This window comes from Limnobacter thiooxidans (assembly GCF_036323495.1).
GTDB classification, from domain to species: Bacteria; Pseudomonadota; Gammaproteobacteria; order Burkholderiales; family Burkholderiaceae_B; genus Limnobacter; species Limnobacter thiooxidans.
This window is the reverse complement of record NZ_AP028947.1, coordinates 2,758,056-2,814,985: the sequence shown is the minus strand read 5'-3', so window position 1 is coordinate 2,814,985 and position 56,930 is coordinate 2,758,056. Positions and strand designations below refer to the sequence as shown.

Sequence of the window (56,930 nt, the reverse complement as noted above, 5' to 3'; positions counted from 1 at the left end):
CGGCTTTTTGGGTCTGTCCCAGCAGCCCCGCATGAACGAACAGAATGAACTCGCCGTACTGGTAACCCGCGTGGGTCACGACACAGTGGGCGTTGTTGTAGACGATTTTGATTCGACAATCGACATTTTGCTGCGCCCGCTGGATGGCGTGCTGACGCACATGCACCAGTACGCAGGTTCTGCTTTGTTGGGCGACGGTTCGGTGTTGTTGATACTCAATTTGATGGAGATGATGACATGCCAGTGAGCTTGGACGAAGCTGCTCGAAAAATTACCCTGAGTGGCGCATGCGTGGTGGAAGAAGCCGAAACGCTGCATGAAATGCTGAGCAGTCACACCGACTGGCCAGTGGACGCAAGTGAATGCGAGTACCTGCACACAGCGGTGTTGCAGGTGCTGATGAGCAACCAGCCAAGTTGGCTTGGTTTACCCAAACCACCCCACTTGCGGCGTGCGATGGAACAGATATTCGGAGGCGCGATGAATCGTGCCGATTTGCCTGGGAGGGCGTAAGCAATGAAATCAATATTACTGGTGGATGACTCCGCAACCATGCTGATGAGTTTGCGCCAAACGCTTGAAATGTCGGGGTTCAAAGTGGACACGGCCTGTGATGGCGTGGACGCACTCGGAAAACTCAAGACCATCCAAAAACCGGATTTGATTATTACCGACATCAACATGCCCAATATGAACGGCATTGATTTCATTCGCAATGTCCGTCAGCTTCTTCGGTTTGTCCCCATTCTCACCTTGACCACCGAGTCCCAACAGGACAAACGGGAAGAGGCAAAAAAGCTGGGGGCCACAGGATGGTTGGTCAAACCTGTTGGTGGACAGGACCTGGTCCGGATCATCAAGCAAGTGGTACCCAATGCCTGAGTTGTGTGTTTTTCATGGAGGTTGCCATGTTCAGTGAATTTTCATTGTTTGACATGATGTACGTTGCCTTGGTCGGTGTTGCTCTGGGTATTGTGGTGGCCCGAAGTCACTTTTTGAAATCACTGGCCAGCCAGAAGAAGAGCTCCAGCAGTGATCGGTTAAAGGTGCGGGATCAGTGGAAAGACCAGCTTCGCGAGCAGGCCCGGGATGTCAAAAGTTTCAACGATGTGGTGCGCAGCCACCTTCATTCGGTGAAGCAGGAAAGCGAGGAAAGTGCCTTGCGCCTCATTGGCCATTTGAGTAGCGCGCACCAGCACACCATGTCTGTGCTGAGTTCTGCCCGTGAAGCGGTGGACTCAAGTTCCCGCTGGATCCAGGCTTCGAGTCACCGGCTGGACGAGCAAACCCGCATGTTGGAGCAACTGGATTCGGTTGCTGTGGCCAAGGGTGAACACGACAGCTTTCAGCGCAAGTCCCTGGGCAATCTGAAATCGGAAATTCAGGGGCTGATGCCAATGGTGGAACTGGTCGAGCACATTGCCAACCAGACCAACCTGCTTGCCTTGAATGCGTCCATTGAGGCCGCGAGGGCAGGGAATGTGGGGCGGGGCTTCACTGTGGTTGCCGAAAATGTATTCAAGCTTTCCGAACAGGCTTCCGATGCGGCCAACCAGATCCGATCCGGTATCCAGCAAGTTGCGGATACCCTTAGCAAGGAAGTGGAGTCAGCCTTGAGCCAACTCGACGGGGATCAAACCCGCGATCGGGTGTTGACGATTGCTCAAAAGGTCAAAGAACTGGGCGGGCAGTTTTCCGCCTTGCTCAGCGACACCCAGCACCTGAGCGAGTCTTTGACCAGTTACGCCTCACAACTTCAGAATTCAATTGCAGATGCTTTGGGGGTGCTTCAAACCCAGGACATCATGCGCCAGCAAATCGAGCACATTGAAGACGCGCTGCGCACGCTGGACGAGCATGTAGAAGACTGGGATGAGCAGCTCACCCAGACACCGGACAATCCCGAGCTGCTCCCAAGCCTTGGTGAAAAAATGGACGTCCTGTTCAACAGGTACGTGATGCACCAGCAACGCAATGCGCACCTGCTGGCCATTGGCAAGGCACCCGGCGAAACCGGGCTGCCCAGGGTGGAATTATTCTAGCTCTTGCTGGTCAGGGGTAGCCACACGGTGAATGTGGTGCCCACCCCTTGTTCGCTTTCAACCGTGATTTTTCCTTCATGTCTTTTGACAATGCCATAGCTGAGTGACAAGCCCAACCCTGTGCCCTGGCCCACTGGTTTTGTGGTGAAGAAGGGATCAAAAATACGCGCCAGGTTGTCTTTTGGAATGCCGCAACCGCTGTCACTGATTTTCACAAACAGCTCGGTGTCCTGCACACCGGTTTCAATGACAATTTTTCCCGAACCTTCAATGGCATGTGCTGCGTTGATCAGCAGGTTCATGAACACCTGATTCAGTTGCGAACCAATGCAGTAGATTGGAGGAATATCGCCGTATTTCTTTTCTACTGTCGCCTTGTATTTCAGCTCGTTGTTCACAATGTTCAAGGTACTGTTCAAGCCTTGGTGAATACTGGTCATGACCCACTCGCCGTGGTCCACGTGTGAAAAGTCTTTCAAGTCCTGCACAATCCGCTTGACCCGATCCACCCCGTCTTTGTTCTCAAGCAGCAGGTGTTTGATGTCCTCGCGAAGAAAATCAAGGTCCAGTGACTTGGCCAATTGATCCGCCTGCGGGTTGGGGTTGTAACTCAGCACTTCAGTTCGGTAGGCGTCAATGATCTGGAACAGGTCTTCCACATAGTTGCCCAGATTGCCCATGTTGGAAGCCACAAAACCAATCGGGTTGTTGATTTCATGTGCAACCCCGGCAGCCAGTGATCCGATCGACGCCATTTTTTCAGATTGCAGTAACTGGTGATGGGCTTCTTCCAGCTTCTTGATCAGCGCCACCTGCTCGCTTTTTTCCTTGCGCATGGCCTTCTCCGCGTTCAGCCTTTCCTGCAGCAGCAAGGCGATCATGCTTTGATCCTGATCTTTTTCCTCGTAGGTCACCTCCACGTCCTGGAGAAATTTCTGCATTTTCAAATCGCTTGAAATTTCCTGCAGGTCAACGGTTCCAAAAAACTGCTTGAGTTGGTAGCTCAAATTGGAATGCATGGTTTTTCCTCAAGGTTGCGGTATTCGATTAACGGAGGTTTGAGGAAAAATCTTGACCCTCTGACAGCCTTTGAAACCAAAGTTCACCTTTGCAGCCCTTTCGTAGACGAAAGTGTGACTTTATTGTCGAATTAGCATTTAACTTTATTAGGCGACTGCCGTTAACCATGATGAGGCCCACAGATTTTTTCTGTGGCGCGCGCCCAGGAGGTTGTTGTGATGCAATTTGTTGATAAACAGGCTGCCCTGACTTTGGAAGCTGAAAAATGCTTGCCTGAGCAACTGCCCAACAAGCACCTTTTGCTGGTTGATGACGAAGAAAATGTACTTCGCTCACTTCAGCGCGTGTTGCGTCGAGATGGTTACACGTTGCACCTGGCCAATTCAGCAGAAAAGGCACTTCAGATTCTGGCCAGTCAGCCCGTGGATGTGATTCTTTCTGATCACCGCATGCCCGGTCAATCCGGCACGGAATTCTTGAGCAAGGTGAAAGACCTGTATCCCCGCACTGTGCGCTTGATGTTGTCGGGTTACACCGAGGTCCGTTCTGTCACATCAGCCATCAATGAGGGGGCCATTTACAAGTTTTTGACCAAGCCCTGGGACGATGATCAGCTTCGTGCCAACATCAAGGAGGCGTTTCAGCGGCATGAAATGGAATCTGAAAACCTGCGACTGCATTTGCAGGTTGAAGAAATCAATTCCGAATTGTTGCAGTTGAATCACGCCCTGGAGCAAGAGCTGCAAGACCGTAACCAGCGCATTGAACGCGACACGTCGGTGGTCTGTGTCATGCAGGAGATACTGGACTACATGCCGCTGGGTGTGTTGGGTATTGACAGTGCAGCAGAGGTTGTTTGGGTCAATCGGTGGGCTGCTGAATTGTTTGGTTCGCCCTCGGCCACTTTCATGACTCAATCGGTGCGATGTTTGCCTTCGCCACTGCCTGATCTGATCGACGAGTACCTGTTTGGTTTTGATCTTCAGCCACAAACTCACAATGCGAATCTGCGTGGTGTTGATGTACTGATCGAAATCAAACCCATGGGACTTCGAAGCGATTCTTCCGGTTGTCTCGTGCTTGTCCATACAGCAGGTAAATCATCATGAGTCATTTGTGTGGTGTATTGGTCGTTCCTGCCCTCAGTGTCAGTTCCCCCAGGTTGCTGGCCCAGTTGCAAAGTGAAGACTTGACCATTAAGGAACTGGCCGATTTGTTGAAGCTGGATCCTGGTCTGGGGGCGCGGCTGCTTCATGTCGCAAACTCGCCTTTTTTTGGCGTGTCCCGGAAAATTTCCTCAGTGGGTGAGGCGGTCATTGTTTTGGGATTGAATCAAACCCGTAGCCTGGTTCAAGTCGAGATGATTCGGTCTGTGGTGGAGGAGTACCCCTGGAAACTGCTTTCGCTTCGTGATTATTGGCAGCGAAGTTTGTCAGTGGCGGCAGCCTGTCAGGTGTTGGCGGACCGCATTGCCTATTCTCAATCCACTGCATTTTCGACCGGGCTGTTTCACAACCTGGGTGAGTTGGTGATGCTGCAGCAGTACACCGAGAACTATGGCGAGCTGTTGCAGACGGCCGTTCGAGGGCAAGAGTTGGCCAACGAAGAGAATGCGCGTTTTCACACTGACCATGGTCAAATGGGGGCCGAGGTGTTGCAATCCTGGAATTTTCCGATCGATATCTGCAATGCGTTGGCAACGCAATATTCTGACTCCATCTCAAATGATGATGACTTGCTTACGCAGGTATTGAAAACAGCGCATATCGTGGTTCATGCCACTGATGCCGATGAAATACTGAGCAGCGTCTCACCTCTGGCGGCGTCAAGTTTTGGAATCAGCAAGGTCACGCTGCCAGCCATGGTGCAGACCCTGTACAAGAAAATCAAGCAATGGACTGATCTAGCAGGGGCGATCTGAGATGAGTGAAACCGCAGTTCAGTCAGTGCTTGTCATCGATGATGAAGTCAACGTGGTCAATGCCATCAAGCGAACTTTGCGCTCGGAGGCCTACGAGGTACAGGTCAGTACCGATCCAAAGGAGGCCCTTGAGATTGCGAGGCGCATCAAACCGGTCGCTGTGGTGTGTGACATGCGCATGCCGGGCATGAGCGGCTCAGAAGTTCTTGCCGAGCTACATCGCGACCAACCCGATTGCGCACGCATTTTATTGACCGGTTACGCCGATATCACGTCAACCATTGCGGCAATCAATGACGGACAAATACACAGATATCTGACCAAACCCTGGAATGATGATGAATTGCGGGATGTGCTGCGTCAGCAAATCGAATTGGTCACCCTGCGCAGAGAGCGCGACCACCTGGCCGATTCACTGGCTGTCAAGGTGGATGAACTCCAAACCCTGAACCAGGAACTGGATCAGCGTGTCGCCGCCCGTACCCAGGAAATTTACCAAACCAACCTGTTTCTGGAGAACGCTTACAAAGAGCTTCATGACCAATTCCTGAACTCGGTGAAGGTATTTTCCAACCTGATCGAAATGAGTTCGCCAGCCATGGCTGGGCATGGAAAAAGAGTAGCCGAGTTGGCCCGCTGGATCGCTGTGGAAATGGGTTTGCCTGAGGCTGAGGTTGAGGACATCTATGTGGCTGGACTGTTGCATGACATTGGGAAAATCGGCCTTTCCGACCAGGTGTTGACTACGCCTTTTACCCAGCTTGACCCGACAAGCCGAGTTGCTTTGGTGAAGCATTGCAACAAAGGTCAAACTGCCTTGATGGCTTTGCCTGAATTACAAAACATTGCTTTGTACGTGGCCCGTCACCATGAGCGCGTGGATGGAAAAGGCTATCCGGATGGGTTAAGCGGAAAAGACATTCCCCGGGGTGCGCGGGTATTGGCTGTAGCTGAGGACTGGGATGAGCTTCAAATGGGGCTTGTGGCGACCCAGAAACTGGATATGCAGCAGACGCTGGATTTCATTCAGAGCGCAAAAGGCAAGCGATACGACATAGACGTGGTGAATGCCCTGCCTGGGGCACTTATTCGTTTGCAGGCCACCCCACGCGATGACGAACAGCTGATCGACAGCGAGTCATTGGTTCCGGGGTTCGTGTTGAGCCGTGATTTGTACAATCCTGATGGCCTGTTGCTGATGGCCAAAGACCGTGCCGTTTCTCCAGCGCTTGTACAGTACCTGTGCGCTGTGTATGCCAAGGAAAAGATTTCTTTCAAGGTGTATTGCAAAGTGGTTGCCAAAACAAATCAGACGAAGCAACCGCCCGGTTTTTGAGTGAATCAATTTGCTTTTTGATTCATCCGCAATAACAAATACGCTGCAAAGCCCGTTGCCACACCGGGTACTACGCCCAGCACAAGGCAAACCCAGCCATGTTTGATGTCCTGGGTTTTGGCCTCATGCATAACCCAGACAGCCAGTATCATCCAGCAGAAAATAGCGTCCAGTGCATAGCCGGATGAAAACGGGTTCACGAACCCGGCCAAGGCTGCACCGAGAAAGTCAGGGTTCTCGATTAACGGTGGTACGCACAGCGCAGTGAATGCGGCCGCAAAGGCCAATCCCAGTAAGGCAACAACAATCTTGAATAATCGGACGTCCATTGGGGCGAGTCTCCTCTCGATTTTCCCTCATGGTAGTCGTCTTTTTAGCGGTGGCCAAGTTTGAATTGTGTCTTATTGTTGAATTAATAATTAAAAAATTTGTATCATTTTTAAATCGGTACTTTTTGCCATCTGTTTATTCTTTGTCCTAGTCAAAAACGGTGTCACCTTAACGGGTGTGTATTGATTATTTCAATGGAGAATTCAGATGGGTTTCTTTCGTACAAGTGCGAGTTCTAGCGATTATTCCAGATTGAAGGGGGCTCTTTTGGCTTTGTCAAAAGGGGATGAAAAGGGCTTCGAGTCGGCTTCGGCAGCTTACTCAGAGGCTGAAAGCGAACTGGCTTCGCTTGTTCGTTCATCGATTGGAGTCGTTCAGGCGAGGCATCAGGCGGAGCTGGGGAAAGCAAGTCATGTCATAGACAAATTGTTGTCTGGAACTGGTGGCTGGGAGGAAGGTTGCCCCAAAGCATTGTTGCCGGTGATTCAGCGTGTGGCCGACCAGTTGAGCGCACTGAAAGCGAAAGAGCTTGCATTAAATCTCGTTGACAGCAAGATCATGATTGCCGACAACGACCGGGTGCTTAATTACTGTAACCACTCCGCAAACAAGATGTTGAAGGAGTCGCAATCGGAGTTGAACAAACGACTGGGCAACTTCCGTCTTGAAGATCTGATGGGTGGGTCGATTGATCGCTATCACAAGGATCCAGAACAAACCGCGCAAATTTTGCGTCAAATGACGGGTACGAAAGAAGTGGCTCTTCGGTTTGGTTCTAAAGACTTTCGCTTGCGTGTTCAAGCACTGACTGCCCAGGCTGGTGAGAAACTCGGTTTCATGGCTGAGTGGGTTGATATCACGGAAGAAAAGCTTGTGATGCAAGAGGTCAGTGATTTGGTCGACAGCATCCAGAAAGGTGTGCTGAACAAGCGGATTGATCTTGAAGGCAAAGTGGGGCTTCTTCAGAATCTGGGTTCCAACATCAACTCTGCACTGGATGCCGTGGTGGGCCCATTGAATGTGGCCGCCAATTATGTAGATCGCATTTCCAAAGGCGATATTCCAGAGAAGATCACCGACAACTACAACGGCGATTTCAACACCATCAAGAACAACCTGAACACCTGTATTGATGTGGTCAACAATCTGGTAGCCGATGCCAACATGCTGGTTAACGCGGCTGTAGAAGGCAGGTTGGAGACTCGGGCTGACGCGAGCAAGCACCAGGGCGACTTCCAAAAAATTGTGCAGGGTGTGAATGAAACCCTGGACGCGGTAATTGGCCCATTGAACGTGGCCGCCCATTACGTGGACCGCATTTCCAAGGGTGATATTCCAGAGAAGATCACCGACAACTACAACGGTGATTTCAATACCATCAAGAACAACCTGAACACCTGCATTGATGTGGTGAACAACCTGGTGGCCGATGCAGACATGTTGTCGAAAGCTGCTGTGGAAGGTCGACTGGAAACACGGGCCGATGCCAGCAAACATCAGGGTGACTTCCAAAAAATTGTGCAGGGTGTGAATGAAACCCTGGACGCGGTAATTGGCCCATTGAACGTGGCCGCCAATTATGTAGATCGCATTTCCAAAGGCGATATTCCTGAGAAAATCACCGACAACTACAACGGTGACTTCAACACCATCAAGAACAATCTGAATACCTGTATTGCCGTGGTCAACAACCTGGTTGCAGACGCGGACATGCTGGTTAATGCAGCTGTGGAAGGTCGACTGGAAACACGAGCCGATGCGACCAAGCACCAGGGCGACTTCCGCAAGATTGTGCAAGGTGTGAACGAAACACTGAACGCGGTGATAGGCCCATTGAACGTGGCCGCCAATTACGTGGACCGAATTTCCAAAGGCGACATTCCAGAGAAAATCACCGACAACTACAACGGTGACTTCAACACCATCAAGAACAACCTGAACACCTGTATCGATGTGGTGAACAACCTGGTGGCCGATGCCAACATGTTGTCCAATGCCGCAGTAGAAGGTTTACTGGAAACCCGCGCAGATGCGACCAAGCACCAGGGCGACTTCCGCAAGATTGTGCAGGGCGTGAACGAAACACTAGACGCGGTGATAGGCCCATTGAACGTGGCGGCCAATTACGTGGATCGCATTTCCAAGGGCGACATTCCAGATAAGATCACCGACAACTACAACGGCGATTTCAACACCATCAAGAACAACTTGAATACCTGTATTGATGTGGTGAACAACCTGGTAGCCGATGCCAACATGTTGTCCAATGCCGCTGTGGAAGGCCGACTGGAAACACGGGCCGATGCGACCAAGCACCAGGGTGACTTCCGCAAGATTGTGCAAGGTGTGAATGAAACCCTTGATGCGGTGATTGGACCATTGAACGTGGCCGCCACTTATGTGGATCGCATTTCCAAGGGTGACATTCCAGAGAAAATCACCGACAACTACAACGGCGATTTCAACACCATCAAGAACAACCTGAACCGGGCCATTGATGCGGTCAATAAAATGACTGCCGATGCCAACTTGCTTAGCAAAGCGGCAGTGGACGGTTTGTTGTCAACCCGAGCAGACGCAACCCAGCACGAAGGTGACTTCCGCAAGATTGTACAGGGTGTGAACGAAACGCTGGACGCGGTGATAGGCCCATTGAACGTGGCCGCGAATTACGTGGATCGTATTTCCAAAGGCGACATTCCAGAGAAGATCACCGACAACTACAACGGCGATTTCAACACCATCAAGAACAACCTGAACACCTGTATTGATGTGGTGAACGACCTGGTGGCCGATGCCAACATGTTGTCCAATGCCGCTGTGGAAGGCCGACTGGAAACACGGGCCGATGCGACCAAGCACCAGGGCGACTTCCGCAAGATTGTGCAAGGTGTGAACGAAACACTGGACGCGGTAATTGGCCCATTGAACGTGGCCGCCAATTACGTGGATCGTATTTCCAAAGGCGATATTCCCGAGAAAATCACCGACAACTACAACGGTGACTTCAACACCATCAAGAACAACCTGAATACCTGTATTGCCGTGGTCAACAACCTGGTTGCAGACGCGGACATGCTGGTCAATGCAGCCGTGGAAGGTCGACTGGAAACACGAGCCGATGCGACCAAGCACCAGGGCGACTTCCGCAAGATTGTGCAAGGTGTGAACGAAACACTGGACGCGGTAATTGGCCCATTGAACGTGGCCGCCAATTACGTGGATCGCATTTCCAAGGGCGACATTCCAGAGAAAATCACCGACAACTACAACGGTGACTTCAACAACATCAAGAACAACTTGAACACCTGTATTGCGGTGGTCAACAACCTGGTGGCCGATGCCAACATGTTGTCCAATGCTGCCGTAGAGGGGCGCCTGGAAACCCGTGCCGATGCCAGCAAGCACCAGGGCGATTTCCGCAAGATCGTGCAAGGCGTGAACCAAACACTGGATGCGGTGATTGGACCATTGAACGTGGCCGCCAATTACGTGGATCGCATTTCCAAGGGCGACATTCCAGAGAAAATCACCGACAACTACAACGGCGATTTCAACACCATCAAGAACAACCTGAACAGGGCCATAGATGCAGTCAACAAAATGATTGCTGATGCAAGGCTGCTCAGCAAGGCCGCAGTGGATGGTTTGTTGTCAACCCGAGCAGACGCAACCCAGCATGAAGGTGACTTCCGCAAGATTGTGCAAGGTGTGAATGAAACACTGGACGCGGTCATTGGCCCATTGAACGTCGCCGCCAATTACGTGGATCGCATTTCCAAGGGTGATATTCCGGAAAAAATCACCGACAACTACAACGGCGATTTCAACACCATCAAGAACAACTTGAATACCTGTATTGATGTGGTGAACAACCTTGTAGCCGATGCCAACATGCTGGCCAATGCTGCAGTAGAAGGTCGTTTGGAAACACGTGCTGATGCCAGCAGGCATCAAGGTGATTTCCGCCGCATTGTGATTGGCGTGAACGAAACACTGGATGCAGTCATTGCCCCCATCGATGAAGTGAAGCGAGTCATGGCGGCGGTATCGAAAGCTGATCTATCCCAGAAAATCGACACACTGTACCGCGGTGATTTCGATGAATTGAAAGTGGCCGTGAATCGTTCAGTTGAAAGTTTGTCCAGTGCGATGTCAGAAGTTCGGAACGTGATGGATGCAGCGGCCAATGGTGATTTGAGCAAAAAAGTCGAAGGCGCTTACACCGGCGAATTTGATGTGCTAAAAAAAGCGGTTAACAACACGGTGACCCGACTTGCCGACACCATCGACCAAGTCAGGGCTGTCACTTCGACATTGGCCAACGCGGCTGATCAGGTGTCCAGTACTTCGCTCAGTTTGAGCCAGGCTTCAAGCGAGCAGGCTGCAAGTGTGGAGGAATCCAGCGCATCGGTTGAAGAGATGACAGCATCCATTCAGTCGAATGCACAAAGCGCAGGCGAAACCCGTGAAATGGCTCTGAAAGTGAGCGAAAAAGCCAACAATGGTGGCGTGGCCGTATCAGAAACCTTGAGCGCCATGGAGCAAATTGCGTCAGAAATTTCGATCATCGACGACATTGCCTATAAAACCAACCTGCTTGCATTGAATGCAGCCATTGAAGCAGCCCGTGCCGGTGACCACGGCAAAGGCTTCGCAGTGGTTGCGGCCGAGGTTCGCAAACTTGCGGAACGTTCACAGCAGGCTGCACAGGAAATCAGCAAACTGGCTCAAAACTCGGTCAAGAAAGCACAACATGCTGGCAACTTGCTGGATGAGATTGTGCCTTCCATTGAGCGCACGGCCACCCTGGTTTCCGAAATTGCCACGGCTTCCGGGCAGCAAAGCCTGGGCGCTGGGCAGATCAACGAAGCCATGAGCCAGTTGAGTCAATTGACTCAGCAAAATGCGGGGATGTCCGAGGAGCTGGCAGCCACTGCAGAGTCGTTGACTGGTGAGTCGAACAACCTTCGACAGTTGATCGATTTTTTCAAGACTTCGGAAGGCCACGCTGTTCACAGCCCAAAGGCGGTGAGTGGTCGCAAGCGAGAAACCAAAAGCCTTGTTTCTGCGTTTGATGGCGACTTTGAGAAATTCTGATTTCACGGTAGTTGAGTAAAAAAGCGTCACGAGGGGAATTCCTCGTGACGCTTTTTCTTTTAAACCATGCCGGAAAGTGTAGGCAACAGATTCAAAGACCTTTCATGCTTTCCATGGCCAGGGCACCCAAAAACTGGCGCCTGATGCTTTGAACCAGCTTCTCGGCAATTGCCTTCTTCTGTTGAGGCGATTTGATCAGCGGTACTGCAGCACTGAACAATTGCATGCTGATTTCACGTGCTACTTCCAGCAATACCGTCGTGTCTTTCAGGGGTACCAGGTTCATGGCCTGAATTTGCACCACACTTTGCTTCGCAATGTCGTCAATGACGCGGACCAGTAAAGGGCGCAATGGGCTGAATGCCGTGTTGATTTCACGTACGCCCACTGTGAATGCATCCGGGTTTCTCAACACCAGGTCCAGGAAAAAGTTGACCAGCCCTTCGGTGGCATCGGCGTGGCTTGCTGCTTTGGAACGGATGGTCCCCATGGCGTCAATGATGGTTTGGGCGATAATTTCGATGGTGCTTCGCGCCAGGTCGTCCAGGTTCTCAAAGTGACGGTAAAACGTGTTGTGATTCAACTCAGCTTCTCGGGCAAGCTCACGAAGGCCCAGCGCATTGAGCGGCACACCGTCGCGGGCCGCAAGTTTCAGGGCTGCGACCACCAACCTGCGTTTGCCGTCCGGCATGTTTTCCAGCTCATCACTCACCAGCAAATTCATTCGCACTTCTCCTGTAGTCCCCGATTTTAAGTTCGATTGACAAAAATGTATACAAGTGGATACCATGAGTATCCATGTGGATACCTTAGTCCACTGCAAACAATCAGACGCATCCGTGCGCGTGTGGACGGTAAGGAAATGAAAGCAGGTATTCAGGAATTCGCCTTTGAACGTGGTGACGCCGGTGTATTTTTCGGAATGGATCCTGTCGTTGGCTTTCAGGTTCGTTTGTTGAATGAAGAAGGCGCCAGGAAGGGCAGGGCCGAGGCGGCTCGCCTTGCCGCGCAGGCCTTGTCGATGGGCATTGCTGAAATTGTGAACAGCCTCATCCGCCCTGCCTTTGATGAACTGATTTCAAAATCCAGGCACGGCGAGTCTTACCAGCAGGCACTCAAGCTGGTGGATGACATCCATCAGCAAATTGAAGGGCATGTTCGGTGGCTGGGTCGATTCCTGTCCCGTGAGCGCCTGGTCGTGGTTTCTGCCCACTATCTGGCCATGTTCCATTACCCGCGCAACAGTGGCCGAGAACATGAGTTCCTCGTTCTGGCACTTCCCTCCGAGGTGGTTCAAAGGGCTGTGCAAACCATTGAGCATCTGAGAAAAAATCCGGCAGCAGATCGTAGCCAGCCTGTCGAATTTCTGTTGTCGATCGTTGATGAACTGTTGCAGCCTTTGGTCCATGAGCCCAAGCGTTTGATGCATTTCAATTTTCTGGTGGACAAAACCCTTTCAGGCATCATTGCGCTGATTCGTAACCTGGCATTTCGGGAAATACGCCAATGGGCAGGGCGTATACCTGCTGAAGATTTGCCCATCATCCTGGATCACTTTGAGCGCGTATTGTGGGTTCAACCCACGAACCGCCAAACGTATTAAACACAATCGCTTTTATAACCGCCCACCAAAGCGGAAACCGGAGACTTCATTCATGTTTTGCCTCACCAACGTTCAGCGTCTTTTCTCGCGCACTCTTGCTGCAAGCCTGGTTCCTTTTGTTCTTCTACAGCCTGCAGCACAGGCGCAAGACATTCCCAAAATGCCTGCAGGCGTGATGGGCAAGGTCTCTGACCAGTTGATGAAAGAAATGAAGCCACTGGACAAACCCTTGCACATCAAGATTTGTGTGTTTGACATCATGGGCCGGGCAGGGCCTGTGTTTGGCATTGCGCAAGATGTGGCCATTGAAGCGCGAAAGTGGAATCTGTTTGCCGAGTTGCTACCCTTCACCAACGAAAGTGTGGCTGCAGAATCATTTCGTACCGGGCAATGCGAGGCCGTGGGCTTGACCACACTGCGCGCACGCATGTTCAATCCCTTCATTGGCAGTTTTGATGCAGTAGGCGCCTTGCCCAGTTACGAGCATGTAAAAACTGCATTGCAATTGTTGATGGGCAGCGACAAGACTTACCCGCTGTCCATCAGTGGCAAATACCAGGTGGTTGGCATGACCCCCTTGGGTGCAGCCTATGTCATGGTCAATGACCGGGCCATCAACTCCATCGAGAAAGCTGCGGGCAAAAAAGTGGCCGTGATGGACTGGGACAAAAGCCAGGCCAAGATGATTCAGCAATTGGGTGCACAACCGGTGCCCAGCGACATCACCAATTTCGCACAAAAGTTCAACAACGGCGTAGTCGATATTGTGGCTGCACCTGCCCTGGCCTTCGCCCCCCTGGAACTGTATCGCGGCCTGGGCACCAAGGGAGGCATTTACAAAATGCCACTGATCAACGTAACCGGTTCTGCAATCATCAACCGAACCCGTCTTGAAAAGGAAGTTCCGGATCTGGATGAACGCCTCATGAAAATGCGCAAATTCGGTTTGAACTATGTCGATCAGGCCATTGCAACTGTTCGACAGATTGAGAAACAGGTGCCCAACCGTTACTGGATGGAGGTTGCACCGCAGGATCAGGAAAAGTACGATGTCATGATGCAGCAGGCGCGCCTGCAATTGACCGCGGATGGCGTTTACGATCCAAAAATGATGGCGATCTTGAAGCGCGTACGTTGTCACCACAACGCCAAGGCCGCGGAGTGCTCAACCAAGGATGAGTAATCCCTAAAGTGGCATTTTCGGTTTTGTGAATGGCTTGTGGGCATCGTGTCCGGAACCGGTGGTTTCGGCTTGCGTGGCTTAAGCTGGGTGACGATTTTCCGAAATTGAAAATGCCATGATCGCTTTGAAATGTTCATTCAGTTGTTCAACAGTCTTGGCTGTATCCCTCGAACGGCCTGAGCGAACATCTGTTTCAATGGCCTTGAGATAAGCCGCAAACAGGCCAAAGCCTGTGCCCACAGCTGAACCCCTCATGCGATGCAACTCTGCACACAAAGCGGAAGTTTCTCCATCCGCAATCAGCTTGGACAGTTGTTCAATTTGACCTGGCAACGACGACCTGTATTTAAGTATGATCTTGTTGAGCAGTTCCCAGTTGTCGTGTGTAATCTCCCTCATCAAGTTTGCATCGAACACCGGGTCTTCGCAGTTCTGTAGTATTTCAATAGCTGAAACTGCCTTTCCCTGTTCCCCGCTTGCCGGGATCAGGAATTTTTTTAGTATGTCTTTCACCTGTGACCTCTTGAATGGCTTGGCCAGGTAATCGTCCATTCCTGCATTGATACAGCTGGCCCTGTCTGTGGGTAGGGCATTTGCTGTGATCGCTACAATCGGAGTTCTTTCAGCATTGCGTGCCTGCTCAAGCTCGCGGATTTTGGCGGTGGCTGTCAGGCCATCCATCACTGGCATCTGGCAGTCCATCAAAATCAGGTCGTAGGTGTGACGCGCATATTTTTCCAGGGCTTGAATGCCGTTGAACGCAACATCCACCAGGCAACCCATTTGCGTCAGAACAAGGCTGGCCACATCCTGATTGATCGGATTGTCCTCTACTAATAAAATATTGGGGGGAGCCGATGTGCCCGAAAGACCATCGAGACCCAATTCATTTAAAACCTTGCCTTGGTCAATTGTATTGAGTTCGCCGGGGTTGTCTGTTTCTTGCCCATTTAGCTTGCCTACAATCTGGCTTAGCGTCTGATCAAAACTCTCAAATCCGAAATGTTTAGACACCACACCCAGAATATTTGATTGATGGAAGCCGTCATTGGTTTCCGAGCAGTCAGCATTACCGTGCGCAGCGAACACGTCAAACCCGGTTTGAATTCTTTCCTGTCGGTTGGATTGATATCTCAAGCCGGGGTGATTTTGCTCAATCAGTATCAACCGTCTTTCATTTGCGCAAGAATGATTCTGCTCTATGGCCGCTGTATGTGCAGTCTCACAGACATGCACCTTAACCCCCTGATATTGCCTCATGTGGCATTGAGCCAAGCGCTGCACTTCTTTGCTGCTCGTTATGAAACAGACCTCCAGGTCCTTGATGTTTGTGTGGCGTGAAGAATTGATTTCTTCAGTCGTTTTGATTGGGAATTCAAAGCTGAAAGTGGATCCGATTCCTTTTTGACTTTGAATCCTGATGTGACCCTCCAGAAGTTGCGCAAACTTCTGGCTGATTGCAAGCCCCAACCCTGTGCCACCATGTTCACGGGAGGCTGTTTGGTCCACCTGGTGAAACGGGCTAAAAAGTTGCGGTATTGATTCTTCAGAGATTCCGATTCCAGTGTCTTGGATATCGATGCATATCCTGCTTCGTTCGGGTGTGCTTACTGAGACGAGTACATGCCCTTTGTCCGTGAACTTGATGGCATTGTTGACCAGGTTGATCAAGATCTGTTTGATTTTGGCCGCATCACCGTGAAGTTTGCGTGGCAGCTGGAGCGGATAACTCATGATCAAACCCAGATTTTTCTCCGTGGCGCTGTGCCCCAGTATTTCAGCGACCTCCGATAACACTTCTTCGAGATCAAAATCCCCCTCAATCACTTTCATTTTACCGGCCTTGATTTTTGACAGGTTCAGCACATCATTGATGATGGAAAGCAGAAGCTCTGTGTTCCTGTTGATGACCTTGGCAAAATAGGTTTGGGAAGTAGTTAAAGGTGAGTTCATCAAAAGTTCAGACATGCCCACAATGGCATTCATTGGAGTGCGAATTTCATGACTGATTGTGGCCAGAAAAAAGCTTTTCGCATCATTGGCGCGTTCTGCAATTTCCTTGGCTTCTTTCAATTGTTTTTCGATCATCAGTCGGTGCCGCTCATTGCGCATGCTGATAATGATGCTGCTCAAGGTTGAACGGACCGGTTCAAGCCATTCAATCATTTCTGGATGATAACCACCGGGTCTGTTGGCAATGGCCACCATTCCCAATACCTTGCCTGAACCCATCAATGGTATGCCCAGGAAGGCCTCCATGTTTCGATGTCCCTTCGGAAAGCCGCCAGCGCTGTAGTGGGTTTTCGTATGATTGGCAATCAAGGGTTCACCGCTGAGCAACACGGATCCAAAGAGGTTGTCCATCGCATGAAAGTCCATGTGACCCTCTCTGGTGAAGCATTCGTATCGTTCTTGACTGTGTTCATCCCAAGCAATGTTTGAAATGGCATAGGCCCTCATGTAGGGGCTTTCATTCTCGTCATGCATCAGCTCGGATAAAAATCCATACTCGCTTCCCGTCACCGATAAAATCACGTCGAGAGTCAATTCGAAGAACTTGCCAAAGTCGTTGGATGCAATAAATCCGGATGTAATCTGGTTAATTGCCTTGAGAAGTTCCCCGTTGGAGCAGTTGAACAGATCGCCATTTGTAACCTTGTATTCAACGGTTCGGGGCGACTTTTTTTCCAATCGCTCTGCAGTTTCTTGGGGCTTGCTGGTGGAAGCGGGTTCAAATGGGTCGGAAAGTGCCACAGAGTCGGTGTTGTTTTCAGGCTTGATCCCATTCTTTGACGGTGTTTTTTTTATGACGATCACTGCCGTACATCCACCGTCGAGGTAATGAAAATCGAGAAACCCTGCATTCAGGATTCTGTGCATGCCGTGAATATCGCCCAACGACCTGTTGCCTTGGTTTTGTGACAATGTTCTTTTCCAGTCAAAACCAATACCCTGATCGCGGACCTCAATTCGTGTAATGAAATCATCTGAAGACAGGCGGACGTCAACCCACTTTTCACAGAAAGGTGGTTGTTTGCTTAATGAGTCGAGTTGCGCGTGAAGGTCGCTCTTGCCGAGTTGATTTTTAAGCTGCGAATTGTTGAACCGAATGTTTCCGTGCTCAATTGAATTGACAAGAACTTCCAGGATACCAAGATAGGTTCGGTCAGGATTTTGTGTTTGTTGGCTAAGCAAAAAGGCCAGACTTTTTGCCTGACTGGGGTTTTGAATTCTGAAATATCCCTCTGTCAGGTTCGATACTGCACTTGAAAATTGATTGCTAAGGTTTAGCAAGCCAAGACGTTTTCTGTTTTCACCCTGAAGTTGTTCAAGTGCTGCTTTCAATAATTCACGCGTGGCGGGTTTGCTCAAGTAAAGGCTGACTCCACCCTCAAGGCATTCAATCAGGCCATTGTTTCCAGCTTCCGCGGTCAACATGATCACGGGAATGTCATAGTGCCAGGCGGAAGAACGAATCGCCTTCAACAAATCCAGTCCGGAACATTCAGGCAGATTTTTGTCCAGTATCAGACAGTCGAATTGTTTGGGGTTTTGTTCCAGTAAACTCCAGGCCTGCGCGGCGTTTGCTGCCTCAGTAATTTCATGATCCAGTGTGGTCAGTAGGGTGCCTGTAAGCCATTGAATATGTTCATCGTCTTCGACATACAGAATTTTCATAGACCATTTCCACAACAAGATTAAGTGAGCCATCTTCTTTGCGGTATTTTAATTTTATTGCTGTATTAAAACCCCCATCATTTGGGTACTCCCCCCTGTTATAAGGGGGGCGGTTAAATGGCCTGTCTGATTAAATCAACAGCACACTTGAGTTCCATGTAGATATGGAGCGATTGTTGGTCAAGTTTTTGTTGGCAACTCTTCTCACATTCAAGGCAAAGTGAAATCAAATGCGTCGCGGACAATGCAGAGGCTGTTCCGCGCATCGTATGCAGTTCTATTTTGGCATTTTCAAAATCATGGTTATTCAACATTGATCCCAATAATGGCAGGCGTTTATCCAAGTCCTTGATCATCAACGACACATACTTGATCAACAAAACCCGGTCTCCTCCGAATTTGTCCAAGGCGTCTTGTGTGTCAAATCCCGGGAGTTCAATGTTGGTTTTCATGCTGCTCAATATGGATAACTCAGACGCTCAATTTATATGAGTAAGGTGTTATTGATTGCCATTTCCATGAAAAATATGTGCTGGCACATTTCAAGGCTATCAACAATTTCTGCCTGTGGACAGCTGGAGGACAGGATAATGCTGTCCTGATTGATTACAGGGTGCGAATATGTGGTGCCGATCATGTTCTCGAGTGTTTCAATTTTGCCGAGAACCATTCCTGAAATCAAAGGTTTGTCTCGCAGCCACAGTTTTAACTGGCTGAGTGTCTGAAGTACCTCCCTGGCGTTGCGACCATTCAGCAATTCTTCCCTGAAAAGAGACAGTCCAGCAATTACATTTTGAAGCGTATTCTGCAAATCCTGTGGTTCTTCGAAGCGCATCACGGGTTGTTGCGACTGGTATTGAATACCTTTCACCAGGCGAATATTTTTTTGCAACAGATGTGTTTGCATGGCGTTTCCTTCTAAAAACCAAGGTGTTCAGGTAACAAATAAACCGCGTTGAATCCGAATCCAACACGCATGGCCCAATGCTCCATATCGAGGTAAAACAAATACATTTCTGAAACTGAATCAGGCACAACGGCCAGGTAACACAGGGTGATTTTTAAAAACGTTTCCATGTTGAACCTCCTACCCCTTCAGTTTCTACATCTTGAGTTGGGATGTGATTCACTCGAATGGGGATTTCCCTAGGTGGTGGGGGGTAGTCGAGTTTCTCTTTGTGAGTAATTTGATTACATCTGAAACAATTGTGCTGGATTCGTTAAGGGTTTTCGCTTGGTTTTTTCTACGAAGGTTTACCCAATGCGGTAGGTGATTTGCGGCACATTTCGGTCTATGCTGTTTAACATAAATGAAAATAACAATAGCGGTTTGTCGGTGACAAGGTTTTTGGGGCAAGGGATGATGGCAACTGCGTTAAGAGACCTGAAGAGGTTTTCGTTGGGTGGCGCATGAAGATAAGCTACCGCAACCGATTTCAGGCCATGGCATTCGGTCTGGGGATTTTTGTGGCATTGATTTCGATGGCCATGGTGTTTGTTTATCAATTTGTAAATATTCGAACAATAAGCAAAGTTCAAAATGCGTTCATCGAACAGTATTCGGGACTTGTGGTCAGCAAACTCTCTGACTTTGAATCCAAGCTGAGTGGGTTACAGGCCTTGTTGCTGGTTCTTAATGAAGACAACAAGAAGGTCAATGGCTTTCACATCAACATCACGTCATCTCACGTGTGGGCAGATTTGCATTCATTGCTGTATTCAAGTGAAAGTCTTTTTGCCGCCAACGATTTTTCATTGACCGATCAGGATTTACGCGTGGATCAATTGACTTCGGTGGCACCCTCGCTGAGCGTCATCAATCAATCTGTGGAAGTACAACCCGAACAGAAGTTCAAGTTGAGATTGAGCGTTCCTCTGCTGCAGCAGGAAGAACCGCAACCCCAAATGCTGGGGATGCTCAACATGGAACTGGACGTTACCCAGCTTCAGAAAATTCTCGAGCTTTTGGAAGACACCACGAAGTTTGCCGCCAGTCTTCAGTTTACGAATTCCTCGGGAGACACTTTCAGCATTAGATCCAAGCTGTTTGATAAAAATCACGATGCTTTTTTCTCCCCTGTTTTCCCCCGGATTACCCGTAACCTGGTGGCCCTCGGAGGTACCTGGACTCTGGAGCTAAAACCCACGCAAACCACCCTCGTAGTGGCTGGACTGTCAACACGTGCCATGGTTTTGAAACTGCTGGCCTGTTTGGCCCTGGGGTTTCTGGCGTGGCTAATGTTGAGTTACAGCTTTCACCTGTTCTTTACCCGGCAGCGTCAACAATTGATGGATGAGCTTGAGAGAGTCAATGCGGAGCTGACCGAACAGGCCTTGCAGCTTGAAGCGAGCCGGAAAAACGCTGAAGACTTTATAGGTATTCTGGGTCATGAAATCAGAAATCCCCTAGCCACAATGAAATGTGTTTCTACTGAACTGGAGCACATGTCATTCAACCCCGATGCACAGAAGCTGTTGCAGATCCAGGGCTCTGCTTTGAGCACTGCTTTGGACACACTCAATAACATCCTGGACTTGAAGAAAATGGAGCTCTCCGCGCTTCAGTTGGAAGACATTGAGTTTGATCTCCGGTACGTAGTCAAGGAAGTCAAAGATTTTGTGTCAGTTCAATGTCGTAGCAAAAGGGTCACCCTCAAAACAGAAATTGATCCAGACATACCTTTGAAAGTGATGGGCGATCCGCTACGCCTGAAACAGGTCTTGATGAACCTGATGAACAATGCGGTGAAATTCACCCGTGCTGGCAGCGTTGTGGATCTGACGGTTTTGGTCCAAGAGGTAAGCCCTGGGCAAGTCAAAGTGTCTTTCGCTGTGTCTGACTGTGGCGATGGCATTGCACCCAACATGATCCGGAAACTTTTGGAGCCCTACAAGCAAGCGGACAGCAGTATCGCCCGGCAGTTTGGTGGAACAGGTTTGGGCTTGAATATCGCCAGCCGAATAATCATGTTGATGGGCGGCGAGTTGAAGATCGAGAGCACGGTTGGGGTGGGGACCTGTTGTCAGTTTGAATTGGCTTTCAAGCACAACAACGACAAAAAAACAAATTCGTTGAAGTACGTGGAATTCAATGCTGGGCCCCACATCCCTCAAATATCGAGAAAGATCAGCAGGGACGGTCTCCAATTGCGCTTGCTGTACGTGGATGACAATCAATTCAATCTGATGGTTGCGGAAGAGCTGCTGAAGAAAACCAATCATCATCTGCAGACATTTTCCAGTCCTGGAGAAGCGATTTTTTTCCTTGAAAACTGTTCGGAGAGAATCGATATTGTTTTGTCTGATCTGCACATGCCCGAGATGGGTGGTGCAGAGTTTGCAGCACTTGTGCGTCAAGGCCGCCATTCCAGTACCGCGTTTTTAGCAGCGTTGACAGCCTCTTCGGTCGAGGAGGTTCAGCTGTTACACGCCGAAAATTTCGACTCAATTTTAATGAAGCCTTTTAACCTTGAAAGCATATTAACCAGTTTTGACCAGTTTCGATCAAAAGCAGATTTACTGCTCACTTGACCGAAAAGTCGTTGATTGTCAGTTCCATGTCGTGAGGTAAAGCAAATGCCCAAACTGTTGATAGTTGAAGACCATCCCATGACCGCAATGATTACTGAGGAAATCTTCTCCTCGATTATTGAACCCCATGAAGTCACGTATGTTGAGAAAATGTGTGATTTGCAGGCACTTGATTCAGGCAGTTTTGATTTGGTTCTGTCAGACCTTGTTATACCTGGCGCCACACCCGAGGAAGTGCTGTCATGGATTTCCACCCATTTCATGCACGCCAGGCGCTTCTTCTTCACATCCATAGAGGATGAGGAATTGGTTGGAAAAATCAAAAGCAGTGGTGGTGTTTATTTGTCAAAAAGTACCAAGTTCAAAAATATTGTCGAAGAGGTTCAGCATTCCCTCAACAAGGACTTGTTCAAAACGGATGGCATTGAAAACCGAAGCATTTATCAAAGCCTGATTCAGATGCCGGGTGCCAACAAGCCATTGACCATCAAGCAGGCCCGGGTTATCGATCACTTGAGTACCGGGATGTCGGTCAAGGAAATTGCCCGTGAAATGAAGGTCAGTCCGGATACGGTCAAGGCCCACCTTCGGGACGCCTTTCTCAGGCTTGATGTGGTTAACTCGAAAGAAGCAGTAACGTGCTTTTTACAGGCCAAGAAAATGGCTGAGCGGCTTTATGGCAAAGAAGCTGTGGAACGAAGCATGTGCAGTGAGCCTCAATGACAGGATTTAATCAATCCGTAGCGCGAACTCTTCGGTCTTCAAGTCTGTCTGGGTAAACATCAAAACCGATCGTTGGTGAGAACAATTCAGTTTCAAGAATCAGAAATTGGCACGGACTCGCCGGAAATGAAAAAAGCCTGAGCTTTTACACTCAGGCTTTTTGTATTTTGTGGTGGGTCGTGCGAGATTCGAACTCACGACCAAAGGATTAAAAGTCCTCTGCTCTACCAGCTGAGCTAACGACCCACAATTCGCTGTCAGACTTTCGCCCTCAACCGAAGACCGCGATTATGGCCAACTTTTGTTAAGTGGTCAAGCCCTGAAACACCAAAAAACCATTATTTTTTGCTGGAAAGCACGTAAGGGTTTGATATCTTGAAACGTTTCAGGATTTCAATTTCCCGGTTTTCCATCAGTTCTGCCTGGTTGTCGCTCTCGTGTACATAGCCTTGGGCATGCAGGCAGCCGTGCACAATCAGGTGGGCAAGATGGTCGATCGGGTCTTTGTGCTGTTCAGCCGCCTCGCGTTCCACCACGGTGGGGCAAATCACGATATCGGCCATGAACACGGGCAAGCCGGAGTCGGCACCCAGGTCAGGCATGTCCATGGGGAAGGTCAGCACATTGGTGGCGTAGTCTTTTCCGCGGAAGTCACGGTTCAGTTGCCGGCCTTCTTCTTCGCCCACCAAGCGAATGGTGATCTCCGAGCGGTCTAGAAAGCAGGCTTTCGCCCAGCGCCGAATGCGGCTGTTGTCCACTTCCGAGAATGGAGGGTGGTCGGCATGCACAGCCCATTGAATGGCCACGCTGACAAGGTTGCTGGCTTTATTGGGCATTGGGTTCGGTTGGCAGGTTGGGTCGTTCGGGGTTGTGGAAACGTTCATAAGCCTCAACAATACGGGCCACCAGGGGGTGGCGAACCACGTCCTGGCTGGTGAAGTAGGTCATTGAGATGCCTTTCACGTTGCGCAGCACGTGTTGGGTTTGTACCAGGCCGCTTTGCTGGCCACGGGGCAGGTCGATCTGGGTCACGTCGCCGGTGATCACTGCCTTGCTGCCAAAACCAATGCGGGTCAAAAACATTTTCATCTGTTCGGGCGTGGTGTTCTGCGCCTCGTCGAGAATGACAAATGCGTGGCTTAGCGTGCGGCCGCGCATGTAGGCCAGGGGCGCGATTTCAATGACATTGCGTTCAAACCACTTCTGGACGCGTTCATAGCCTGCCAAGTCATACAGGGCATCGTACAGGGGGCGCAAATAGGGGTCTACCTTCTGGTTCAGGTCACCCGGCAGGAAGCCCAGGCGCTCGCCGGCTTCAACGGCGGGGCGGGTCAGGATGATGCGCTTCACGCTGTCACGTTCAAGTGCATCAATGGCGCAGGCCACGGCAATGTAGGTTTTTCCAGTACCGGCGGGGCCAATGCCGAAAGTCAGGTCGTGTTCCAGAACGGCTTTCAGGTAATCCTTCTGGCGTTCAGTGCGGGGCTGAAAGTCGCCGCGCTTGGTGCGCAACACCACGGGCTCGTCTTCGCCGGTAATGATGTTCGGTTCCTTTTTCGAACTGGCGACGGTGTTGGTATTTTTCAGTTCAACCAGCGCCAGTTGAATTTCATCGGCAGTGACAGGTTTTTCGCTTTTCTCGAAGAAGTGATTGATCAGGATAAAAGCCTGCTTGGCGTTTTCCTTCTCGCCCACTACATTCAAGGTGCCGTTGCGGCGTGAAATTTTTACCTGCAGGGCTGCTTCAATTTGCCGAAGGTTGGCATCCACGGGGCCGCACAGGTTGGCGAGCTTGTGGTTGTCATCTTCGGGGGCTTGCCATTCACTGCCTTTTGATTTCATGGGGTGCTTCTTGAATAATTGATCTTCTATTTTAAGCAATCAATCTTCCATCTGCCGGTGGCGGGGTGGGAAACTGACACGCATCACGGTGCCGGGTCGATCTGCGTGCAGAGACTTCGGATTGTCGTGAATGCTGACGTGCGCGTCGTGCTGATGAGCAGTTTCCTGAACAATGGCCAGGCCCAGGCCTGAGCCGTCTTCACTGGTGCCCAGTACGCGGTAAAAGCGGTCAAACACCAGGTTGCGTTCGCTAGGCGGTATGCCGGGCCCATCGTCTTCCACTTCCAGCAGAATGGCTTCGCGTTGAGGGCTGTCGTCGACCCGAACCGTGACACAGCCCTCGTTGGGCGTATACCGCAAGGCGTTCTCCACCAGGTTCTTCAGCATTTCGGTCAGCATCAGGGTTTGGCCTGTCACATACACCGGGTGATCGGGTACCTCGACGCCCAGGTCAATGCGCTTGTTCATGGCCTCGGGTACGAAATCGCGGGTGACCGACCTCGCAACGTGGGTCAGGTCCAGTTTCTCGAATTGCAGCACGGAAGGGGCTTCGGTTCTCGCCAAGGCAAGCAACTGGTTGACCAGGCGCGTGGAGCGTTCCGTGCCCACCTTCAAGCGGCGCAGGCTGCGCAGCCTGGCGGTTTCGTCGGTTTCATCGCTGAGCAGTTCAACCTGCATGCGCAACCCCGCCAGCGGGGTTTTAAGTTGGTGCGCGGCATCGGCCACAAAGCGTTTCTGGGTGCCAATGGTTTGCTCAAGGCGCTCAAGCTGTTCGTTCAGCGCCACGATTACGGGCAGCAATTCTTCCGGGGTGTCCTTGGTTTGAAGCGCACTTAAATCATCGGGTTTCCTGGCACGAATGATGTCCAGCAAGGTATTCAACGGCGCGATACCGCGTGACAGTCCAAACCACACCAGTAACACGGCCAGCGGCAGAATGACGAACTGCGGCAAAATCACGCCCTTGATGATTTCATTGGCCAGGCCATCGCGTTTGCCCAGTGTTTCGGCAATCTGGATCAGCATGAACCGGTTTTCGCCCACGGTCGGCAATTCGATCCAAAGGTGGCCTGCGCGAAAGTCTTCCCCATTCACCACGAGGTCGCGGAAGTTGACCACGCCAATTTGCCGGGCTTCACGCTGTGGAATAGGTAGGGTGCGTTCGTCACCCATCAGGAACTCGTTGTTCTTGCCCACGATTTGCAGCCGTAACTGGTCAGTGCCGTCGGCCAGCAAAATTTCCTTGGCCTCCTTGGGAAGGCTGAAACGGCCACTGGGGGCTTGCGCAGCCACCTCTTGAGCCAGTGCGGTGATCTTGTCGTCCAGAATGTGATCAAAGGGATCGTTGGCGATTGACTTGGCCACCAGGTAAGTGACGCCGATGCTCATGGGCCAAAGTATCAGCAGTGGGGCAAGCATCCAGTCAAGAATTTCCCCGAACAGGGATCGGCGCTGGTGCTGCCCGGAAGCAAGCGGGTTCCTTTTGTACCAGGCCAATCAGGCACCTGCCCTAGGTGTTGGCATCTGCATTGGCATTAGGTGTTGCTTCTTTTTCAACGTATTTTTCAAGGCAGTAGCCCAATCCGCGCACGGTCGCGATTCGCACACCGTTCACCTCGATTTTTTTGCGCAGCCGGTGAATGTAAACCTCGATCGCGTTGTTGCTGACTTCTTCGCCCCATTCGCACAGGTGGTCAACAAACTGTTCCTTGCTGACCAGCCTGCCCACGCGTTGCAGAAGAACTTCCAGCAGGCCCACTTCGCGCGCAGACAAGTCCAGCATGTCGTCGTTGATGAAGGCAATTCGCCCCACCTGGTCGAACGTCAGCGGTCCGTGTTTCCAGATGCTGGCGCCACCTCCGGTGCCCCGACGCGACAAAGCCCGCACGCGGGCCTCCAGTTCTTTGAGGTCAAAGGGCTTGGCCATGTAGTCGTCAGCACCTGCATCCAGTCCTTGAACGCGTTGCTCTACGCTGTCTGCCGCGGTCAGAATAAGCACAGGCATGTGATTGCCCCGCGCACGCAGGCGGCGCAGAACTTCCAGGCCACTCATCTTGGGCAGACCCAGGTCGAGAATCAGAATGTCGTAGTTCATGGTGGTCAGCGCGGTGTCTGCGTCGCTGCCTTTGAACATGCAGTCGACCGCATAACCCGCTTGCCGCAGGGACTGTGAAAGCCCCTCGGACAACAGGCTGTCGTCCTCGGCCAAAAGTATTTTCATCCATGTCTCCCCAAGTTGGGCCGGCTGTTTCAGCTCTTGTGCCCCGGATGTGTATTTGCTTTTGATTTTAGCCCGAAAGTGCAGCCGCTTTGGCGGCGGCAATGGCGTCACGCGTGTTTCGGGCCTCATTGGCTGCAGCGCTGGCAAAGTCGGCTTTGCCGCTTGCATACAAAATAGCCCGTGACGAGTTGATCAGCAAGCCCCAGCCTGCGCTGCACAAGCCATTTTTAACAGTGTTCAACAAATCACCCCCTTGTGCGCCAATACCGGGCACCAGCAAGGGCGCATTGCCCACAATACTGCGCACGGTGCGAATTTCTTCAGGGTAGGTGGCGCCCACCACCAAGCCCACTTGCCCGTGCGGGTTCCAGGTCGTGGTAGCCAGCTTCGCCACGGTTTGGTAAAGCGGTTCGGCTTTTTCGGTATTCAGGAATTGCAGGTCGTTGCCGCCTAGGTTGGATGTGCGGCATAGCAAAAACAGGCCACGCTCGGGGTAGGCATGGTAAGGCTCGACCGAGTCGCTGCCCATGTAGGGGCTTAATGTGACGCTGTCGGCTTGGTAGCGCTCAAAAGCTTCGATGGCGTATTGCTTGGCCGTGGCACCAATGTCGCCACGCTTGGCATCCAATATGGTGGTGGCGTGTGGGGCCACTTCGTTGGCATAGGCCAGTATGTTCTCAAGTGCGGCTTCTGCCCTGTTGGCGGCAAAGTAGGCAATTTGCGGTTTGAATGAACAGGCGAATTCCGCCGTGGACTTGATGATTTCACGGCAAAATCGCTCAATTTCTGCCGGGCTTGTACCGTAACCTGCTGGCATTCGAGCAATGTCGGGGTCCAGCCCAACACACAACATGGAATTGCTGTGTTGCCAACTGTGCGCCAGGCGTTGGGGGAAGGTGGAAAATTCTGAGAAACGGTTGCTGGCCATTGCGCAAGTGAGCTGTTTGAATAGATCGGTATTGTACAGCCATGTGCCTTCTTTTTGCCGGGGCAGGGCAAGCCCCTAGGGGCAATCGGTTCTGGATGCACTACACTGGGGCACGTTATCCGATGACCCTTAATCGCCCAATCAAAGCCGTGCCCGCAGCAACACTTACTCTAAAACAAATTCAATTACTGATCGGCTTGACCGCCCTCTGGGGCATGAACTGGCCCGTCATGAAGTACGCCGTCACCCAGTACCCGCCTCTGCATTTTCGAACCCTGTGCATGCTGATCGGCATGGTGGCAATGTGGGGTATTGCAACAAAAATGAATGTGTCGCTGAAAGTGCCGCGTGAACTGTGGGGCAGGCTGGCCTTGCTTTGCATTCCCAACATGATTGGCTGGCACCTGTTCTGTATTCTGGCGGTCAAGGAGTTGAGTTCAGGGCGTGCTGCCATTCTGGGGTACACCATGCCGGTGTGGGCCGTGTTATCGGGTTTGATGTTTGCACACCCGGTGGGGCGTCGAGGATGGGTCGGTTTAAGCCTGGCCATGGTGGCCGCGATGTTGCTGTTGTCCTCTGAATTTGCGGCGATCGCGGGCAGCCCCTTGGGGGTTGTACTCATGCTGATAGCCGCAGCATGCTGGGGGTTCGGCACTACGCTGGTTCGGCGGTTTCCAACTGATTTGCACGCGCTCACTTTTACCCATGCCATGATGCCGCCCACCATAGTTGCCATGGGTGCAGCCGCATTCTGGTTTGAAGGCACTGACGTGGGCATGCCGCAAACCTGGCCACAGTGGTGGCCGATTTTTTACAACGCGCTGGGGGTATTTGGCTTTTGCCAGGTGGCCTGGTTCAGCCTGGCCAAGGCGCTTCCCCCGGTTGTTTCAAGTCTGTCCATCATGATTATTCCGGTTGTCGGCGTGATGTCGGGTAGCTTCTTTTTGGGCGAAGTGCCACGCTGGCCCGACTTTGTTGCGTTGGTGCTGATCCTTGGGGCGATGGCGGTCATTCTGGTGCCAAGGCGCGCTCGGTGAGTTGCTGATTCAGCGTTGCGTGTTTTGGTGCTGCTTCAGCTTGATTGATGCTTTCTCAGCGTGGCTTTGAGGTTACTCAGCGTGGCTTGCCCACTTCCATACGGAAAACCGCTGATCCCTTTTTGAACGAAGGCTTCTCACTCACCCGCGCCCGACAAAAAAGATGGTCGGGCTTGGGTGTCGCGCGGTGCGCGAACATTCAAGCCTTGTTCAAACGGGGCGGTTTTTTGAAGTGTGAAAGCAGGCAAAACCACTGCTGAGAAAGCTTCGCAACGCAGCCTGACTGAATACGAAACACTGGGTTGAAGCCACCAACGCGCCACAAATCACCGCTGGTTTTCAGTCTGTCAGCAGCGATGTTCCAATCGTTTCGCCATTCAAGAAAACCTGCCCGTTTGAATTCACACGCCACGTTCGGCCGCAGGCCGGCAACAGGTTTGGCCGTCATTTTTGCCAAACCTGTTGAGTCAGTGTGAATTTCAAAAAGGGGAAGATAGGTTTTCAGGCGGAAGATTGGAATTCGCGCTGACCAGGCTCCAGCGAAACCAGTGATCAGTCGAAACTCGGGCTGATGCAACGGTCTTCGATATCCTGATAAGCAAAGAAGTTTTTCTTCGTTCACGCCTCAAAGTCCTTTCCCTATGATTGCCCCACATCGAACAAACCGGAAAGGATTCACCATGAATTACGCATCACTGATCAAGAAGACCCTGACGCTGGCCACAGCCTTGACCATTTCCTCGACAGCGTGGGCCAATGTCGAGTTGCTGAATGTCTCCTATGACCCCACCCGCGAGTTGTACCAAGAGTACAACCCTGCCTTTGCCAAGTACTGGAAAGAGAAAACCGGCGAAACGGTCACAATCAAGCAAAGCCACGGCGGCGCGGGCAAGCAGGCGCGCGCTGTAATTGATGGTCTGGAAGCCGACGTTGTCACTCTGGCCCTGGCCTATGACATCGACGCCATTGCGGAGCAAACAAAAAAGCTGCCAGCGGATTGGCAGAAAAAGCTGGCCCACAACAGCTCACCTTACACATCCACCATCGTGTTCCTCGTTCGCAAGGGCAACCCCAAGAACATCAAGGATTGGGATGATCTGGTGAAGCCTGGTACCCAGGTGATCACACCCAACCCCAAAACATCAGGCGGCGCACGCTGGAATTACCTGGCCGCTTGGGGTTATGCACTGAAAAAGCCGGGTGGCACGAATGCGAAAGCCCAGGAGTTCGTGACCAATCTGTACAAAAACGTACCAGTACTTGATTCGGGTGCCCGTGGTTCCACGAACACATTCGTTCAGCGCAACATTGGTGACGTGTTCATTTCCTGGGAAAACGAGGCATTTCTGGCCATCAACGAGTTGGGCAAAGACAAATTCGAAATTATTGTTCCTTCTGTATCCATTTTGGCTGAGCCACCCGTTGCATTGGTAAAGGGCAATTCGGACAAGAAAGGGACAACCAAAGTTGCACAAGCCTACCTGGATTACCTGTATTCACCTGTAGGCCAGCAAATTGCGGCATCGAACTACTATCGCCCAAACAAGCCTGAGCTGGTCACCAACAAGGAAGACTTGAAGCGCTTCCCCAAAGTAAACCTGTTCACGATTGATGAAGTGTTTGGTGGCTGGCAGAAAGCTCAAAAAACCCACTTCGAAGACGGTGGTCTGTTTGACCAAATCTTCAAACGTTAATACTTCAGTGGAATTAGTATGTTGAATCCTGTTTGCATCACGGTGCCCGGATTGAATGGCAGTGGCCCTAACCACTGGCAAAGTTGGGCGGAGAAAGAAATTCCAGGTTGCCGCCGCGTAACTGGGATTGATTTCGACAAACCCGTGATTGCAGCTTGGGCGGATGCCATCCGCAAAAACATTCGCGATGAATCTGGCAGTGTCATTCTGATTGCGCACAGCTTTGGGTGCCTGGCCAGTATCGTCGCGATTGCAGACAATGAAACAAAAGTGGCGGGTGTAATCCTGGTTGCACCGGCTTCACCTCAGCGGTTCAGCGCGACTGGCCTTGTTCTTGATGACGCTGTGGCGGAAACCACCTTGATGGGGTGCCTTCCAGCAAACCCTCTCGGTGTTCCTGGCGTGGTGATTGCGAGCACAGACGACCCCTGGATGAAAATTACCCATGCCCAGTACTGGGCGGATGCATGGGGATTAAGGTTTACGTGGCTGCGCAATGCGGGTCATATCAATGCAGAATCGGGCTTTGGCCGTTGGCAGTCACTGGCCCAACTGGTTAAAACTTTTCGTGAGCAAGTGGCTGCCACACCACTTGGAGATGTGCAGGACCAAATCGGTCCGGTGAAAAACCGTTTTTCGACGCTAGCAAAACTACGTCAAATAACCAGAGAGTCCATCGAATGAGTACGCCTTTTGCCGATCTGATATGGGGTGAGCCCGGTGTCTCCGTTGGCTCAAACTATGAACGGGTAAGGGCGGCAGTGGGCAAGTTATCCCAGTTACCCAGCGATGAGCGTGCCTTCTGGAGAGATAGTTCAGGTCGCGTCTTTGTGAATCTTCATGACACTGAGCTTACCAGTGCCTTTCTTCCTGTGCAGGAAGTCGACTCGGGTGACTTGCTCGGGCATTTCGTGCAATTAGTCGATCGCGCGGGCAAACCGGCACAATTCAGATTTGATCAGTTGGACGACGATGGTTTCATCGCGACGGACCGGCTTTTACGCGCCTTGCACACGTTAAACTACTTTGGATGTTCGACAGAACCAATTCGATTGTTTCTGGATGTCAATCACCGGTTTTTTTCGTCAATTTCCGATAATCATGGAAGGGCATTTCGTCACCTGATTGAGTCTCTTGGTTTGTTGCCCGGGCATTTCGTGATCCAGGTGGTAGCCAGTGATGAAACGGATTTGAATACCTTGGCTTTCGCAGCTGACAATTATAGGCGAAATGGATTTTTGACTGGTTTGTACTGCAGATACCCTTTGCAGAGTCGCAGTTTGATCGCACAGATTCGTCCAGACTTCTTGTCTCTCTGGATCGATGAAGCTTGGTGCTTGAGTGAACTGCCAGACATTGTAGACGCCGCCAATTCGTTCCGGGTCAAGTTGATTGCTCGAAACATTCAAAATCAGTCCCAAGTCTTTGGCCTTCGCCAAGCGGGGGTCAATCTTCTTCAACTGGAAAATTCAATCTCACCATGACCATGAAATTCAAGAAAATCCTGCTAGCCGCTTTAACGGGTTCTGTGTTGCTAGGCGCAAACGCCAATACGGCGGTTGAGTCGATTCTCAACGTGTCCTATGACGTGTCCAGAGAGCTCTACAAAGACATTAATCCGGCCTTTGAGGCGCAGCAGAAGGCAAAAGGTTTAAGCAAGTTTGAGGTACGCCAATCGCATGGCGGCTCCAGTAAACAGGCGCTTTCGGTGGCCGCTGGTCTTGAGGCGGATGTGGTGACCATGAACCAGTCGCCCGACATTGACCTGCTGGTGGAGAAAGGCCTGGTAGACGCCAATTGGCGCAAGGCATTCCCCAATGAAGCGACTCCATATACGACCACTACCGTATTTCTGGTACGCAAGGGCAATCCGAAAAACATCAAGGATTGGTCTGACTTGACACGCCCTGAATTGGACGTGATTGTTCCCAACCCGAAAACTTCAGGCAATGGCCGATATACCTACCTGGCTGCATGGGGTTATTCCCTGGATAAAACAAAGTCGGAAACTCAGGCTCGCCAGTTCGTGACCGATCTGTTCAAGAACGTTCCTGTGCTTGATGGCGGTGGACGCGGTGCAACCACCACATTTACCCAACGTGGCGTGGGTGATGTGTTGGTGACATTTGAGAACGAGGCCATCCTGATTGGCGAGGAAGTGGGTGCCGACAAGTTTGATGTGGTGTATCCGAGCATTTCAATCGATGCGTCCGCACCGGTTGCAATTGTGAAGTCAGTGGCTACCAAACGTGGCAGTGCAGCTGTTGCGAAGGAATATCTGGACTTTTTGTATTCTCCGAAAGGTCAGGAGATCATTGCAAAACATCATTTCCGCCCAAGGAATGCAGCCGTATTGGCCAAGTATAAAAATGAATTCCCTCCCATTAAAACCTTTACGGTTGAAGAGAAGTTGGGTGGCTGGGCCAAGGTTCGCAACGAACATTTTTCTGATGGTGGAATTTTCGATCAGATCTTCAAAAAGTAAGTACGATTTGTCTCCTCTTCCTTGTGGAAGCTCCTTTAAACCCTGCATGCAAATGCGGGGTTTTTTTCATTCAGGTTTTCTTCAGGTGGTTTTTTGAATATCAATAGAAGTTTTTAAATTAAGTCTTTTATTCGATATGAATATAAAAATCTAATCGTTCTCCTTTGATTGGTCAGTCTTTAAAGTCATTGAACAGAAAGACAACCAACAAGGAAAATCATGACATTAGCCCGTCGAATTGAACAACAGGATCCGGACGTGTCTTTGCCCCCAGCATTGCAGGATGCTGCGGAAGCGGCCCGCATTGCTGGCTTGCCGTACAAAGGATCAGTTGATCCGGAGGAAGCATGGTCATTGATCCAGGCTGGGCAGGCCACTTTGGTGGATGTTCGTACTGCTGAAGAGAGAAAGTTTGTGGGGCATGTGCGCGAGTCTGTTCATGTGGCCTGGCAAATTGGCCCAGCGCTACTTAAAAATCCGCGATTCATTCGCGAGTTGGAGGCAAAGGCTGGCAAGTCAAATCCGATTCTTTTGCTTTGCCGCAGCGGCAAGCGTTCGGCCGCCGCGGCTGAAGCTGCAAGGAAGGCTGGGTTCCAGAATGTTTTCAATGTGAAGGAAGGTTTTGAAGGCGATCTGGATGCACAGCAGCAACGTGGTGTAGAAAACGGGTGGCGGTTTCGCGGTCTTCCCTGGGTTCAGGACTGAAGGCATTGGCCATGAGCGATCTTCAAAACATCAGCCAGCGTTCCGCAGGTGAGTCTTTTCATATCGACACGATAGTCCGCAAGTTGCATGAAGCACGTCGCACTTGGCGAACCTCCACCCAGCGCGTGCAGGAAGCGGGTGCCAGGGAATTTCCTGCACGTGCTGCGCTGGAAATTGTGTTGAATCATCTCAGTGGTGCTCTTTTCCCCATGCGCCTTGGTCCTCCTGACCTGCGTCAGGAAAGTGAGGATATTTATGTCGCGCATGCGCTTGATGTTGCGTTGAATGCACTGCTTGGCCAGGTTTACCTTGAGCTTTCACTGAGTACACGCAAGGACAGGGAAGCAGACTTTTCACGCCGGCACCAGCATGCCCGCGAGTTGGTGGGACTTTTCGCGCAGAAGCTGCCTGAAATCAGGCGACTGGTTGACACCGATGTACTGGCGGCCTACCGCGGTGACCCTGCTGCAGGCAGCGTGGATGAGGTGCTGCTGTGTTACCCGGGTGTGCGCGCAGTGCTTGTTCACCGGATCGCTCATGAACTGTATCAATTGGGTTTGCCGCTGATATCACGCATGTTGGCGGAGCTGTCGCACGAGCAAACCGGAATTGATATTCATCCAGGTGCACGAATCGGAGAAAGCTTTTTTATCGATCATGGCACCGGTGTGGTGATCGGGGAAACCACCGTGATCGGTTCACGCGTGCGGCTTTATCAGGCTGTCACATTGGGCGCAAAACGTTTCAAAGCAGGCGCAGGGGGCGAGTTGGTCAAAGGTGAGCCTCGCCACCCCCGCGTTGAAGACGATGTTGTGATTTACGCAGGTGCCACGGTTCTTGGCTTGATCACGATCGGCCGGGGCGCTGTAATCGGCGGAAATGTCTGGGTGACACAGGATGTACCTGCTGGTGCACATGTTACCCAGGCACATGTTCAACAGGCAACCAAGTCGTAATGGGTTGTCATCAGGTAGTTCAACTTTCATTTCATAATCTGAGGTAGGTATGTCCGAACAAAAAGAACCCCAGTTGGCGTTGCATGACACAGCAGCCCGTCAGTTGGCCAATGCAACCAAAACCGTTCCGCAGCTTTCTACGATCACGCCGCGTTGGCTGGTCCATTTGCTGCATTGGTTGCCCGTTGAGGCAGGCATTTATCGGCTGAACAAGGTGAAAAACCCACGTTCCGTTCAAGTGGCTTGTGCCAAGCGGGACGAGTCTGAATTGCCACAAACATTTGTGGACTATGAAGACAATCCGCGTGAATATTTCCTGAATGCCGTCAGTACCGTACTGGATGTGCATACTCGTGTCTCTGATCTGTACAGCAGTCCACACGATCAGATCAAAGAGCAATTGCGCCTGACCATTGAAACCATCAAGGAAAGGCAGGAAAGCGAGCTGATCAACAACGCAGACTATGGTCTGTTGGCGAGTGTGGATGAGTCCCAGCGAATTTCAACGTTGAGCGGTCCTCCCACCCCCGATGATCTGGATGAGTTGCTGACCCGTGTCTGGAAAGAACCTGGCTTCTTCCTGGCGCATCCCTTGGCGATTGCTGCCTTTGGACGCGAGTGCACACGCAGGGGTGTTCCTCCTCCCACTGTCAGCCTGTTTGGGTCCCAGTTCATTACCTGGCGTGGTATTCCACTGGTTCCTTCAGACAAATTACCCATTGACGAGGATGGCAAAACCAAGATCCTGTTGTTGCGTGTAGGCGAAAAGCGCCAGGGTGTTGTTGGCTTGTATCAGCCTGGCGTTGCCGGCGAACAAAGCCCTGGTTTGTCTGTTCGTTTCATGGGAATCAACAGAAACGCAATCGCGTCCTACCTGATTTCACTGTATTGCTCGCTGGCCGTGCTGACTGAAGACGCTGTGGCTGTTCTTGAAGATGTTGAGATCGACAAATACCATGACTATCCAGTTACCTACAAATAATCTGCAGCCCAGTGCAGGGGGGCATCCCTTGCCATCTCAAGGCCAGGCATCACCCTTTGAGCTGGACCGGTTGGTCAGCCTGGCACATCAGGCTTTCACGGAGGCTTTCGGTTCTGCAATGGGTGGTGGGGGTATTGAGCAGTCATTTGGGTTGCCTACCCAGGCTGATATTCAAGGGTTGTTACGGCAACCTTTGCGTGCTGATGATCTTCAGACCATTGGGCGTGTCAGCGCCCCTGCACTGGATGTGCCTGTGAAACATGTTCCAAACGAAAGTTTCTACTTTCTGGAGCATCAACTCCCAGGCTTTCAGGCTCAGGAGCCACAAATCCCGAACATTGGGGGTGAACGTCGGGGTCTGGATGTGAATGCAGTACGCCGGGATTTCCCGATTCTGCAGGAACGCGTCAATGGTCGCCAACTGGTCTGGTTTGACAACGCGGCAACGACTCAAAAACCTCGCCAGGTGATTGATCGGATCTCGCATTTTTACAAGCATGAGAATTCCAATATTCATCGTGCTGCGCATGAATTGGCTGCACGATCCACTGATGCGTACGAGAAGGCACGTTCAACGGTGGCGGATTTCATCGGAGCTTCCTCAAGCGATGAGATCATTTTTGTTCGTGGCGCCACTGAAGGACTCAATTTGCTTGCAAATACCTTCGGCGAGCAGAATGTTCAGGCGGGCGATGAAATCATTGTCTCTCACCTGGAACACCATGCAAACATAGTTCCCTGGCAGCAGTTGATCCAGCGAAAAGGGGCCAAGCTGCGTGTGATCCCGGTGGACGATGATGGTCAAATCATTGTTTCGGAATTTGCGAAGTTGCTGAACAGCAAAACCAGGCTTGTTTCAATCACCCAGGTCAGCAATGCGCTGGGCACGGTGACTCCGGTTGCTGAGGTAATCCGGCTGGCGCATCAGGCGGGTGTGAAAGTGATTGTGGATGGCGCACAATCCATTTCCCACATGGCTGTGAATGTTCAGGCTTTGGACGCAGACTTTTTTGTGTTTTCAGGTCACAAGGTGTTTGGTCCAACCGGTATTGGTGTGGTGTATGGCAAGAAGTCGATTCTTGATTCATTGCCACCGTGGCAGGGTGGCGGAAACATGATTGCGGACGTCCGTTTTGATCACACAGAGTACCAGGGCGCGCCGGCTCGTTTTGAGGCAGGAACAGGCAATATTGCGGATGCCGTGGGGTTGGGTGCCGCACTGGAGTATGTTCAGTCTGTGGGCATTCAAAACATCGCCAAATACGAGCACGAATTGCTGGAATACGGCACGTCATGTTTGAAACGGATCAAGGGTGTCAGATTGATTGGCACGGCTGATGACAAGGCCAGTGTTCTGTCCTTCACTCTGGAAGGTTACAGCACTGAAGAGGTTGGACAAGCCCTGAATCAGGAGGGGATTGCAGTTCGGTCTGGACACCATTGTGCCCAGCCCATTCTTCGACGGTTTGGCCTGGAGGCAACGGTTCGTCCTTCCTTCGCTTTTTACAATACCTTTGAGGAAATAGACCGGTTTGCCGCAGTGGTAAACCGGCTTTCAAACCAGCGTTGATTTGAAAGCGGACCCCTGCATCGCCTGATGCAGGGGTTTTTTCAGTCAGCGGGTTTTGGTCATCACTGCAACCTTGGTAATGCCTGAACGTTCTATGGCCACCATGGCGTTGGCCACCAATGCGTAGCGAACGTTTTCATCCGATTGCAAATGCAGGGTCAAGTCAGGATTTGCAGCCTTGATACCGCCCAGAATAACTTCCAGATCGTCGCCTTCAATTTGAACCTTGTCCAGAAAGTACTGGCCTTCAGCGTCAATGCTCAGGGTCACGGGCTTGGGTGTTTCTGCCGGTGCTGTTGTGGCAGTTTTTGGCAAATTGATCTGGACTGCGTTGGTCAGCAAAGGCGCAGTGATGATGAAGACTACCAAGAGCACCAGCATCACATCCACAAGCGGGGTGACGTTGATTTCACTCAATACTTCATCGTTGTCTGATTGCGTTGAAAAAGCCATCATGCCGCTCCTTCAGTACGTTCATCGAACCGCGGATTCTGTGTTGCGCTTTTGTCCAGCACCTGAATGCGAAAAGCAGCCTTTTGTGTCAGGTTGAGTATGTCTGTGGCGAAATCATCCTGAGAAGCTGTAGACAACTTCAGGTTGCGGATAAAAAAGTTATAACCCAACACGGCAGGTACAGCGACAGCAATGCCAACACCCGTGGCCACCAATGCTTCACCGATTGGCCCGGCCACTACGTCCAGACTGGCGCTGCCACTGGATCCAATTCTGACCAGGGCATCAAGGATTCCCCACACTGTGCCAAATAGTCCTACAAATGGTGCGGTGCTGCCAATACTGGCCAGAATTGCAAGTCCACTTTCCTGCGAACGCCGCTCTTTCTGGATCTGTTGGCGCAAGTAACGCTCCAGCAGTTCCTGTCGGGTGCCTGTGTGTTGCAAATCTTTGTGATGCTGTTTGTCAGCCTCACTCAAGGCAAGAAAAGCAGCGCTGGCCACTCGTGCCACAGGGCCTGAGTGCCCTGAAATTTGTCTTGCACTGTCCAGGCTTGCGGAGGCCCAGAATGCCTTCTTGAAACGTCTGTCCTGGGCACGACTGCGATAGAGTTGAGTGCCCTTCAAGGCGATCAGTGCCCATGTGGCAATAGAAAAGAGTCCCAGGCTCCAGAGCGTTCCTTCAACAGCCAGTTGGGCGACGACAGGGTTTGAAAGCAATGACATGATGATTATCCTAATTTGAATTCGATTGGTACGGTGACCCAGGCTTCAATTGCTGTTTCACCTCGTTTGGCTGGCGAGAAAGTCCATTGTTTCACTGCGCTGAGCGCTGCTTCATCCAGTGCTTTTCTGCCGCTGCTGCTCTGAATTTCAATGCTCTCCGGTTTGCCGTTTGCCAGCACCTTGACTTTCAAAAGCACTCGCCCTTCCCACCCCTGATTGCGCGCAATGTTGGGGTAACTGGGAGCAGGGTTGTTCAGGTAGCCCGCAGACCCGCGTGCGGGTGTCACTGTCTCAGTCACGTTGTCACGCAGGGGCACGTCTGCAGGTACCGGCCTTGCCGCAGGCAAGGAAAGTTCTGCAGACGAAGTGCTTGTTTCGGCGCTTTGCAAGGGTCTGTTTTCAGGGGCTGCAGCAGGCTTGTTGTCGACTGCAGGTTTGGGCTCGGGTTTGGTGACCGGCTTTTGTTCCACCTTTTTGACTGGTTTTGGCTCGGGAGGCAGCACCTGGGGCTTTGGCACTTCCACGGGTGGCTTGGTAAACTCAATATTCACTGTGCGCATGAATTGCTCTGGCGCTTCATATTCAACGTTCTTGCCCAGAACAATCAGGCAAGCGTGCGTAGTGAGTGCAAGCGCCCCGTAGAGTAGCCATTGCTTTGGTTGCCATTCAGTGGGCATGTTGCTAAAGACCCGGGATACTTCGTGTTGAAGCGATCTGTTGGCTGTTTCCGTTGTCATGCTGTGACCTCCTGAGTATTCATGGCTTTAAAACTTGAACAAGGCTTGTACGCCGTAGGTTCGTGGTGCACCCACATTGACCGGCGTCACGCCATTGGTATTCACAATCTGGCGCAGGAATGCCTCGTTCTTGTCAGTCAGGTTGCGGACAAACGCAGTCAACTCCCATTTTGATTTGCTTGGTGCATAAGTGGCCCGTGCATTTCCCTGCCAGTAGGCTGGTGTGGTTTGTACCGGATCGTTTTGAACCGTGGCGTTGTGAAGGATTTTGCTTCTGTATGACCAATCCGTACCCAGGATCAATTGGTCACCAGAGTTGTTGATTGGAAATTTGTAATCAGTAAACAGGCGGAATGTGGTTCGCGGTGTGCGGTAGAACTCATTGCCGCTTGCGTCTTGCGGTGCCGAATTGCCCACCGTGTAAATGAAGTTTTTGTACTCTGTTCGGAGCAAGCCCAGGTTTGCACCCAGGTTCCAGTTGCGAACCGGTTTGGACAACACCTCGAATTCCAGGCCCTTGATGACACCATCTGATTGACCTGAAGAACTGGTCTGGAATGTGCCGTCGGTTTGTTGAACACGTTGCTGAATGTTCAACTGGATATTTTTCAGGTCGTAATAAAAGGCTGCAGCATTGAATTGAACCTTTCCTCCCGCCAGTGTGGATTTGAAGCCCACTTCATAGTCTGTGATTTCTTCGGGTTCCAACCTCAGAATGAATGGTGTACCGCCGGCAGGGCGGCTGATAGCCTGGTTGAATCCACCCGAGCGGAAACCGGTTGCGACCCGTCCGTACAGCAGCAGGTCTTTGTTCACTTTGTATTCCGGGGTGATGTCAAAAGTGAAGTTATTCCAGCTCCCTGACTCTGTAAGATTGACAGGCGTGAAGTTGCCCGTGCCGGAAACACCGCCTGGGAAATACCACGCGCTCTCGCTGCTGAAGTCAACCAGTGTGGCGTTGCCTGCTGTGTCTGTGACAGACAGTGCAGTTTGATTCGTGGTTTTTGATTCCCGGGTGTAACGGGCTCCGAGGGTCAAGGCGAGCTCGGGGTCAATCTGATATTTCACGTTACCGAAAACAGCCTTGCTTTCTGCATCCTGATCCCAGGAACTTGTCGTCAGGTTTTCCCGGTTGGTTTGTACACTGGTGTCGCCACCATTGGCAAAGCGAGCGGCCTTGCTGTCGAAATCCGCTTGAAGCTTGTAGTAATAGAGTCCACCAATCCAGCTGACCGTTTGATCTTTGGGTGAGCTAAGGCGAAATTCTTGCGAGAATTGAGTAAAACCGTTCTCCAACTTGGTACTGACACGAGGCAGTGTGGTGTTCAGCGGAACACCCACACCTACCAGGCTGCCACCATCGCCGCCGCTCCATCCAGTGATGGAGTTGAAGGTGAGCTTGTCCAGTGCCCAGTTCAGTTTTGCCGTGAGGTATTGGCGTTCTTCCAGAGTATTGCCCTCGCCGCCAAAAAACGGGCTGTATACATCGGGAAAAGCGCCAAAAGGCGGTATGTATCCACCGCCTGCAGCAATTTGCGCAGCAGTTTGCCCGGTTGTGATTTTTCCGTCTGCATTCGGTATTGTCACCGCGCTGTTGGGCGGTGGCAAGTTGGTGCCGCCCGGTGCGTAAGTGGGTTCGTTTCGGCTTTGGAAGTCGCGTGTGCCATAGATGATCTGGGCTTCCAGGTTGGGTGTGATGTTGGCCAATACCTGAAGGCGAATGTTGTTGTCTTTGAACTTGGGGCCTGATTCACCGTTCAAAATGTTGGTGGCGTAACCATCCAGCGATTCGTTGTAAACCGACAAGCGTGCGGCAACGGTTTCCTCCTTGATCGTTCCTCCAAATGCGCCTTCCGTAATCCTGCTGCCGAAGTTTCCAAAGGTCAGTTTGCCGTACCCATCGTTGTCATAGGAGGGTTTTTTGGAGAGGTAGTGAATTGTTCCGCCGGTATTGTTCTTGCCCCAAAGCGTGCCTTGCGGGCCGCGCAGTACTTCTACACGTTCCAGATCAAACAGGGGGAAGCTTTGGTTGCGTTGAAGCCCCACCACCACTTCATCCACATAAATACCGATCGGGCCTTCGATGGTCTGGTTGGGGTCATTCGTGCCGATGCCACGCAAGAACCAGCGAGGCTTGCCTATCCTCCCGCCGCCTTGCGCTGACAATCCGGGGGCAAGCTGTTCGATGTCAGTGTTCAACACAATGTTTCTGTCGCGAATTTCGTCACCACTGATGGCGGTCACCGTGACAGGAATTTCCTGAATACTTTCTTCCCGTTTCTGCGATGTCACGACCACGCTTCCCAGTGAGTCCACATCTTGAGAATTCGCCTGCTGAGCGCTAGCCGTGTTGTGAATGAAAAGCGCTGCAATAGAAAGAGCCAGAGGTTTTGAAACGCGTTTGAACGGGTGACTGCGTGTGCTGCGTTGTTTTGTTTTCTGTTGTGTGTCCATGAAAATTTCCATCGAGAGAGGTAACTGAATGGAAATGCTTTTGCAGGTAGCGTGCCAAAAGACTGTGTGCGCAATTCGCAATACAGCGTAAAGCGCCACAAGTATTTGATTTGGCAGCATTGATTAAATTTGAAAATACTTATTCACAAAAATCTTCCTCACCTTGTGCTGATTTCTGCACATTGCTGTGCTGCGACATTTTCAACAGTACGTGATTCCAACTGTCGATTTAGTAACAACCAGGATCGATTGTCTTGATACGCAAGATTTCTCAAAACCCAGGTTTTTCAAGGTCTTGTGGCGCTTGGTCGACTATTTTTCCAAGCTGGCACGGTCAATGCATTGAGGAGGTACGTCAAACAATCAGGTACGAATATGGCCAACTCTTTACCATCAATCTGGTACACCCGCTGCGGCGCTGCCACTGCATCTGCATTGGCCATTCACTACGGCTTTCTCCAGCAGGAGTTCAGTCAGAGCGAGGTGAATCTTCTGTCGTTGAAAGACTCGGATTCACTGGCCATTCGAAACTCGCATTACAACCACACCCAAAGTGGCATGTTTCGCGAAGGCGGCAATATTCCGCCAATTTGGGCCAAGGGCCTTGGACAAGAGACCGTGGTGTTGGCCATCACTTGGCTGGATGAATACCAGGGCATTCTGGTGCGAGAGAATTCAAAATACAAATCGATTCATGATTTGAAAGGCGCGCGCCTGGGTATACCGCGTCATGAAAAAGCCCTGATCGATTTTCAGCGAGGTGCAGCCCAGCATGGGTTTGAAACGGCATTGAATCTTGCCGGAATTTCAACTCCGGAAGTCAGGTGGGTCGACATTGCCCACCCATCCTACGATTCAAGCGACGGCCCTGCACCCGTTCGTGTGCGTGATGAGCATTACCGGGCACCTGTTCTCAAGGCGCTGGACGATGACCTGGTTGATGCCGTGTTTTTGCGTTTCACTTCTGGTGTTGAGGCAGCAAGGGATGGCAGGTACCGCGAGCTGATCAACATCAATGCGCTGGATGACCCACTGTTGCGCGTGAACAATGGCACACCGCGCCCTGTCACTGTGGATTGCAAATTTCTGGACCATCATCCTGACTTGGTGGTTCGTTACCTGTCGGTGCTGATTCGTACTGCCCTGTGGGCTTCACAAAATCCTGAAGCCGTGCTGGATCAACTCAATCAAGACCGGTCTGCTGAACACCGCGCGCTGATTCCACTTTCTCATGGGTCCAAGGTCCATGAATCATTCTTTCCAAAGCTCAACGAGCAGTACATCACAGGACTTGAAGTCCAGAAGAATTTTTTGCGTGATTGGGGCTATCTGGTTAAGGACTTTGATGTTCGCGAGTGGATAGATCCAGAACCTCTTCAACACGCCCTGGCATTGGCCAAGAGCAAGCCCCCACTTCAACTGGCGACCGCTTTGGCTGCCTGATTTTCATTTCATCAATTTCAACCGGAGAACACCATGTCTGATCAACACGACCAAATTGATTTGCTGTCCTATGTGGATGAAGCAAAAACCGATGCCATTCATGCTTTCAATGTGCTGCGCGAAAACGGAACCTTGTCCGCCAGCCTGACGTTCCACATTACCCACAAAATTCCGGGCCACGACAAAGTGGTCAACATCCGCTTTCCCGGGGGTATTGCCCGCGATCAAAGCCCGTCAATCAGCATCGCGAATTTCTCGGAGAAGAAGGACCTCATCCTGCATGAGGAACGTCTTGATGCCGACACAGTGATCCATGTGCACACCTCTTACCTGTCCGCATGGTCTTTGGCTCAGAAGGATTTTCCGATTTTGTATGTGGCGGCGGCCCGCCATTTGTTGGCCAGAACAATTCCGAATCACCTGGACAGAACCAAGGGTGTATTGGAAACGATTCGTGCACGCCTGGACAATCATCCTGAACTTGCGCCTCCACCTGCCTTGCTGGAATCCAGCGGGGGTGTCAACTTCTGGGGGCGTGGAATTCTGCGTACCTCCGAATTGATTCTGCTGGTGGAAGAGTCCGCGCGCTATCAGGTGTATGCGGAAGTTGTGGGTGGTGCCCAGAATTACACACCCGGCGCACTGGAGCTTCAGTGGAAGCGAACCGGCCTTCTTGAGAAATCGAAAGAGTTTGCCGGTTAACAGGAGATTTTCATGAGCCAACGAAAAAGACAACTTGCGCTGAACGTGTTTGTCCAGAGGTTTGGGCATCACGTTGCTGCATGGCGCCATCCCAGTTCCACCGACAATGGACGACCCGACCTGAATTGGTACATCAATGCTGCGCGACTTGCGGAAGCAGCAAAGTTTGATGCGTTTTTCATGGCTGATTTTATCGGGCGTCCTGCCAACCTGGGTCCTGATGCCGGGCGCAATGCAAACAGTTACCAGTTTGAACCGTTTACCTTGCTCTCTGCACTGGCCACGCACACCAATCGAATTGGCCTGATCGCGACTGTGAACACCAACTACGATCACCCTTACAACCTGGCTCGCCGATTCAGCTCACTGGATCACATCAGTGGGGGCCGTGCGGGCTGGAATATTGTGTCCTCATTCTCTCCGCACACGGCCGAAAATTTCGGTATCAATGACGGCAGGGACCATGGCGAGCGATATGAGCGGGCAGGGGAGTTCGTCGAACTGAGCAAGTCGCTCTGGAACTCGTGGGACGATGATGCATTCGATCATCCAGACCGGGTCAATGGCCGTTTCTACAATCCGGAGTCTGCGCACCCGGTCCATTTCAATGGTGAGCATCTCAAGTCCGATGCCATTCTCGATTTGCCTCGTCCCATTCAGGGTTATCCGGTGTTTGTACAGGCCGGCAATTCGGAAACAGGTCGTGAGTTTGCTGCCAAACACGCCGAGATGATTTATGCATCTGCCACTTCATTGGATGTTGCCAAAACATACTATGCAGACGTGAAGCGACGTTTGGCGAAGTATGGTCGCGATGAAAGTCAGTTGATTGTCACGCCGGGGCTTTCCGTGGTTGTTGGTTCGTCAGATCAGGAAGCTCAAGACAAGTTCGGTGAACTTCAATCACGGGTTGATTTCAGCGAGCTGGAGTTTGGTGGGTTTGATCTGTCCAAATACGATCTGGATGGTCCACTTCCCGATTTGCCTTACAAGGCAGGCGAGAACGGGCAAGGCCGTTTCTTGCAGCAACTGGAACTTGCTCGTCGCGAGAACTTGACCATACGTCAGCTGGTGCTGAAATTCCGCGTTGCGCGCGGCCATGTTCAGGCCATTGGTTCACCCAAAACGATCGCTGACCTCATTGAAAAGTGGTTCGTTGAGAAGGGTGCCGATGGTTTCAATGTGGTGCCGCCGTACCTGCCCAGCGGCTTTGTCGACTTTGTAAACCTCGTGGTTCCCGAGTTGCAGCGTCGCGGTATTTTCCGCAAGGAGTATGAGGGCAAAACCTTGCGTGACCACCTTGGGCTGGATCGTCCTGACAATCCCAACACCCAGAAGCGTCATCCTCATAGCCTGGCGGCCTAGTTTCTGGCGCTTTCTGATTACCGGGCAAACCCACTTTCAGGTTTGCCCGTTTTTTATTCCTGACATTCGGATTTGACATGAAAAATCTTTGGCGCTGCATTCAATTTATCCCCGAGTACAGGGGGAAACTTCTGGGTGTCATTGCGGTTGGCACGGTGCTCGGTGTAATTGGCACGGCGACCCCTTACTTGTACAAGGCGATTGTTGATGTGGTGGCGCGGTTGCTGTCGTCGTCCATCAGCCGCGATGAAGCCACGAATTCCGTGTTGATTATTCTGGCCGTTTTTTTGTTGTTGCGTGTGGGTGTGGTTGTTTTTGGAGCCATACAAAACCGGCAGGCCGATGACCTTTGGCTTGACACCGTCAGTACCTTCCGGCAACGGGTTTTTGACAACATGACCCAAAAGTCGATTGATTATTTCGAGAAGACGCGTGTTGGCGAAATCATGGACCGATTTGGCAACATCACCACCATCACCATGTGGCTGTCGTCACTGACCGATGGTGTGCTGGCGAGTTTTTTCCAGATGATCCTGATCGTCGGGGTGTTGTTGTGGAAGGCGCCCGTTGTTGGCGTCATCATGGCAGCGGTGCTTGTTTTGAACTTGTGGATTTCCTATCGGACGGTGGGCTGGACCAAGCCCTATCGACGCGGCTGGCAGGCGCTGGCTGGACGAATGACAGGCTTGCTTGCAGAAATGATTGGCAACATTGCGACAGTCCGCAGTTTTGGGGGCGAGCCCGCGGTCAAGCAGCGCTATGACAACACACAGGAGGAATGGAAAGTCACGCGCGGCAAGCTGCATGTGACGGAATGGCGGTCCGAGCAGGCCTTGAATTTCATCAACACATTTGGTGTGTTCACGGCGGTGGTTTACACCACATGGATCGCTTTGCAGGGGGCGTTGTCCGCGGGTGACATTTTGTTGATCCTGACGCTGTCGCAGATGCTGATTACCACCGTTGGGCCTATCGCAAGGCAGATCAACCAGGCGGGCGAAATTGAGAGCACGGCTGAAAGACTTGTTGAATTGCTGGATGTGGAAAGTGACATTCAGGATCGCCCGAATGCACGACAACTCGTGCAGATCGACACCATCGAGTTTGATCAGGTCAGCTTCTGGTACCCGGGCAAAGACAGCCCGGCTTTGAATAAAATCAGTTTTCATCTGCAGGCAGGACAAACCGCTGCCTTGGTCGGTCTCAGTGGCAGTGGAAAAACCACGATCGTAAAGCTGCTGATGCGTTTTTATGACCCCACCCAAGGCCGCATCCTCATCAATGGTATTGACCTTCGCGATTACCAGCAACGCAGCGTGCGTGCATTGATGGGCGTTGTATTGCAGGATGTTGCCCTGTTCAATGACAGCATTGGCGAGAATATCGCCTTTGCCAGGCCAGGTGCCCAGATTGCCGATGTGCGCAAGGCTGCAAAGGCGGCTCATGCTGAAGACTTCATCAATAAACTGGATCACCAGTACGACACGGTGGTTGGGGAGCGCGGTATCAAACTGTCGGGCGGCGAGAAGCAGCGGGTGGCCATTGCCCGCGCCATTCTGAAAGATCCGCAGTTGATTATTCTGGACGAGGCAACCAGCGCGCTGGATTCCGAGTCCGAGGAACTGGTTCAGCAAGGTTTGGACCAATTAAGGACAGGGCGGACATCCGTGGTGATTGCACACCGTCTTAGCACGGTGATGAATGCAGATCAGATCCTGGTCATGCAGAATGGTTTGATCGTGGAGAAGGGCGTACATGAAGATTTGTTGAAAGAACCCGCTGGCTTGTATGCGCGCCTGTTCAGTCTCCAAACACAGGGTCGTCATTTAAGCCTGGCCAGACAGGCTTGAGAAAGCAGGGTAGTCAATGGACTCGGATTCACAGGGAATCAGGCGCTTCCTGATTGGTTTCATGAGCCTGACCCTGTTGTCCGGCATTACCATCGGCATGAACAAGGTGATGGGAACCTTGCTGGGCTTGCATCTCGGTTTGTCCAACCTCGAATTGGGCTTTTTGTCGAGTACAGAAACTGCCGCGGTGGCACTGGGCACATTGCCAGCGGGGTATCTGCTGACCCATAGCAGTCCACGTACTTTGTATGTCATGGTGTGTCTTGTTCTTGCTGCCCTGTACCTCTTTCTTCCTCACCTGCCTCATTGGCATTTTCTGATCATTGCAATGTTCATCGTGGGCCTTTGTATTTCTTTGCGGATCGTGTCCATGAATACGCTGTTTCTCACGCGTTTGCCCGAATTGGGACATGCCAGGGCAGGTTGGTACAGGGGTACATTGACCTTTGGCATCCAGTTCTCTGGGCCGGTGTGTGGCAACTACTTGGTGGCTAACCTGGGGATTGTGGAGGCATTCCTGATTTCGTCGGTGCTGTTTGTTTCATTGGCCCTGTTGGGGTGGAAGGTGTTGCCACCTCAGCTTACTCATCAGGTATTGGTACAACGTCCCCAAACAAGCAGCAGGCTTGATGAAATGAGGTATCTGCTGTCCTTTCGGGAGGTCAGGACCAGTTATGTTTTTGAATGCGCAGCCAGTATGACCATGGCCAGCGTCAGTGTTTTTTCAATCGTCATTGCCGTGCAGTCCCTGGGGTGGTCAAAAGCCCACGCAGTCTGGTTGCTTGCCATTCAGGGCATGTGTTACATAGTCACGGTCATTTTTTTTGGCAAGCATGTTCTGAAAGACCGACTGCGCAATCGTGTGTATACAGCCGGGCATGCCCTGATTGTGACGGCACTTGTATTGATGGCCTGTCCCCCTCATGACATTCGATTCATTCTGGCCTCGGCATGCATGGGAATGGGCCTGGGCATCAACTACCTGGTCAATATCCACCGAATTTCCGGCTTGCCGGTCAACAAGGCTCAATTGTCAGCCAACCTGACCTTGTTGACCATGACAGGCAGTGGCCTGGGCGCCTTGATGACCGGGTTTTTCTCAGACAGATTGGGTTTTCAGGGGGCATTCCTGGTTTTGTTCTTGATCTGGCTGGTCCTGCTTTTTACGTGGCGTCAGGACAGGTCTTGAAACCGGGAGTCAAACACCCACAGGTGTTGTGGTTTCCTGTTGCTGGGCACTTCACGGGGACGCAAATCTTCAGGGAGATCTTCAGGTTTTCCTGGATGCCCCACAGCAATGGCCACTTCCACGTTCCATTGATCGCCCAGGTTCAGCAGTGCTCTGGCACCTTCCCGGTCAAAGCCGCCGATCGCATGACTGACCAAACCCTGAGCATGGGCCTGTAGTGCCAAAAATGCCCAGGCCGCCCCCGAATCAAAGGAATGCGAACGGAGGGGCGTGGGCTCGGGCGCGCCTTTCCGAAGGTGCTGCTTTGCCGAGACCAGGACAAGCAGGGCACCGGCCTGCTGTGCCCATTTCCGGTTTCCCTCATTCAACAGCGCCAGAAAATCCTTCCAAGCTGGGTTGTCTTTCAATGCATACACAAAGCGCCAGGGTTGGGCATTGTTGGCCGATGGTGCCCAGCGCGCAGCCTCAAAAAGGCTTTGCAACTCGGTGCCTTGAAGAGGCTCACCGGAGAAGGCGCGGGAAGACCATCTTTCCAGAAAAATAGCTTCAATCGCATGGTCACTTTGTCGTTTGTAAGTCGTCATGGTCATCTTGCTGCTGTGTTCAGTCGTGTTGTTTGAGAATCGTTTTCTTGCCACCACCAGGTGGAGATCACCCATTCGTTCGCACCATAGTGAGTGGGCAGTTGTGCTGGGCGTGTCAGATTTCGGTTGTGTATCAGGTAATGGTTGGTCAGGTAACGCCAGGGCCAGAAGTAATGTCCATGAATCAGTACCCGGTCCAGTGCTTTGGCAGCAACCTGTTGTTCGGTGAAGCTTTCTGCATTCAACAGTTTTTGCAGCAAGTCATCGATCGCTGGCGAGTTCACGCCGGTCAGGTTCTCAGACCCTTTTCGGTTGGCGTCCGCGCCATTGAAGTTTCGCCACAATTCAGGCCCGGGGTTTCGCGCGTCACGCAAGGCGACACTGCTGATGTCGTAGTCGAACTCGCTCATGCGTTTGCGTTGCGTGGCTGCGTCAGAGAGACTTTTTTCCACTACGATGCCCGCTTTGGTCAAATTGCGATAAATCGGATCCATGAAAGGGCTTTGATTGCGCGTTCCAGCAATCTCGATCACAAATGGTTCGCCTTTCTGGTTGAGCAGCTTTCCATTTTTGTAAGTCCAGCCTGCCTCGCGCAGAAGTCGCGTGGCTTCACGCAAATTGTCCCTGTAAGTCTCTGGGCCCTTTGTCTTGGGCAATTCAAAGACTGGCCCGAAAACCGCTGGTTCAAGTAACTGGCGCCATGGCTCCAGCAAGGCAAGTTCCGCCTTGTCGGGCAAACCTTCTGCAGCCAGGGGAGTGCCTGTGAAGTAGCTGGTGACGCGTTTGAATTCGGAGTCAAAAATCTTGTCGTTGATCCATTCGAAGTCCAGAAGGTAGACCAGTGCCTTGCGAACCCGAACATCCTGGAACTTTTCACGTCGCAAATTCATCACCCAGCCGTTCATGGAGGGTGGGTTGGCGTGTGGCACTACTTCCTTGGCAATTTCCCCGCTGTCGAAGTGTTTGCCGATGTATTGGCAGCACCAGTAACGCATCTGGGTTTCTGCAAAGAAGTTGTACTCACGCGCCCGAATTCCCGCAACCTGGGTGTCCCGGTCTTTGTAGAGTTTGTAGACGACCTTGTCAAAATTGAACATCCCTTTGCGTACTGGAACATCCTTGGCCCAGTAGTCCGGGTTTTTCCGATAGGTAACATGGTCGCCCTGGCGGTAACGGTCAAGAACATAGGGCCCGGTTCCTATCGGAGGTTCAAAACTGAGTTGCTCAAAAGAGGGTATGCCTTTGAGGCTGCCCCACTTTGGAGAAAAAACAGGCAGGCTACCTGCGACAAATGCCAGATCCCGGCCAGGTCGCGTGAATTGGAACTCAACGGTCAGTTCGTCGATCACCTTGACTGTTGAAATTTCCGCAAAGTAGGTCCGAAAACGCGGGCTTGCTTTTTTGCTGGTGAGCACCTTGAACGCGTTCAAGACATCCAGGGCGGTGAGCTTTTGTCCGTCTGAAAACCTGATTTGCGGGTGCAACACGAATCGCACCGACCTGTTGTCAGTGGCGAGTTCAATGCTTTTTGCCAGCAGGCCATATTGGGTGTTGGGCTCGTCGAGACTCAGCACGGTGAGCGTTTCGAAGACAAGGTCTGTGACGCCGGGTGCGGGTCTTCCTTTCAGGCTGTACGGATTGAACTTGTCAAAACTGCTGTTGCTGACCATGACAGACAAAGCCAGCGTACCGCCCTGTGGAGCATTCGTATTGACATAGTCGAAGTGCTGAAAGCCCGGTGGGTATTTGGGATTGCCAAACATGCTCAATCCATGGTTACTCCAGGCTGGCGTGGTGGCCAGCCCCAAGGTCACTGCGACAATCAGGTTTGAAACAAAGTGCGTAAGCTTCATGAGGACATTAAAACGATGCGTTGACCAAGCGTTGCGTGTAGGGGTGCCTGGGTTGGTGAATGATTTGTTCGGCGCTTCCTTCTTCAACAATCTCTCCGTCTTTCAGGACCAGTATTCGGTGGGACAGCGCGTGAACCACAGACAGGTCGTGTGTAATCAGCAGGTAGGCCAGGCCGTATTTCTGTTGAAGTATTCCCAGTGTGTCCAGCACCTGTTTTTGAATGGACACGTCCAGCGCTGAAGTGGGCTCATCGAGGATCAGCACTTCAGGTTCCAGGACCAGTGCACGAGCAATCGCAATGCGTTGCCTTTGCCCGCCAGAGAATTCATGCGGGTAGGCATCAAGCCTGGCCGACTCCAGCCCGACATCTTTCAGCGCACGTTTCACGCGCGAAAGGTGTTCCTGGGCAGTCAGGTCGGGGCGGTGAAGTTGTAGCCCTTCGCCAATGGTTTGGGCAATCGTGCGGCGCGGTGAGAGCGATCCAAAGGGATCCTGGAAAACAACCTGAACCTTGGCACGCCAGCTTCTCCTGGCCTGACCGGATAGTTCCTTCAGGTTCTGATCGCCCAGTTTCACGGTGCCTGAGTCTGTACGGATCAATTGCAGCAAGGCTTGTATCAGTGTTGATTTGCCAGAACCCGATTCCCCCACCACACCCAGCGTTTCGCCTTTCCGCAATTCGATGGACACATCCCGGAGCACCTGAATGCGTTTGGGCTTGAGCCAATTGACCCATGTCTGTTTTGGATGTGGGTAGCTGACATTCAGCTGTTGGGCGGTCAGCAAAACCGGGTTGCTATGCGGCAGTGGTTTGACGTTTCTCGCTGGAAGGCTGTCAATGAGCTTTCGGGTGTATTCATGTCGGGGGGCTGTGAAAATCTGTTCCGTCCGACCTTCTTCAACCAGTTTTCCCTGTTTCATCACCAATACGCGCTGTGCAAATTTGCGAACCAGGTTCAGGTCGTGCGTGATCAACAGCACCGCCATGTCCTCTTGCTGTTGTATGTCAATCAGCAATTCAACAATGCGTACCCGAATGGTCATGTCCAGCGCCGTGGTGGGTTCATCCGCGATCAACAGCTTGGGTTTGCAGGCCAGCGCCATTGCAATCATGGCACGTTGACGCTGGCCGCCGGAGAGCTGGTGTGGGTAGGCGTCAATGCGGTGTTCAGGGTCACGAATGCCAGTTCGTTTCAGCAGTTGAAGGGCTCTTTCACGGGCCTGTGCCGTGCCCAATCCTTCGTGAATCCGCAATGATTCCATCACCTGGTGCCCAATCGTGTACAGCGGGTTCAGCGCGGTCATGGGTTCCTGAAAAATCATCGCAATGTCTTTGCCCCGGATTTTTTCAAGTTCACTGCCGGGCAAAGCCGAGATGGACTTGTCCTCGAAAACAATGGAGCCTGACGAGGTCGAGGTGGGTTGTAACCCCAATATGGACAGCGCTGTCATGGTTTTTCCAGAACCGGATTCACCGACCAGCGCAACCCGCTCGCCTGCATTGACCTGAAAGGAAACACCCTTGACCACTTCATTCGCACCAAAGCGCAGCGAGTAGTTGTCCAGCTGTAGCAAGGCCAGTTGTTCGGCTTTCATGCAGCCACCTTGTGTGTGATTGATTCTGTTTCGGGTTTTTGCAGTGCTTCTGGCGAGTCCTCTTCGGATTTCAAGACCAGCTTGTTGTCCAAGGCGCTCCGAAGTGCATCCCCCATGAATGTCAACAACAGCAAGGTAATGACAAGCACGCCAAATGCGGACACAGCTATCCACCACGAGTCGAGGTTTTCCTTGCCCTGTGCCAACAGGTGCCCCAGGCTGGGGGCTGGCGCTGTGACACCCAGGCCCAGAAAATCGAGGCTCGCAAGGGCCATGATTCCAGCACTCATGCGGAAGGGAAGGAAAGTAATCACCGGGGTAAGGCTGTTGGGCAGAATATGGCGCACCATGATCTGCCGGTCAGACAAGCCAAGCGCCCTGGCGGCTTTGATGTACTCAAGTTGCCGGTTTCTGAGAAATTCCGCGCGCACGTAATCAGACAGCCCGATCCACCCGAACAGGGACAACAGCACAAACAGTAGCAGGTAGCTGTGCTCAAAGATGGATGCGAAAATGATCAGCAGGTACAGTTCCGGCATCGCTCCCCACACCTCGATCAGGCGTTGTGTGAACAGGTCGGTACGTCCCGCAAAGTATCCCTGTACTGCACCGATCAATACACCCAGAAGCACACCCGCCGCAGTCAATGCCAGTGCAAAACTGACAGACACACGAAAGCCGTAAATCAGCCTGGCCAGGATGTCGTAGCCTGCGATGTCAGTCCCCAGCCAGTTTTCTTCACTGGGTGGGCCTGGGTAATGGGCAGTGCCGCCGTAATAATTCAGCGTGTCGTAGTAGAAGGGGTTGATCGGGTAGATTGCAAAGTTTTCGCCTGTGGTGATCAGGCTGCGCACCACTGGGTCTTTGTAATCTGCTGCAATTGGCAGGTCGCCACCAAAAGTGTCTTCCGTGTAGTCTTTGATCAGTGGAAAAAAGTATTCGCCCTGGTAGCGAATCAATAACGGTTTGTCATTCGAGATGAGTTCGCCAAACAGTGTGCCAACGTACAGGCTGACGAAAACAATCAGGCTCCTGTAGCCCAGGCGATTGGATTTGAAACGCAACCAGATCCTGTTCATGTCAGGCCTCCCTGCGGTCAAATTGAATGCGTGGATCAACCAGCATGTAGGCGAGGTCGCCGACCAGTTTCGTCAGCAGTCCTATCAAGGTGAAGACATACAATGTGCCCAGCACCACGGGATAGTCTCTGGCGTTGATTGATTCGAATGAAAGCAGGCCGAGTCCATCAAGCGAGAACAGGGTCTCAATCAGCAGGCTGCCGGTGAAAAAGGCCGCGATGAACGTGGCCGGGAAACCGGTGACCAGTGGCAGCAGCGCATTGCGGAAAACATGTCGCCACAACACCTGTTTTTCCGACAATCCTTTTGCACGTGCGGTCAGCACATACTGTTTGCTGATTTCTTCCAGGAAAGTGTTCTTGGTGAGAAAGGTTTTGATGGCAAAACTGCTGATGACCGACGCGGTAACCGGCAGTGTGATGTGCCACAGGTAGTCAGTAATTTTTGCATGCCAGCTCAAGGTGTCCCAGTCGTCAGACACCAGTCCGCGCAGCGGAAAGATGTCCCAGAAGGATCCTCCTCCGAACAAGAGGATCAGCAGCACGCCCAGTACAAAGCCGGGTATTGCATAGCCTGTTAGTACAAGAATGGATGAAAGGGTGTCAAACCGTGTTCCGTTGCGAACGGCCTTGGCCACACCCAGGGGAACCGAAATTGCATAGGTCAGTACAAAGGTCCACACACCCAATGCCACCGATACGCCCAGTTTGCCCGCGATCAGGGTTGATACACTTTCATTGCGGAAATAGCTTTCCCCCAGGTCAAACCGCACAAGTTGGGAAAGCATGTGAACGTAACGTTCCCACACGGGTTTGTCGAATCCGTAAAGACTCGTCAGGTGATCAACCTCTTTCTCGTCGATTCCAATTCGCCCACTGTAATTCCATGAACCAGAGCCACTGTTGCCGTCCTGGCCTGTCCTTGCACTTTCACCTTCCAGTTGGGCCATGGCCTGGTCCACGGGCCCGCCCGGCACAAACTGGGTTACCACGAAAGTCAGTGTAAGCACCCCGAACAGCGTGGGCACCATTGCGAGTAATCGTTTTAACAAATACGGAAACATGATTGATCACCTTGGTTGCAAGCGCTTAGGCCGCCTGCTGTTCACCTTCGGCCAGAACGGCTTTGAGTGGTTCGGGGTTGATCCAGCTGTGCACATCGAAGTCTGCGGCAATGAAGCCTTCTTTCAGCAGGAAGTCTTTGTAGGCACTCAGCGCTTCAATGGATTGCGGGTCAAGGTCAGTGCCCTGGTGAAGGTGCGCATCCGGGCCATAGGCACGCTGAACCCATTCGGCGGTGGATCCTGATTCACGGGCGATGTAATCAATGGTCCACTTCTGGTTGGTTTTTGCCCACTCACCAATGGCCACAATGCGTTGCAGAAAACGTTGCACAATGTCTGGCCGTGTTTCCAGCAGTTCGCGGTCCACCGTGATGGGGCGCGGTGCGCCATTGTTGGCCCGAACCAGTTTGCTTGGGTGCTGGCGAATGTCATACACAATATGAACCCCGTGCGTTTCAGCAGCCTCAAGACCTCTTGCACCTTTTACGAAAATGGCATCCACTTCACCCGCCTTCAGCGCCTGAAACAGGCTTTCATAGGCACCTGGACGCGTGCGAGCAGGTTCGTCATTCACGCTTGAGTTGGCCCAACCTTGTCCCGGTGCTCCACCTTGTCCAGATTGAACATCAATGAAGTTCACCTCCTCGCGATTGACACCACCCACTTCCAGCGTGACCAGCAAGCCACGCAGCGCACCTGCCCGGGCGTGGTCAATGCTGTTGTTGCTGACGGGCAGCGCAAGTCGCTTGCCACGCAGATCAGAAGGCTTTTCGATGCCACTGTCTTTCAGGCTGACAATCAGCTGGGCTTCATCAATCCAGTTCAATCCAATTACAATCGTGTCTGCACCACGGGCCTTTGCCCAGATTGCTGGCACGTTGCCGCCCTGTCTGAACGAGTGGGGAAGGTGGTGGTCGTAATGGGACTCGCGGGTGGATGCATCACCCGTGTCCTGAAGGGTCTTGATGGTGATGCCATCATCCCCGAACTCCTGGTTGAACCAGCCTAGCCGCGAGGCCAGTCCAAGTGGGGTTGGAACCGGGCATCGTGTATACCAAAGGGTGTCTACTTGGTTGCGATCTGTCATTTTATTCCTCGTCAATTCGGTTGATAACAGTTGGTAAATGGCAGGTTTCGTGCCAGCGGATCCCAAGACCCGTCATTTCAGCGGAATGTCTTGTTTCACAAGGACTTGGCGACATTCCGGGTTTTCATGGACATCCGAATCGACGTGTTGCTTGTTGCTCCTTCAACACCTGGGTGATGAAGGAGCAACAGTCGTTCGGAAGATTTCATCTTTGAAAGGAAAGGCAATTCCTGATCAGCAGAGACTGAGGTCCTCAGTGTCACTGCATTCGTCTTGTCGCTCCCCAAGCAGTCCAGAGCGTTTCAAGTGTGTTCTCAGCACATTGCGGGTGATACCGAGTATTCGAGCGGTGTGAACCTGGTTTTCATCGCAGTGCTGGTAGGCTTCGGTCACCAGTATTTCGACCATGTGTTCGAAATCCAGCTCATGATGTGCCTGAAGAAGTTGCTGAATTTCGAAGCGGTACCCCGCGTAATGATCGCTCTGTGGTTTGTGGCTTGGCTGGGGCTGGGACGCCACAGGAGGTAACGGCTCGTAACTTGTTGTTGTCGGATTGTCTGAAGCGCGCCAGTCGGGTAGCTGCAGATCAACTGCATTGATCCAGCCGTTGTGGCTCACCAGCAGTGCCCTGTGAATCACGTTTTCAAGTTCCCGAATATTGCCGGGCCAGGGGTAATTCAGTAATGCCTTTTCTGCCAGTGGCCCAAGGGTTGCGCCATCAATGTGGATTCGCCCTGCGTACTGTTTGACGAAGTGTTGTGCCAGGGGAAGGATGTCGCCTTTGCGTTGGCGTAAAGGCTTGACCGGCAGGTTGACTACCTGAAGGCGATAGAGAAGGTCTTGCCGAAATCTGCCTACCCGTACCGCTTCTTCCAGGTTCACGTTGGTTGCCGCGATCAGCCGGAAGTCAACCGGTGTGGGTTTGCGTGATCCGATTCTGACCACTTCCCGCTCCTGCAAAACCCGAAGCAGTTTGACCTGCATCGCAAGTGGCAAGTCACCAATCTCGTCGAGAAAAAGGGTTCCACCGTCGGCTGCTTCAAACCAACCGGCACGGGCAGTTTGTGCACCGGTGAACGCGCCTCGTTCGAAGCCGAACAGCTCGCTTTCCACCAGTGTTTCCGAGAATGCCCCACAGTTGACGGCGATGAAGGGCCCCTGACTTCTTTCGCTCAGTGCATGCAGGTGGCGCGCAACCAGCTCCTTGCCTGTACCTGTTTCACCTATGATCAAGGCGGTTGCATCGCTTGGTGCAACCCGCTCAATCAGTTGGAGCAATCGTTGAGACTCGGGGTCTGAGAATACAAAGGCCGTGGCACGAATCAAAAGACTCATGGCCTGCGGATCTTTGAATGCGATTAATTGATGAGGTCCTTTTTCCATTGCTTCATTTTAGGAAATAAATGAATCATGGCCAACGAATTTTCACTTCTATTAATATGCTTTTCCAAGCTAACGAAAACTAAATAAAAATCATATATATCAATGACTTGATGATTTTTAAACAGTTGTTTTGGGTTGTTGTTGAAAAATCAACACCCGGGTTTTCTCAGGTGTTGATTTGCTGGCAACTTAACTAAATAAAGGGTAGTTGATGTGATGTGCATTCGCTTTTCAATGCACTTTTGACCGGTTCAGAATTTTACCCAGCAGTATTTTTTCAAGGTTTGCAAATTCGGCATCGCCTTTTGAGCGAGGACGGTCCAGGTTAACCGGAATGTTTGCGGTCACCTTGCCGTCATCAAGCAGAAGAATCCGGTCCGCCAGTGCAATTGCTTCCGACACATCATGGGTTACAAGAACGGCAGTGAATTTTTCTTTGACCCAAAGTGATTCAATCAGCGATTGCATCTCGAGTCGGG

The 56,930-nt window shown here is 51.8% G+C and carries 51 protein-coding genes, 1 tRNA gene and 1 pseudogene (2 of these 53 cut by a window edge); 27 read left to right on the top strand and 26 right to left on the bottom strand.

The window, feature by feature from the left end; genetic code table 11:
* The 4 genes in view from RGQ30_RS12815 to RGQ30_RS12800 are tightly spaced (at most 26 nt apart) and all read left to right on the top strand, a layout consistent with a single transcriptional unit that may run on beyond the window.
* Positions 1-247 carry the final stretch of a chemotaxis protein CheA gene (locus RGQ30_RS12815; protein ID WP_130557849.1) on the top strand. It extends 2,114 nt beyond the left edge of the window, so only the last 247 of its 2,361 coding nucleotides appear in the window; its start codon lies off the left edge, out of view; it ends in the stop codon at positions 245-247.
* Entirely contained in the window at positions 238-513 is a 276-nt protein-coding gene (locus RGQ30_RS12810; protein WP_338284481.1) for an STAS domain-containing protein, read from the top strand. Before RGQ30_RS12815 ends, RGQ30_RS12810 begins: the two co-directional genes overlap by 10 nt.
* 3 nt (positions 514-516) lie before the next feature.
* Positions 517-882, top strand: a complete 366-nt coding sequence (locus RGQ30_RS12805; protein WP_130557850.1) for a response regulator — start codon at positions 517-519, stop codon at positions 880-882.
* 26 nt (positions 883-908) lie between these two features.
* Positions 909-2,042 carry a methyl-accepting chemotaxis protein gene (locus tag RGQ30_RS12800; protein WP_298216679.1) on the top strand — a complete coding sequence of 378 codons (1,134 nt, stop codon included), beginning with the start codon at positions 909-911 and terminating at the stop codon, positions 2,040-2,042.
* Here RGQ30_RS12800 and RGQ30_RS12795 read toward each other — a convergent pair.
* Positions 2,039-3,061, bottom strand: coding sequence for an ATP-binding protein (locus RGQ30_RS12795; RefSeq protein ID WP_130557852.1), 1,023 nt, complete (start codon positions 3,059-3,061; stop codon positions 2,039-2,041). The two genes, RGQ30_RS12800 and RGQ30_RS12795, sit on opposite strands and share 4 nt — an antisense overlap.
* A gap of 219 nt (positions 3,062-3,280) precedes the next feature.
* Here RGQ30_RS12795 and RGQ30_RS12790 point away from each other — a divergent pair, with 219 nt between their 5' ends.
* Genes RGQ30_RS12790 through nosR form a run of 3 tightly spaced genes read left to right on the top strand, consistent with a single transcriptional unit; the run spans position 3,281 to position 6,319 of the window.
* Entirely contained in the window at positions 3,281-4,171 is an 891-nt protein-coding gene (locus RGQ30_RS12790; RefSeq protein WP_130557853.1) for a response regulator, read from the top strand.
* Positions 4,168-4,983, top strand: coding sequence for an HDOD domain-containing protein (locus RGQ30_RS12785; protein ID WP_130557854.1), 816 nt, complete (start codon positions 4,168-4,170; stop codon positions 4,981-4,983). The genes RGQ30_RS12790 and RGQ30_RS12785 overlap by 4 nt, the downstream gene beginning before the upstream one ends.
* A gap of 1 nt (position 4,984) precedes the next feature.
* The gene (gene nosR / locus RGQ30_RS12780; RefSeq protein WP_130557855.1) at positions 4,985-6,319 is read left to right on the top strand and encodes a response regulator c-di-GMP phosphodiesterase, NosR family; all 1,335 of its coding nucleotides are present in this window, start codon (positions 4,985-4,987) and stop codon (positions 6,317-6,319) included.
* 5 nt (positions 6,320-6,324) lie between these two features.
* Here the strand turns inward: nosR and RGQ30_RS12775 are convergent, their stop codons facing one another.
* Positions 6,325-6,648, bottom strand: a complete 324-nt coding sequence (locus RGQ30_RS12775; RefSeq protein WP_130557856.1) for a DUF2834 domain-containing protein — start codon at positions 6,646-6,648, stop codon at positions 6,325-6,327.
* A 208-nt stretch (positions 6,649-6,856) separates the two neighbouring features.
* Between RGQ30_RS12775 and RGQ30_RS16165 the strand changes: the two are divergent.
* Positions 6,857-9,148 (top strand): annotated as a pseudogene (locus tag RGQ30_RS16165) (hypothetical protein); the annotation flags it as partial.
* Between the two features lie 12 nt (positions 9,149-9,160).
* A complete protein-coding gene (locus RGQ30_RS16160; RefSeq protein WP_130558053.1) occupies positions 9,161-11,749 on the top strand; it encodes a methyl-accepting chemotaxis protein in 2,589 nt (862 codons plus the stop codon).
* 91 nt (positions 11,750-11,840) lie between these two features.
* On the opposite strand, the gene RGQ30_RS12765 is transcribed toward RGQ30_RS16160, so the two are convergent.
* On the bottom strand, positions 11,841-12,473 hold the full coding sequence (locus RGQ30_RS12765; protein ID WP_338284478.1) for a TetR/AcrR family transcriptional regulator: 633 nt from the start codon (positions 12,471-12,473) through the stop codon (positions 11,841-11,843).
* Positions 12,474-12,611: 138 nt separating this feature from the next.
* On the opposite strand from RGQ30_RS12765, the gene RGQ30_RS12760 reads away from it, so the two are divergent.
* Both RGQ30_RS12760 and RGQ30_RS12755 read left to right on the top strand, forming a co-directional pair.
* Positions 12,612-13,352, top strand: coding sequence for a hypothetical protein (locus RGQ30_RS12760; protein WP_338284477.1), 741 nt, complete (start codon positions 12,612-12,614; stop codon positions 13,350-13,352).
* 52 nt (positions 13,353-13,404) lie between these two features.
* Positions 13,405-14,535 (top strand): putative solute-binding protein, encoded by a 1,131-nt coding sequence (locus RGQ30_RS12755; RefSeq protein WP_338284476.1) that lies wholly within the window; start codon positions 13,405-13,407, stop codon positions 14,533-14,535.
* Between the two features lie 78 nt (positions 14,536-14,613).
* Here the strand turns inward: RGQ30_RS12755 and RGQ30_RS12750 are convergent, their stop codons facing one another.
* From RGQ30_RS12750 to RGQ30_RS12735, 4 genes are all read right to left on the bottom strand, one after another.
* Positions 14,614-18,213, bottom strand: a complete 3,600-nt coding sequence (locus RGQ30_RS12750; protein WP_338284475.1) for a response regulator — start codon at positions 18,211-18,213, stop codon at positions 14,614-14,616.
* A gap of 113 nt (positions 18,214-18,326) precedes the next feature.
* A complete protein-coding gene (locus tag RGQ30_RS12745) occupies positions 18,327-18,665 on the bottom strand; it encodes an Hpt domain-containing protein (protein ID WP_130557860.1) in 339 nt (112 codons plus the stop codon).
* Positions 18,666-18,697: 32 nt separating this feature from the next.
* Positions 18,698-19,105, bottom strand: coding sequence for a hypothetical protein (locus RGQ30_RS12740; protein ID WP_338284474.1), 408 nt, complete (start codon positions 19,103-19,105; stop codon positions 18,698-18,700).
* Between the two features lie 26 nt (positions 19,106-19,131).
* Positions 19,132-19,290 (bottom strand): hypothetical protein, encoded by a 159-nt coding sequence (locus tag RGQ30_RS12735; RefSeq protein WP_338284473.1) that lies wholly within the window; start codon positions 19,288-19,290, stop codon positions 19,132-19,134.
* A 333-nt stretch (positions 19,291-19,623) separates the two neighbouring features.
* Here RGQ30_RS12735 and RGQ30_RS12730 point away from each other — a divergent pair, with 333 nt between their 5' ends.
* Entirely contained in the window at positions 19,624-21,744 is a 2,121-nt protein-coding gene (locus RGQ30_RS12730; protein ID WP_130557862.1) for an ATP-binding protein, read from the top strand.
* Between the two features lie 45 nt (positions 21,745-21,789).
* On the top strand, positions 21,790-22,467 hold the full coding sequence (locus RGQ30_RS12725) for a response regulator transcription factor (RefSeq protein ID WP_130557863.1): 678 nt from the start codon (positions 21,790-21,792) through the stop codon (positions 22,465-22,467).
* Between the two features lie 170 nt (positions 22,468-22,637).
* On the opposite strand, the gene RGQ30_RS12720 is transcribed toward RGQ30_RS12725, so the two are convergent.
* The 6 genes from RGQ30_RS12720 to pyrF form a co-directional block, all read right to left on the bottom strand.
* Positions 22,638-22,713, bottom strand: a tRNA-Lys gene (locus RGQ30_RS12720).
* 92 nt (positions 22,714-22,805) lie between these two features.
* Positions 22,806-23,303, bottom strand: a complete 498-nt coding sequence (gene ybeY, locus RGQ30_RS12715; protein WP_130557864.1) for an rRNA maturation RNase YbeY — start codon at positions 23,301-23,303, stop codon at positions 22,806-22,808.
* The gene (locus RGQ30_RS12710) at positions 23,293-24,309 is read right to left on the bottom strand and encodes a PhoH family protein (protein ID WP_130557865.1); all 1,017 of its coding nucleotides are present in this window, start codon (positions 24,307-24,309) and stop codon (positions 23,293-23,295) included. The genes ybeY and RGQ30_RS12710 overlap by 11 nt, the downstream gene beginning before the upstream one ends.
* A gap of 39 nt (positions 24,310-24,348) precedes the next feature.
* Entirely contained in the window at positions 24,349-25,806 is a 1,458-nt protein-coding gene (locus tag RGQ30_RS12705; RefSeq protein ID WP_130557866.1) for a sensor histidine kinase, read from the bottom strand.
* Positions 25,807-25,819: 13 nt separating this feature from the next.
* Entirely contained in the window at positions 25,820-26,530 is a 711-nt protein-coding gene (locus RGQ30_RS12700) for a response regulator (RefSeq protein WP_130557867.1), read from the bottom strand.
* Between the two features lie 67 nt (positions 26,531-26,597).
* The gene (gene pyrF, locus RGQ30_RS12695; RefSeq protein WP_130557868.1) at positions 26,598-27,458 is read right to left on the bottom strand and encodes an orotidine-5'-phosphate decarboxylase; all 861 of its coding nucleotides are present in this window, start codon (positions 27,456-27,458) and stop codon (positions 26,598-26,600) included.
* Between the two features lie 122 nt (positions 27,459-27,580).
* Between pyrF and RGQ30_RS12690 the strand changes: the two genes are divergently transcribed.
* Complete coding sequence (locus RGQ30_RS12690; protein ID WP_130557869.1) at positions 27,581-28,495, top strand: DMT family transporter; 915 nt, start codon at positions 27,581-27,583, stop codon at positions 28,493-28,495.
* 199 nt (positions 28,496-28,694) lie between these two features.
* Here RGQ30_RS12690 and RGQ30_RS12685 read toward each other — a convergent pair whose 3' ends face one another.
* Positions 28,695-28,943 carry a hypothetical protein gene (locus tag RGQ30_RS12685; protein ID WP_130557870.1) on the bottom strand — a complete coding sequence of 83 codons (249 nt, stop codon included), beginning with the start codon at positions 28,941-28,943 and terminating at the stop codon, positions 28,695-28,697.
* Positions 28,944-29,175: 232 nt separating this feature from the next.
* Here RGQ30_RS12685 and RGQ30_RS12680 point away from each other — a divergent pair, with 232 nt between their 5' ends.
* The 8 genes from RGQ30_RS12680 (at position 29,176) to RGQ30_RS12645 (ending at position 36,887) form a co-directional block, all read left to right on the top strand.
* Positions 29,176-30,189: a sulfate ABC transporter substrate-binding protein gene (locus RGQ30_RS12680; protein WP_130557871.1), complete on the top strand. Its 1,014-nt coding sequence runs from the start codon at positions 29,176-29,178 to the stop codon at positions 30,187-30,189.
* A gap of 18 nt (positions 30,190-30,207) precedes the next feature.
* The gene (locus tag RGQ30_RS12675) at positions 30,208-30,873 is read left to right on the top strand and encodes an RBBP9/YdeN family alpha/beta hydrolase (protein WP_130557872.1); all 666 of its coding nucleotides are present in this window, start codon (positions 30,208-30,210) and stop codon (positions 30,871-30,873) included.
* On the top strand, positions 30,870-31,673 hold the full coding sequence (locus tag RGQ30_RS12670) for an EAL domain-containing protein (protein WP_338284472.1): 804 nt from the start codon (positions 30,870-30,872) through the stop codon (positions 31,671-31,673). The genes RGQ30_RS12675 and RGQ30_RS12670 overlap by 4 nt, the downstream gene beginning before the upstream one ends.
* 2 nt (positions 31,674-31,675) lie before the next feature.
* Complete coding sequence (locus RGQ30_RS12665; RefSeq protein WP_420915178.1) at positions 31,676-32,674, top strand: sulfate ABC transporter substrate-binding protein; 999 nt, start codon at positions 31,676-31,678, stop codon at positions 32,672-32,674.
* 219 nt (positions 32,675-32,893) lie between these two features.
* Complete coding sequence (locus RGQ30_RS12660; RefSeq protein ID WP_130557875.1) at positions 32,894-33,379, top strand: rhodanese-like domain-containing protein; 486 nt, start codon at positions 32,894-32,896, stop codon at positions 33,377-33,379.
* 11 nt (positions 33,380-33,390) lie between these two features.
* Positions 33,391-34,335, top strand: a complete 945-nt coding sequence (epsC, locus tag RGQ30_RS12655; RefSeq protein WP_130557876.1) for a serine O-acetyltransferase EpsC — start codon at positions 33,391-33,393, stop codon at positions 34,333-34,335.
* A 49-nt stretch (positions 34,336-34,384) separates the two neighbouring features.
* Positions 34,385-35,317, top strand: a complete 933-nt coding sequence (locus RGQ30_RS12650) for a family 2A encapsulin nanocompartment shell protein (RefSeq protein ID WP_130557877.1) — start codon at positions 34,385-34,387, stop codon at positions 35,315-35,317.
* Complete coding sequence (locus RGQ30_RS12645; protein WP_130557878.1) at positions 35,271-36,887, top strand: family 2A encapsulin nanocompartment cargo protein cysteine desulfurase; 1,617 nt, start codon at positions 35,271-35,273, stop codon at positions 36,885-36,887. Before RGQ30_RS12650 ends, RGQ30_RS12645 begins: the two co-directional genes overlap by 47 nt.
* A 45-nt stretch (positions 36,888-36,932) precedes the next feature.
* On the opposite strand, the gene RGQ30_RS12640 is transcribed toward RGQ30_RS12645, so the two are convergent.
* From RGQ30_RS12640 to RGQ30_RS12625, 4 genes are read right to left on the bottom strand one after another with little or no spacing between them, the layout of a single operon-like run.
* Positions 36,933-37,343, bottom strand: a complete 411-nt coding sequence (locus RGQ30_RS12640; RefSeq protein ID WP_338284471.1) for an ExbD/TolR family protein — start codon at positions 37,341-37,343, stop codon at positions 36,933-36,935.
* Positions 37,340-38,065: a MotA/TolQ/ExbB proton channel family protein gene (locus tag RGQ30_RS12635; RefSeq protein ID WP_130557880.1), complete on the bottom strand. Its 726-nt coding sequence runs from the start codon at positions 38,063-38,065 to the stop codon at positions 37,340-37,342. The genes RGQ30_RS12640 and RGQ30_RS12635 overlap by 4 nt, the downstream gene beginning before the upstream one ends.
* Positions 38,066-38,070: 5 nt before the next feature.
* Positions 38,071-38,802, bottom strand: a complete 732-nt coding sequence (locus tag RGQ30_RS12630; protein ID WP_130557881.1) for an energy transducer TonB — start codon at positions 38,800-38,802, stop codon at positions 38,071-38,073.
* A 27-nt stretch (positions 38,803-38,829) separates the two neighbouring features.
* Positions 38,830-41,256 (bottom strand): TonB-dependent receptor, encoded by a 2,427-nt coding sequence (locus RGQ30_RS12625; protein ID WP_338284469.1) that lies wholly within the window; start codon positions 41,254-41,256, stop codon positions 38,830-38,832.
* Positions 41,257-41,631: 375 nt separating this feature from the next.
* Between RGQ30_RS12625 and RGQ30_RS12620 the strand changes: the two genes are divergently transcribed.
* The 5 genes from RGQ30_RS12620 (at position 41,632) to RGQ30_RS12600 (ending at position 47,805) form a co-directional block, all read left to right on the top strand.
* Entirely contained in the window at positions 41,632-42,699 is a 1,068-nt protein-coding gene (locus RGQ30_RS12620; protein WP_130557883.1) for an ABC transporter substrate-binding protein, read from the top strand.
* Between the two features lie 33 nt (positions 42,700-42,732).
* Complete coding sequence (locus RGQ30_RS12615) at positions 42,733-43,401, top strand: class II aldolase/adducin family protein (protein ID WP_130557884.1); 669 nt, start codon at positions 42,733-42,735, stop codon at positions 43,399-43,401.
* 12 nt (positions 43,402-43,413) lie between these two features.
* The gene (locus RGQ30_RS12610; RefSeq protein WP_130557885.1) at positions 43,414-44,766 is read left to right on the top strand and encodes an LLM class flavin-dependent oxidoreductase; all 1,353 of its coding nucleotides are present in this window, start codon (positions 43,414-43,416) and stop codon (positions 44,764-44,766) included.
* 77 nt (positions 44,767-44,843) lie between these two features.
* The gene (locus tag RGQ30_RS12605; RefSeq protein ID WP_130557886.1) at positions 44,844-46,616 is read left to right on the top strand and encodes an ABC transporter ATP-binding protein; all 1,773 of its coding nucleotides are present in this window, start codon (positions 44,844-44,846) and stop codon (positions 46,614-46,616) included.
* A gap of 16 nt (positions 46,617-46,632) precedes the next feature.
* Positions 46,633-47,805, top strand: a complete 1,173-nt coding sequence (locus RGQ30_RS12600; protein WP_130557887.1) for an MFS transporter — start codon at positions 46,633-46,635, stop codon at positions 47,803-47,805.
* On the opposite strand, the gene RGQ30_RS12595 is transcribed toward RGQ30_RS12600, so the two are convergent.
* The 8 genes from RGQ30_RS12595 to RGQ30_RS12560 form a co-directional block, all read right to left on the bottom strand.
* The gene (locus RGQ30_RS12595) at positions 47,790-48,389 is read right to left on the bottom strand and encodes a nitroreductase family protein (RefSeq protein ID WP_338284467.1); all 600 of its coding nucleotides are present in this window, start codon (positions 48,387-48,389) and stop codon (positions 47,790-47,792) included. The genes RGQ30_RS12600 and RGQ30_RS12595 overlap by 16 nt on opposite strands.
* A gap of 2 nt (positions 48,390-48,391) precedes the next feature.
* On the bottom strand, positions 48,392-50,242 hold the full coding sequence (locus RGQ30_RS12590; protein ID WP_130557888.1) for an extracellular solute-binding protein: 1,851 nt from the start codon (positions 50,240-50,242) through the stop codon (positions 48,392-48,394).
* Positions 50,243-50,249: 7 nt separating this feature from the next.
* Positions 50,250-51,839 (bottom strand): ABC transporter ATP-binding protein, encoded by a 1,590-nt coding sequence (locus RGQ30_RS12585; RefSeq protein WP_130557889.1) that lies wholly within the window; start codon positions 51,837-51,839, stop codon positions 50,250-50,252.
* Positions 51,836-52,918, bottom strand: coding sequence for an ABC transporter permease (locus RGQ30_RS12580; protein WP_130557890.1), 1,083 nt, complete (start codon positions 52,916-52,918; stop codon positions 51,836-51,838). Before RGQ30_RS12580 ends, RGQ30_RS12585 begins: the two co-directional genes overlap by 4 nt.
* Before the next feature lies 1 nt (position 52,919).
* Positions 52,920-53,981 carry a microcin C ABC transporter permease YejB gene (locus RGQ30_RS12575; protein WP_130557891.1) on the bottom strand — a complete coding sequence of 354 codons (1,062 nt, stop codon included), beginning with the start codon at positions 53,979-53,981 and terminating at the stop codon, positions 52,920-52,922.
* A 25-nt stretch (positions 53,982-54,006) separates the two neighbouring features.
* Positions 54,007-55,068, bottom strand: coding sequence for an ABC transporter substrate-binding protein (locus RGQ30_RS12570; protein WP_130557892.1), 1,062 nt, complete (start codon positions 55,066-55,068; stop codon positions 54,007-54,009).
* A 234-nt stretch (positions 55,069-55,302) separates the two neighbouring features.
* Entirely contained in the window at positions 55,303-56,403 is a 1,101-nt protein-coding gene (locus RGQ30_RS12565; protein ID WP_338284465.1) for a sigma-54 interaction domain-containing protein, read from the bottom strand.
* Between the two features lie 279 nt (positions 56,404-56,682).
* On the bottom strand, positions 56,683-56,930 hold the 3' portion of the coding sequence (locus RGQ30_RS12560; RefSeq protein ID WP_130557894.1) for an ATP-binding cassette domain-containing protein. Its footprint extends 547 nt past the window's final position; 248 of the gene's 795 nt are visible here — the last part of the coding sequence; the start codon falls outside the window, past its right edge; the stop codon is at positions 56,683-56,685.

Bases quoted from the DNA above. Each gene is read 5' to 3' on its own strand.
- RGQ30_RS12810 (WP_338284481.1), top strand. From the start codon at position 238: ATGCCAGTGAGCTTGGACGAAGCTGCTCGAAAAATTACCCTGAGTGGC.
- RGQ30_RS12805 (WP_130557850.1), top strand. From the start codon at position 517: ATGAAATCAATATTACTGGTGGATGACTCCGCAACCATGCTGATGAGT.
- RGQ30_RS12800 (WP_298216679.1), top strand. From the start codon at position 909: ATGTTCAGTGAATTTTCATTGTTTGACATGATGTACGTTGCCTTGGTC.
- RGQ30_RS12795 (WP_130557852.1), bottom strand. From the start codon at position 3,061: ATGCATTCCAATTTGAGCTACCAACTCAAGCAGTTTTTTGGAACCGTT.
- RGQ30_RS12790 (WP_130557853.1), top strand. From the start codon at position 3,281: ATGCAATTTGTTGATAAACAGGCTGCCCTGACTTTGGAAGCTGAAAAA.
- RGQ30_RS12785 (WP_130557854.1), top strand. From the start codon at position 4,168: ATGAGTCATTTGTGTGGTGTATTGGTCGTTCCTGCCCTCAGTGTCAGT.
- nosR (WP_130557855.1), top strand. From the start codon at position 4,985: ATGAGTGAAACCGCAGTTCAGTCAGTGCTTGTCATCGATGATGAAGTC.
- RGQ30_RS12775 (WP_130557856.1), bottom strand. From the start codon at position 6,648: ATGGACGTCCGATTATTCAAGATTGTTGTTGCCTTACTGGGATTGGCC.
- RGQ30_RS16160 (WP_130558053.1), top strand. From the start codon at position 9,161: ATGACTGCCGATGCCAACTTGCTTAGCAAAGCGGCAGTGGACGGTTTG.
- RGQ30_RS12765 (WP_338284478.1), bottom strand. From the start codon at position 12,473: ATGAATTTGCTGGTGAGTGATGAGCTGGAAAACATGCCGGACGGCAAA.
- RGQ30_RS12760 (WP_338284477.1), top strand. From the start codon at position 12,612: ATGAAAGCAGGTATTCAGGAATTCGCCTTTGAACGTGGTGACGCCGGT.
- RGQ30_RS12755 (WP_338284476.1), top strand. From the start codon at position 13,405: ATGTTTTGCCTCACCAACGTTCAGCGTCTTTTCTCGCGCACTCTTGCT.
- RGQ30_RS12750 (WP_338284475.1), bottom strand. From the start codon at position 18,213: ATGAAAATTCTGTATGTCGAAGACGATGAACATATTCAATGGCTTACA.
- RGQ30_RS12745 (WP_130557860.1), bottom strand. From the start codon at position 18,665: ATGAAAACCAACATTGAACTCCCGGGATTTGACACACAAGACGCCTTG.
- RGQ30_RS12735 (WP_338284473.1), bottom strand. From the start codon at position 19,290: ATGGAAACGTTTTTAAAAATCACCCTGTGTTACCTGGCCGTTGTGCCT.
- RGQ30_RS12730 (WP_130557862.1), top strand. From the start codon at position 19,624: ATGAAGATAAGCTACCGCAACCGATTTCAGGCCATGGCATTCGGTCTG.
- RGQ30_RS12725 (WP_130557863.1), top strand. From the start codon at position 21,790: ATGCCCAAACTGTTGATAGTTGAAGACCATCCCATGACCGCAATGATT.
- ybeY (WP_130557864.1), bottom strand. From the start codon at position 23,303: ATGCCCAATAAAGCCAGCAACCTTGTCAGCGTGGCCATTCAATGGGCT.
- RGQ30_RS12710 (WP_130557865.1), bottom strand. From the start codon at position 24,309: ATGAAATCAAAAGGCAGTGAATGGCAAGCCCCCGAAGATGACAACCAC.
- RGQ30_RS12700 (WP_130557867.1), bottom strand. From the start codon at position 26,530: ATGAAAATACTTTTGGCCGAGGACGACAGCCTGTTGTCCGAGGGGCTT.
- pyrF (WP_130557868.1), bottom strand. From the start codon at position 27,458: ATGGCCAGCAACCGTTTCTCAGAATTTTCCACCTTCCCCCAACGCCTG.
- RGQ30_RS12690 (WP_130557869.1), top strand. From the start codon at position 27,581: ATGACCCTTAATCGCCCAATCAAAGCCGTGCCCGCAGCAACACTTACT.
- RGQ30_RS12685 (WP_130557870.1), bottom strand. From the start codon at position 28,943: ATGACGGCCAAACCTGTTGCCGGCCTGCGGCCGAACGTGGCGTGTGAA.
- RGQ30_RS12680 (WP_130557871.1), top strand. From the start codon at position 29,176: ATGAATTACGCATCACTGATCAAGAAGACCCTGACGCTGGCCACAGCC.
- RGQ30_RS12675 (WP_130557872.1), top strand. From the start codon at position 30,208: ATGTTGAATCCTGTTTGCATCACGGTGCCCGGATTGAATGGCAGTGGC.
- RGQ30_RS12670 (WP_338284472.1), top strand. From the start codon at position 30,870: ATGAGTACGCCTTTTGCCGATCTGATATGGGGTGAGCCCGGTGTCTCC.
- RGQ30_RS12665 (WP_420915178.1), top strand. From the start codon at position 31,676: ATGAAATTCAAGAAAATCCTGCTAGCCGCTTTAACGGGTTCTGTGTTG.
- RGQ30_RS12660 (WP_130557875.1), top strand. From the start codon at position 32,894: ATGACATTAGCCCGTCGAATTGAACAACAGGATCCGGACGTGTCTTTG.
- epsC (WP_130557876.1), top strand. From the start codon at position 33,391: ATGAGCGATCTTCAAAACATCAGCCAGCGTTCCGCAGGTGAGTCTTTT.
- RGQ30_RS12650 (WP_130557877.1), top strand. From the start codon at position 34,385: ATGTCCGAACAAAAAGAACCCCAGTTGGCGTTGCATGACACAGCAGCC.
- RGQ30_RS12645 (WP_130557878.1), top strand. From the start codon at position 35,271: ATGTTGAGATCGACAAATACCATGACTATCCAGTTACCTACAAATAAT.
- RGQ30_RS12640 (WP_338284471.1), bottom strand. From the start codon at position 37,343: ATGATGGCTTTTTCAACGCAATCAGACAACGATGAAGTATTGAGTGAA.
- RGQ30_RS12635 (WP_130557880.1), bottom strand. From the start codon at position 38,065: ATGTCATTGCTTTCAAACCCTGTCGTCGCCCAACTGGCTGTTGAAGGA.
- RGQ30_RS12630 (WP_130557881.1), bottom strand. From the start codon at position 38,802: ATGACAACGGAAACAGCCAACAGATCGCTTCAACACGAAGTATCCCGG.
- RGQ30_RS12625 (WP_338284469.1), bottom strand. From the start codon at position 41,256: ATGGACACACAACAGAAAACAAAACAACGCAGCACACGCAGTCACCCG.
- RGQ30_RS12620 (WP_130557883.1), top strand. From the start codon at position 41,632: ATGGCCAACTCTTTACCATCAATCTGGTACACCCGCTGCGGCGCTGCC.
- RGQ30_RS12615 (WP_130557884.1), top strand. From the start codon at position 42,733: ATGTCTGATCAACACGACCAAATTGATTTGCTGTCCTATGTGGATGAA.
- RGQ30_RS12610 (WP_130557885.1), top strand. From the start codon at position 43,414: ATGAGCCAACGAAAAAGACAACTTGCGCTGAACGTGTTTGTCCAGAGG.
- RGQ30_RS12605 (WP_130557886.1), top strand. From the start codon at position 44,844: ATGAAAAATCTTTGGCGCTGCATTCAATTTATCCCCGAGTACAGGGGG.
- RGQ30_RS12600 (WP_130557887.1), top strand. From the start codon at position 46,633: ATGGACTCGGATTCACAGGGAATCAGGCGCTTCCTGATTGGTTTCATG.
- RGQ30_RS12595 (WP_338284467.1), bottom strand. From the start codon at position 48,389: ATGACGACTTACAAACGACAAAGTGACCATGCGATTGAAGCTATTTTT.
- RGQ30_RS12590 (WP_130557888.1), bottom strand. From the start codon at position 50,242: ATGAAGCTTACGCACTTTGTTTCAAACCTGATTGTCGCAGTGACCTTG.
- RGQ30_RS12585 (WP_130557889.1), bottom strand. From the start codon at position 51,839: ATGAAAGCCGAACAACTGGCCTTGCTACAGCTGGACAACTACTCGCTG.
- RGQ30_RS12580 (WP_130557890.1), bottom strand. From the start codon at position 52,918: ATGAACAGGATCTGGTTGCGTTTCAAATCCAATCGCCTGGGCTACAGG.
- RGQ30_RS12575 (WP_130557891.1), bottom strand. From the start codon at position 53,981: ATGTTTCCGTATTTGTTAAAACGATTACTCGCAATGGTGCCCACGCTG.
- RGQ30_RS12570 (WP_130557892.1), bottom strand. From the start codon at position 55,068: ATGACAGATCGCAACCAAGTAGACACCCTTTGGTATACACGATGCCCG.
- RGQ30_RS12565 (WP_338284465.1), bottom strand. From the start codon at position 56,403: ATGAGTCTTTTGATTCGTGCCACGGCCTTTGTATTCTCAGACCCCGAG.